The sequence below is a fragment of the Streptomyces sp. NPDC101178 genome, assembly GCF_044767965.1.
Classification (GTDB): Bacteria; Actinomycetota; Actinomycetes; order Streptomycetales; family Streptomycetaceae; genus Streptomyces.
Genome location: NZ_JBIWOZ010000005.1, coordinates 507,815 through 551,095 on the forward strand (window position 1 = coordinate 507,815; position 43,281 = coordinate 551,095).

Genomic DNA, 43,281 nt, shown 5'->3' on the forward strand with positions numbered 1-43,281 from the left:
GATGACCGAGGACGGCTCGTCGTACTTGCCGTACACGTACCGGGTCTTCTCCGACGTGGTGCGTGCGGCGTCCGTGTACTGCAGGAGCTCGGTCGTGCGTCCGCGTGCGTCCGTCACCGTCGTGGTGGCCGTGCCGCCCTTGGGCGGGATGACCGTGGTGCGGTCACCCTCGTAGACCGTGTTCGTCCGCCACTGTTCGTCACCGAACTTCACGGACAGGGCGTCCGTGACGCGTCCCATTCCGTCGAAGAGGCTCTGTGCCGCGGTCGGGACCGTGTTCACCGCGGCCGAATTCAACGTTGCCGACGGCGCGTCCGTCGCGTAGTACGGCGCATACGTCTGCCACGGCCGGCCATGGGTGTCGTAGTGGGTCTCCGTCATGATCCGGTGCTGCGTGCCAATGGCCGGGGCCTGTGTCTGGCGCTCGCGCAGCAGTCCGTCGTAGAGCGTGTAGGTGGTGCGGTACTCGCCGTTCTGCTTGAGGGTCTTGGTGGTGACGGCGTTCGTCTCGGTCCGGGAGATCCGGTAGCTGTATTCGGCGGAGGGCTTGGCCGGGTTGGCAGCCTTGGTCCAGCCCGGCTCCCATACCTTCAGTACCCGGCCCAGGCCGTCATGGACGGCATCGGTGCGCTTGCCGTTGGCGTCGACCGCGGCGGTGACCACACCCCGGACCGGGTCGTGCGTGGTGGTGGCCACGTGGTCCTTGGCGTTGGTCACGGTGACCGTGGTCGGTGCCTGGAGGGTTGCGGGGGTGTAGCCGGTCCGCGTGGTGGTGACCTTCAGCGCGTCGGTGGAGGTCTTCTCCCGGCCGTGCTGGTCATAGGTGTGGGTCGCGGTGGTGAGGTACCCGGTGCCCTTGGCGTCCTGCTCGTCCAGGCGCGTCACATCGCCCCGGATCGGCGGGGTGGTCAGGGCGGTCGCGCCGTCGTAGTAGTAGCGCTCGGCCGAGACGAGGTCGGCCGGCAGGGCCGGGGTGGTGCCGCAGGGCTTGGCCACGGTCCGGGACTCGGAGATCGTGGTGAGGATGTTGAGCGTGGTGTTGCGGACGTAGGTGTTGGTGGTGCATTCCTCGTCACCGGACTTGGCCGTGTCGCCGAGCGAGGACTCCGTCAGCACCTGGCCGACCGGGTCGAAGGTCCGCTCCAGGCGGGTGGTGCGCCAGCCCGCTCCGACGGCGGTGCGGGTCTGCTCGATCTTCCCGCCCGTGGCGTACGCGTGGAGCGGGGGCAGCCCTTCGGCCCGGGCCTCGCTGGCGGTCGCGGCCGAGCGCCACGGCTCGTAGCTGGTGGTGGATTCCAGCTTGCCGCCGTCGCCGTTGTAGGTGGCCTCCTCACGGGTCATGCCGGCGAAGGCCTCCCGGTCGGTGACGGCGATCCCTTCGGTGTCCTTGACCGAGGCCCCGTCGATACCGCGGAAGTAGCGGTACTCCTTCAGAGTCCGCTTGTCGGGTGCCGCACCGGTGCGGACCTGGACGCGGCCGTACCCCTTGCGGTCGCCGTACGTCAGGTGCTCGGCCACGGTGAACTCGTCGTCCTTCGACTTGGTCCAGGCCATGCCGTCGAGGTACGCGTAGTCGGTCCGCTTGGCGGGAGCGCCGCCGGTGACGTCGGTCTCCAGGACCTGGGTGACGACATAGGAGTGGAACCAGTCGAGATACGGCTCGTAGTTCGCCCCGGGGGCTTCGGGCGGGGACCACTTCACCGGATAGCAGCGCCGGTTGTTGGACGTGGGTGTGGGGATGCTGCCCGCTGCGCAGTCGGTCGGCGAGTAGGTGACGCCGATCCGTCCGCCGGTCTCGGTGTTGATCCCGTAGACGCGGTAGCGCCAGAACGGCGGCACCGGGTCCGGCTTGCCGCCGGTGGTGGCGCCTTCCACACGGTTGGGCCGTGTCTGCCCCAGGAAGGTCACCGCGGGGAGGGTGACGGAGCCGGTGCCGCCGTGACCGGTGCGCGTGATCGACGCCAGCCACAGGGCCGGGTCACTGCCGTCACCCGGCGAGGGGAACTGGTGGGTGAAGGCCCAGGAGTCGACCGGCTTGAAGGCCGTGCCGACGAGGACCGACGTGTCGATCTTCGTCAGGCGCTTGCGGCTCCAGAAGGACGGCGAGTAGCGGTCCTTGCACTCCGTGCCCGAGGCGCAGTAGCGGTCGAAGGGAACGTCGGGCCAGTTCTTGGCCTTGGCCTTGTCGAACGTTGCGCAGTCGCTCAGGCAGCGCTCGCTGCTGGTGAACTCCACCTTGGCAGCCGGCTGGGCGTAGAAGTTGCCGTCACGCAGGCCGTACTCGATCCGCTTGAGGTAGCCGCCTCGGGTGTAGGGGGTCGCGGTGGAGGCGCCGGTGCTGGGGTTGACGTTGCGACCGTAGTAGTTGGTCTCCTTCTCCCAGTAGTACGACATGGCATCGCCGTGCGGGTCGATGACCGCGTCGAGGTTCCACCGCCAGGCCTGCTGGCACCAGGCATCCTTGAACGCCGCCGCGTAGCACGGCTCGCCGGTCTGGTTGCCGAAGACCGGAACCGTCCACGCGGAGTTCGTCTCCTCCTTACCTGCGGCCCAGCCGGATGGGCGGTTGTAGCCGAAGTAGTAGCGCGTGCCGTCCGGGGTCGTGATCCGCCAGTACTCGCCGTCGTTGTCGCCATTGGGTCGCGCGGTGCTGGCGAGCTTGGCGACCTTGGTGCCGTCGTCACCTTCCAGCCGCCACTGGCCGGTGGTGTCGTCCTTGATGAGGGTGTTGGAGCGACCGCCGAGGTTGATGACGGCGTTGTCCTTCTTCCAGCACAGATCCCCGACCTTGGCTGTGGTCGTGCTGTTCTTCGTGTCGTCGGTGCAGGCGATGTACTGGCGCTCGATGTAGCCCGGCTCCATCGACCAGCCGTCGCCGACGCTGTTCGCCTGGTTGTTCGTCGAGGCGGTACGCCCGTCGACCGCCTGGGAGGAGTAGCCGAGCTTCAGCTCCGGGACGGCGGAACCGGCGACGGCCGGAACGTCTATCGGGTAGGTCCAGGAGAACCCGCCGTTCGAACCACCGGCGGACCAGGAGGAGGACGGGGAGAGCGAAGTGGCCACGAAGTTGCCCGACGGGCCTGCCACCGCGGCGGTCGCGGCCAGCAGCACGGTGCCGCCGGAGACCGACTGCGTGCCCGCCGACCGCGCCACCGGAGCGGTACCCGCGGCCTGCGAGCCGGAGGCGGGGGCAGCAGCCGCGGGCAGGGGAACCGAGGCCTTCAGCGTGCCCTCGCCGGCATCGTTGCTCGTGGTGAGGGACTGGCCCGTGGCGCAGCCCTTCTCGCCCGGTGTGGTCAGCGCACAGGCAGGAAGCGTCTTCAAGGCGAGGCGGGACGCCCAGCCTCCGCCGTAGGCGTCTCGGAAACCGGAGTAGTCGACCTCGACGTCCACGCTCCCTTCGGCCCCGGCGGTGGGACGCAGGGCGAGCACGACACCCTCGACACCCAGCGACTCGGTGGTGGCCCGGTCCAGGACCTGGACCTGGACCTGCTGGGGACCCGCGGCCTGGGGCCTGCCTGAGACGGAGGACAGGGCCGACGCCTTGGCCGGGGCCGCCGTCCCCGGTGTGGTGCGGCCCACGCTGACAGGCAGCGAACCGGCCTTCACCGGAGCCCCGTTCTCCCGGAGTGCGGGAGTCGCGGTACCGGGCTCAGGCCAGGTGACCTTGGGCGACTTCCACGGGTGCTGGGCCGCCTGGTCGGGCTTCGGCGACAGCTGCTTCGTCACCTCCCGGGTCGGCACCGGGTCCGGCCTCTCCAGCTTCAGCAGATCCAGGTCGGCGGCGGCCGCAATCGGCCCACCGAGCAGTCCCAACAATAGGAACGCGGCCAGACCGGCGGCTATGAGCCGCGCCCGTCTCCTCATACGTCCGGTACTGACGCCCCCACCCGAGAACATGCGCAGAACTCCCCACCCGTTGGCAAAAATTGGCAGACGAGCACGGAAGTTAGCAGGACTTTCACATTGTCAGCACACAGATTCCATAACGATTCGAAGCCTTTCAGCCACCAATCAAAGGGAGAGGATGCTCAATTCATTGGCATATTCACCTAAATGAGAAGAATGAGCGGCATCAAATGGGCAACCTGACACCTCGTCAATGGTGAAAGCTTTCGTCACACTTCCCTCACGTTCTAGGGTGCGAGTCGAACAGACCTGGGAGGGGACTTTTTGATGGAACTTTTGCGAAGCAAAACCAGATGGAGAACAAGGGGCGGCGTCACGGGAGCGGCGGCCCTCGCCGCCGTCCTGACACTCGGGGTGCCTCAGCACCTGCCGGAAGCCGCTGCCTTGGAATCCACCACCTCTCCGCAGCCCACGGCGCCCAAGGCTGACGCAGAGGCCTTGGCGCAGACCGAGGCGGCGGAGAGCGGCCGGCCTGTGGAGGTGCTCGCCCAGCGCACCGAGGTGTCGCAGGTGTTCGCCAACCCCGACGGAACCTTCACCCAGGACACTTACGCGCTGCCCCAGTTCGTGCGCCAGGACAGTCGACTCGTACGGATCGACACCACCCTCAAGGCGAACGCCGACGGCTCGCTGTCACCGAGGGCCACAGAGGTGGACGTGCGGCTCTCCGGCGGTGGCGAGGGACCGCTGGCGACCGTCGTACGCGACGGGCGCAGCATGTCCTGGACCTGGCCGCAGCCGCTGCCCGCGCCCGCTGTCGACGGCGACACCCTGACGTTCGGGGATGTCCTGACGGATGTCGACCTGAAGATCAAGGCGGGCCCGGCCGGCTTCTCCAGCCTCCTGGTCGTCAAGACCGCCGAGGCGGCGGCCGATCCGGCGCTGAAGCAGGTCCACTTCGGCCTGGACACCAGCGGCCTGGCAGTGAGCACCGACGCCCACGGCAACCTCACGGCGGTCAACCCGGCCGGCCAAGAGGTCTTCACCGCACCGACCCCGCTGATGTGGGACAGCACCACTGCCGCCGCGCCTGCCGCACCCGCGGCCCGCTCGGCCGGCAGCGCCCCCACCGGCCCGCCGCCGCCCTCCGACGAGTTCGAACCCGGCTACGGTGCACAGCAGGCGGTCATGGGATTGGCGGTCGAGGACGGGAAGCTGAGCCTCACGCCGGATCGGGAACTCCTGACGGGTCGGGACACCCAGTACCCGGTGCTGCTGGACCCGGCGGTGTCCGGCTCCCGCCACTCTTGGACCATCGCCTACAAGAAGCACCCGAAGACCTCGTTCTTCAACGGCGCCAACTGGGACAAGGGCACGACAACCGCCCGTGTGGGGTACGAGAACGAGACCGACGGGCTGGCCAGGTCTTTCTTCCGTATGAACACCGCCAACCTGTGGTCCACCAAGAAGGTGGTCTCCTCCTCGACGTTCCGGATCAAGAACACCTGGTCCTGGTCGTGCACGAACCGGACGGTCGAGATGTGGGAGACCGGGGCGATCACCGCGTCCACCACGTGGGCCGAGCAGCCCGACTGGCGCAAGAAGCTGGACTCGGTCAACGAGTCCCTGGGCTGGGGGCCGAACTGTCCCGGAGGCAATCTCGCCTTCGACGTGACCGCCGGCGCGAAGGACGTCATCGCCAACAAGTGGCACACGCTCACCTTGGGCATGCGGGCGAGCAGTGAGAGCGACGTCTTCGCGTGGAAGAAGTTCGACGCCAATTCGGCCGTGCTGTCGACGACGTACAACACCGTGCCCAACGTGCCGAACACCCTGGACACGATTCCCAGCTCCGGCGGGTGCGACACGGTCGCTCCGTACACCACGATCGGCAACACCGACGTCACGCTCACCGCGAAGGTCTCCGACCCTGACGGCGGTACCGTCCGTGCCCAGTTCCGGCTGTGGGGCAGCAACAACCTCTCCGGCGGAGCCGAGATCTTCAACCAGATCGTGTCCGCCACCTCAGGGACCGTAGCCAAGGTCAAGATCCCCAAAGCCACCTTGCAGAAGTACCTGACTGCGGCCAAGGGCAACTTCGGCTGGAGGGTGCAGGCTCTCGACACGAGCGCCGGTTCCGCCTGGGCCCCCGATGCGGCCACGTGCCGGTTCAACTTCGATCCCACCCGGCCCAGCACACCGCCCACCATCAGCTCACAGCAGTTCCCCGACGGATCCGACGGCTGGCCCGCCGTCACCGGACAAGCCCGAACCGCAGGAACGTTCATCCTCGGCAACGGGGGCGTCAATGATGTGAAGTCGTACGAGTACTGGACCGACTGGGACCACACCGTCCGCACCGTCACGCCCAGCACCGACCTCGACGGGGACGGCAGGATCGACGCGAAGCTCGTCCTGACCCCGACCTCGGCCGGATCACAACGGCTCCACGTCCGCAGCCTCGACGCCGCACAGAACCGCTCCGACCGAGCCGCCTACCTCTTCTACGCCAACGGACTCTCCATCCCCGACAAGGCCGGCGACCTCAACGGGGACAACAACGCCGACCTCTACGGCGTACGCAGCAACGGCGAACTGTGGCTGTACCCCGGCCAGGGCAACGGATACGTCGGAACCGGCACCACCGCGAGCAACAGCGACTTCACCGGAGCCAGCATCACCCGTCGTGGCGACTGGACCGGCGACGGTTTCGAGGACCTCATCGCGGCCATCCCGGGAGAAGACGGCAAGGCCCTCCAGCTCTACCCGAACAACGGCGTCGGCTGGGCCTGCACCGCGCAGGACGAACAGGCCGACGGGCACTCTCGTGCCTGCTTGTACGAGCGTCAGGAACTCGACGTCTACGACCGGGCCAACAACCACTGGAAGAACGCCGACCAGATCCTCGCCATCGGCGACGTCGACGGCCCCTTGGACACCGACAACGACGGCATCATCGATGTCGCCGGCTACCCCGACCTCCTCGTCAAGGAGGGCAACTTCCTCTGGCTCTACTTCGGCTCCAAGTCGCTCTACCTGGACGCGACCCGCGCCCCCGTCCTCATCGGCAACGGGTCATGGTCGAACTACGACCTGGCAGCACCGGGCGACCACACCGGCAACGATCGCGTCGACCTCACCGCACGCCACAAGACCAACGGCGAACTCCGCCTCTATGAAGGCCGCGGACCTCTAGGTGAAGGACTCGGCAATTCCCACACCGTGATCGGAAGCGGATGGACCAGCGCCCACCGGCCGCTGCTCACCGCTTTCCCCGATGCCGGCTCGGACAAGAAGGCCGACATCTTCGCCACCGGAAGTGACGGAAAGCTCTACTTCCACTCCAACCTCACCGGCAGCGGCGTAGCCGTCGGAAGCAGCGGATGGCTCGGATTCCAGTCCCTCGGTTGACGGACGCCAGCGCAGTGCCCGGGGGCGCCCCCGTCACCCCGACGGCGGGCGCCCCCGCTCCCGTAAGGTGGCCCGTTCACGAATGCACGCAAGGGAGGCACCCGGTGGACCGCGTAGCGCCGCCCGATGACCTGTACCCGCCGATCGACCCGTACGACAGCGGCCTGCTGGACGTCGGGGACGGCAACCTCGTGTACTGGGAGGTGTGCGGGAATCCGGACGGCAAGCCGGCGCTCGTGGTGCACGGTGGCCCCGGGTCCGGGTGTACGCCGCGCGCCCGCCGGTCTTTCGACCCGGAGCGCTACCGCGTCGTCCTCTTCGACCAGCGCGGGTGCGGTCGCTCGACACCGCACGCGAGCGACCCCGCGACGGAGCTGCGGCACAACACCACCCACCACCTCATCGCCGACATGGAACGCCTGCGGGAGCACCTCTCCATCGACAACTGGCTGTTGTACGGGGGTTCCTGGGGCTCCACGCTGCTTCTGGCGTACGCGCAGGCGCATCCGGAGCGGGTGACCGAGGCCGTCATCGCCTCGGTCACCACGACCCGGCGCAGCGAGATCGACTGGCTCTACCGGGGCGCGGGCCACCTCTTCCCCGAGGCCTGGCACGCCTTCCGTGCGGCCGTTCCCGAAGCCGCCGGGCCGGACGAGGTGGTCGCCGCCTACGCCCGTCGTACGGAGAGCCCCGACCCGGAGGTGCGGGAGCGGGCCACCGCCGCCTGGTGCGCCTGGGAGGACGCGGTCCTCTCGCTGGAGGCGAACCCGGGCCCGGCCCCGTACAGCGGCCGACCGGACCGCGCTCAGCAGGCCCTCGTCCGGATCTGCGCCCACTACTTCTCCCACGGCGCCTGGCTGCGGGAGAACCAGCTCATCGACGAGGCCCACCGCCTGGCCGGCATCCCCGCCGCCCTCATCCACGGCCGCTTCGACCTCGGCAGCCCCCTGATCACCGCCTGGGAGCTCGACCGGGCCTGGCCGGAGGCCGAGTTGACCGTCATCGAGGGCGCGGGACACCTCGGCGGGCCCGCGACCCGACGGGCGGTGCTGGCGGCGCTGGACCGGTTCGCGCAGTAGCCGCCCCCAGCCTGTGGACAGCGCGATCGGCCGCCGCCCCGTCCGGGACGGCGGCCGATCCGCTCACCTCATCAGGCGACTCACCCGGCACATCACCAGGCGAAGGCCTCCGGCGACGGGCCCGGGCCCGGGAAGATCTCGTCCAGGCCGGTCAGGACCGCCTCCGGGAGTTCCAGCTCCAGCGCGCGCAGGGCGCTCTCCAGCTGCTCCGCGGTGCGCGGGCCGACGATCGGGCCCGTGACGCCGGGGCGGGTCAGCAGCCAGGCCAGGGCCGCCTCACCGGGCTCCAGGCCGTGCTTCTCCAGCAGGTCCTCGTACGCCTGGACCTGCGCGCGGACCGTGCTGTTGGCCAGCGCGTCGGCCGAGCGCCCCGAGGCGCGGCGGCCGTCCTTGGCCTCCTTCTTGATGACGCCGCCCAGCAGGCCGCCGTGGAGCGGCGACCACGGGATGACCCCGAGGCCGTACTCCTGCGCGGCCGGGATGACCTCCATCTCGGCGCGGCGCTCGGCGAGGTTGTAGATGCACTGCTCGCTGACCAGGCCGAGCGAACCGCGCCTGGCCGCCTGCTCGTTGGCCTGGGCGATCTTGTAGCCGGGGAAGTTGGAGGAACCCGCGTACAGGATCTTGCCCTGCTGGACCAGGACGTCGATCGCCTGCCAGATCTCCTCGAACGGGGTGTCCCGGTCGACGTGGTGGAACTGGTAGACGTCGATGTGGTCCGTCTGGAGCCGCTTGAGCGAGGCGTCGACCGCGCGCCGGATGTTCACGGCGGAGAGCTTGTCGTGGTTGGGCCAGGCGTCGCCGTCGGGCGCCATGTTCCCGTACATCTTGGTGGCCAGGACCACCTTGTCGCGCCGGCCGCCGCCCTGCGCGAACCAGGTGCCGAGGATCTCCTCGGTGCGCCCCTTGTTCTCGCCCCAGCCGTAGACGTTGGCGGTGTCGAAGAAGTTCAGACCCGCGCCGATGGCGGAGTCCATGATCGCGTGACTGTCCGACTCATTGGTCTGCGGGCCGAAGTTCATCGTCCCGAGCACGAGTCGGCTGACCTTGAGTCCGGTGCGTCCGAGCTGTGTGTACTTCATGACGCCCCAGCCAACTCCTTCGAGTCCACTCCAGGCAAGCAACCTTCCGGACGACACGTCGGCCGGGGCGCCAGGATCCCTCCTCAGCGGCCGCCCTCCAGTCCGCCCGGCCTCGGTGAGCGTGGCATGCAGGCTGCGGCGGAGCGCTGACCACGACGTTGGCGGCGAGCTCCTCGGGCGTGAGCGGGCGGCCGCTGCGGCGCAGCGCGGCGAGGGGTCGACACCGCGCACACCGCCGCGCGCCGCACCGCCCGCCTCAGGCGCCGAAGGCGGCCGCCACGGCGACGACGAGGAACATGAGCACGAGCACGGCCGCCATGATGCGGTTTCTGGTCTTCGGGTCCACCCTTCGAGCGTAACCGCACCACCGGCCGGTCCCGAGCCCGGGCCCGTACCACCTCCCGGTCCTCGGCAGGCGCAGGCGGAGTCCGGGCGTGTCCCGGAGGCCAGGCCTATCGTTGTGCTACGCGGCTGCCCGCACGCCCGTGCGGCAGCGGGGAGGAGCGGCACGATGACCGTCGTAGACACCGACAGGATCGACATGGCCGACATCAGCGACGAGCTGACTCTGGACGAGATGTTCGAGTGGCTTGAGCCCACCCCCGAGGGATTCAAGGTCGAGATCGTCGAGGGGACCGTCCACATGTCGCCGCAGCGGGACACGCACTGGGAGATCATCCGTCGGATCGTGCGTGCTCTGGAGGACCGGTTCGGGATGGACGTGAGGGCCCTCTCGGACGTACGCATCGACTTCGGCGAAGGCAACGGCTTCGCCCCCGACATTGTGAAGCTCTTCGACAAGGCGGCCAAGGACAGCCGTGGCCGCTGGCTCCCCGAGCACGTCGAGTTCGTCGGCGAGGTCATCTCCAAGGGCACGGCCGCGGCCGACTACGGGCCCAAGAAGGACGCCTACGCGGCAGCCGGGGTCCCTCTCCTCCTCATCGTCGATCCGTACGTGGGCCGCTGCCTCCTCCACTCGGAGCCGAAGGACGGCGGCTACCACAAGAAGCTCGTCGTCGACTTCGGCCTCGACGTCGATCTCACCGACACCTCCATGGACCTGGTCCTGAAGACCGACGCCTTCCCGCGCGACTGACCCGGACACGCGAGAGGCGCCCTCCCCCGACCGCTCCGAGGGGAAGGCGCCTTTCGTTTGCCCCTACGCAGCCGTCGCCAGCTGCTCGCGCGGTACGAAGCGCACGTGCGGCCGTCCCGGGCGGAGGTCGACCTTCAGCCGGAGGCCGCCCACGCGGGCCAGCGCGAAGCCGACGGCCAGCGCGGCGATCACCGAGATCGCGCCGCCGGTCGCGAAGCCGACGCGGGCGCCGTACGTGTCGCTGATCCAGCCGACGATCGGCGCGCCCACCGGCGTACCACCGGCGAAGACCATCATGTAGAGGCTCATCACCCGGCCCCGCATCTCCGGGTCGGCGGCCATCTGCACGCTCGTGTTCGCGGTGATGTTCGTCGTCAGGCCCAGCATGCCGATCGGGACCAGGAGCAGGGAGAACAGCCAGACCGACGGGGACAGGGAAGCGGCGATCTCCAGCAGGCCGAACGCCGTGCCCGCCGCCACCAGCATCCGCAGCCGCGTGGAGCGGCGGCGGGCCGAGAGCAGCGCGCCGGCCAGCGAACCGGCGGCCATCAGGATGTTGAAGAACGAGTACATGCCCGCGCCGCCGTCGAAGATCTCATCGGCGTAGGCGGTGAGCCAGATCGGGAAGTTGAAGCCGAACGTGCCGACGAAGCCGACCAGGACGATCGGCCAGATCAGCTCGGGGCGGCCACGGACGTACCGCAGGCCCTCGCGCAGCTGGCCCTTGGCGCGCGGCACGCGTACCGAGGCGTGGAGTTCGCTCGTCCGCATCATCAGCAGGCCGATGAGCGGTGCCAGGAAGGAGAGGCCGTTGAGCAGGAACGCCCAGCCGCTGCCGACCGTGGTGATCAGGACACCCGCGACGGCGGGGCCGATGAGGCGGGCGGACTGGAAGTTCGCCGAGTTCAGGCTGACCGCGTTGCGCAGCTGCGCGGGGCCGACCATCTCGGAGACGAACGACTGGCGGGCCGGGTTGTCGACGACGGTCACCATGCCGAGGAGGAAGGCGACCAGATAGACGTGCCAGACCTCGACGACGCCGGAGAGGGTCAGGACGGCCAGCGCGATACCGCACAGGCCGAGCATGGCCTGGCTGACGAGCAGGATCTGCCGCTTCGGGAGACGGTCGGCGATGACACCGCCGTACAGGCCGAAGAGCAGCATCGGAAGGAACTGGAGGGCCGTGGTGACACCCACGGCGGTCGCGGAACCCGTCAGGCTCAGGACGAGCCAGTCCTGGGTGATGCGGGACATCCAGGTACCGGTGTTGGAGATCACGGCGCCCGTGGCGAACAGGCGGTAGTTACGGATCTTCAGCGACGAGAAGGTCCCGCCGGTCGTGCTCTCGTAGGTGGAAGTCGGTGCGGGGGCGGAGTCTGCTCCGGGTCCCGTACTCAAAAGGGTTCATCTCCTCAGGCGTCTGCGGCGTGCGGTCCGACGAGGACGTGACGACGGGCGCTCCGGCGGTGATCGTCCGGGGCCGGCGGGGTGCCGGTCCCGGCTGCGCTCGCCTTCCCCGGACCGGCTGTCTCATCCGGTACGGGGACGGCGTCACCGCCGTCGCGCCCGCGGGGTCACAGGTGGGCGAGCTTCTCCAGCACGGGCGCGGCGGCCCGCAGCGTCTCCCACTCGTCCTCGTCCAGGCCCTCGGCGAGGTGGGCCAGCCAGGCGTTCCGCTTGGTGCGGCTCTCCGCGAGCATGGCCTCTGCCTGCTCGGTCTGGCTGACCATCTTCTGCCGACGGTCATCGGGGTGCGGTTCCAGCCTGACGAGCCCCTTCGCTTCCAGCAGCGCGACGATGCGGGTCATCGACGGAGGCTGCACGTGCTCCTTGCGGGCCAGCTCACCGGGGGTGGCCGAGCCGCAGCGGGCCAGGGTGCCGAGCACCGACATCTCGGTCGGGCTCAGCGATTCGTCGACGCGCTGGTGCTTCAGGCGCCGGCCCAGCAGCATCACGGCTGAGCGGAGGGAGCTCACGGCGGCGGCACTCTCGCCGTCGTGGATCAGGTCAGGCATGTTCGTTAGCGTAACTCATTACCCAAACTAAATACCACCCGAGGGTACACCCGCGAGAAACAACTCACCCGAACGAGTGAGACGGAAGCGGAAAGTGACGCGAAAAGCGCCCCCGGGCGGCGACCCTGCTCGGTATGGGATCGACAGTGCTCAGCCTGCGGATAGACGGTGAGCTGCTCGACCGGCTCCGGCAGCACGCCGCCAAACGCGGAATGAGCGTCCAGGACTATGTGGTCCGGACGCTCATTCGCGACGACTTCGACGAACGCTTCAAGGCGGCCGTCGACGAGACGGAGAAGTTCTACGGGCCGACGGGCCCGACCGTGACCAGAGACCCGATCACGTGAGGCCGAGCGCCGGCATCGCGTAGTAGAAGACGAAGACCGCCGACACCGCGTACATCGCGATCGGGACCTCACGGCCCCGGCCCGCCGCAAGACGCAGCACGGAGAAGGCGACGAAGCCGATGCCGATGCCGTTGGTGATCGAGTACGTGAACGGCATCATCACCATCGCCAGGAACGCCGGGACCGCGAGCGTGTAGTCGCTCCAGTCGATGTCCCGTACGGATCCCGCGATGATCAGGAAGCCGACCGCCAGCAGGGCGGGCGTGGCCGCCTGCGACGGGACCATGGTCGCCAGCGGTGTGAGGAACAGCGCCACCGAGAAGAGCAGACCGGTCACGACGCTCGCCAGTCCGGTGCGGGCGCCCTCTCCGACGCCCGCGGTGGACTCCACGAAGCAGGTGGTGGCGGAGGAGGAGCTCGCGCCGCCGGCCGCGACCGCGATGCCGTCCACGAACAGCACCTTGTTGATGCCGGGGAAGTTGCCGTTCTCGTCCATCAGCTTGGCCTCGTCGCCGACGCCGAGGATGGTGCCCATCGCGTCGAAGAAGCAGGACAGCAGCACGGTGAAGACGAAGAGGATGCCGGTCAGCAGACCGACCTTCCCGAAGCCGCCGAAGAGGCTGACCTCACCCAGCAGACCGAAGTCCGGCGCGGAGACCGGGTTGCCCGGCCACGACGGCGTCGTCAGGCCCCAGGCGCCCTCCGGCAGGCCCGCCACCGCGTCGATGACCAGGGCGACCACCGTCATGGCGATGATCGAGATCAGGATCGCGCCGGGCACCTTGCGCACGATCAGCGCCAGCGTGAGCAGCGCGCCGAGCACGAAGACCAGGACCGGCCAGCCGGTGAGGTGGCCGTCGCCGCCGAGCTGGAGCGGCACGGTGGTCATGGCGGCGTCCGGGATGCGCGAGACGAAGCCGGAGTCGACCAGGCCGATCAGCAGGATGAAGAGGCCGATGCCGATCGCGATGCCCTTGCGGAGTGAGCGCGGTACGGCGTTCATCACGCGCTCCCGCAGCCCGGTCGCGACCAGCAGCATGACCACGATGCCCGCGAGAACGACCATGCCCATCGCGTCCGGCCAGCTCATCCGGGGTGCGAGCTGGAGCGCGACGACGGTGTTGACGCCGAGCCCGGCGGCGAGCGCGATCGGCACATTGCCGATGACGCCCATCAGGAGCGTGGAGAAGGCCGCCGAGAGCACGGTGGCGGTGACCAGCTGGCCGTTGTCGAGCTGGTTGCCGTACATGTCCTTCGCGCTGCCCAGAATGATCGGGTTGAGCACGATGATGTACGCCATCGCGAAGAACGTGGCGAACCCGCCGCGCAGTTCGCGCCCGACGGTCGACCCCCGCTCGGAGATCTTGAAGAACCGGTCCACGCCGCCGGTGGGCTGCGGAGCCGAGGGCTGCGGGGAGTCGACCGGAGCGGTGGCCGAGGGGGGCATGGGTGACCTCAGTCGTACGTAGGGAGGTGGAGGAAAAGGGCGAAAGGTGATCGAAATTGGATGTTCAGACGAACAAATCGAGCCAGCCCAAAGCAGATTCAGTATGAATACATAAGGCGAAGATCGCTATCTCCGCGCGTAGACCCGCGTGGCGCCTTGGGTCCACCGGCCCGCGCACCCCCGATCGGGTGGGCCCATACACTGAACTCATGGAGAAGTGGACACCGAAGCACGAGGCGCCCGAGCCCCTGGAGGGCCCCGTCGTCTCCACCGTCGTCGGCGGCACGATCCTCTGGTTCGTCCTCTTCCTCGCCCAGCTCCCCTTCTACGGCTGGTTCGCCGACCGGGGCCACACCTGGTGGGTCTGGACACCGCTGGCCGGAGCCGGTCTCGGGCTGATCGGCATCTGGTACGTCCGGGGCCGCGAGGCCGCCCTCAAGCGCCACGCGGCCCGGGCCGAGGCCAAGGACGCCGCCGGCGCCGAGGCGGCGTCCAGCACCCTCGGCACCGACCACCACCGAGCCTGACCGGAGCGCCGTCTCGCCTGTCCCCGGGGAGCCGTCTCGCCTGTGGGGAGCCGTCTCGCCCGTACAGGGATCTCGGAGCTACCTCCTCCGTACGGGACAGGGGATCTCGGAGCTACCTCCTCCGTACGGGACAGGGGATCTCGGAGCTACCTCCTCCGTACGGGAACCTCGCCGCCCCGTACGACCACGGGACCGACTTGCTCCTCCCCTGGTCGGATCTTCCACCCCCCCGGCGGGTGATTCGCACCGCACGCCCGTACCGTCTAATCCATGACGCAGCGGGCACTCGATTCCTCCGGGGAGCAGACCCCCGGATCCTCCCGGCCGGCCATGATCGACGCGGGGGCGGAACTCGACCCCGTGCATCCGGTCGGGCTACCGCCATCCGGCCATCGCGCCACCGGTCTCACCACCGCCGAGGTCGCCGAACGGGTGGCCCGGGGCGAGGTCAACGACGTACCCGTACGCTCCTCGCGTTCGCTCACCGAGATCGTCCGCGCCAACGTCTTCACCCGGTTCAACCTGATCATCGGCGTGCTCTGGGTGATCATGCTGTTCGTGGCGCCGATCCAGGACAGCCTCTTCGGCTTCGTGATCGTCGCCAACACCGGTATCGGCATCATCCAGGAGTGGCGGGCCAAGAAGACCCTGGACAGCCTCGCGGTGATCGGCGAGGCGAAGCCGACCGTGCGGCGCGACGGGACCGCCGCCGAGGTCTCCACCCACGAGATCGTCCTCGGGGACGTGATCGAGCTGGGGCCGGGCGACAAGGTGGTCGTGGACGGCACGGTCGCCGAGGCCGACAGCCTGGAGGTCGACGAGTCGCTGCTGACCGGTGAGGCCGACCCGGTGCTCAAGCGGCCCGGCGACCCGGTGATGTCCGGCAGCTTCGTCGTCGCGGGCGGCGGCGCGTTCACCGCGACCAAGGTGGGACGCGAGGCGTACGCGGCGCAGCTCGCCGAGGAGGCGTCGCGCTTCACGCTCGTCCACTCGGAGCTGCGCAGCGGCATCAGCACGATCCTGAAGTACGTCACCTGGATGATGGTGCCGACGGCGATCGGGCTGATCATCAGCCAGCTCGTCGTGAAGGACAACAACTTCAAGGACTCCGTCGCCCGGACCGTCGGCGGGATCGTCCCGATGATCCCCGAGGGCCTGGTGCTCCTCACCTCGGTCGCCTTCGCCATCGGCGTCGTACGCCTGGGCCGCAAGCAGTGCCTGGTCCAGGAGCTGCCCGCCATCGAGGGCCTCGCCCGGGTCGACGTGGTCTGCCTGGACAAGACCGGCACCCTCACCGAGGGCGGCATGGACATCACGGAGGTCCGGCCGCTGAACGGGAGCGACGAGGCGTACGTCCACCAGGTGCTGCGCTCCCTCGGCTCCTCCGACCCCCGGCCCAACGCCAGCCTCCAGGCCATCATCGACGCGTACCCGGCAAGCCAGGAAGCCGCCTGGACCGTCACCGACGCGATGCCGTTCTCCTCCGCACGCAAGTACAGCGGCGCCGCGTTCACCGAGACCGACGGCACCGCCTCCGCCTGGCTCCTCGGCGCCCCTGACGTCCTCCTCCCCGACGGCGACGCGACCCTCACCGAGATCGAGCACCTCAACGAGCAGGGCCTGCGCGTGCTGCTCCTGGCCCGGGTGCCGGGCGGCGAGCTGGACGCCCCGGACGCGGCCGACGGTGCCGTGCCCACCGCTCTCGTCGTCCTGGAGCAGCGGCTGCGGCCGGACGCGGCGGAGACCCTCAGGTACTTCGCCCAGCAGAACGTGGCCACCAAGGTCATCTCCGGCGACAACGCGGTCTCGGTCGGCGCGGTCGCCGGAAAGCTGGGCCTGGCGGGTGCCGAGAACACCCTCGACGCCCGCAAGATGCCCACCGACCCGGACGACATGGCCACGGCCATGGAGCAGAACGCGGTCTTCGGCCGGGTCACCCCGCAGCAGAAGCGGGACATGGTCGCCGCCCTCCAGTCGCGCGGCCACACGGTCGCGATGACCGGCGACGGCGTCAACGACGTGCTGGCCCTCAAGGACGCCGACATCGGCGTCTCGATGGGCTCCGGCTCCGAGGCGACGCGCGCGGTGGCGCAGATCGTGCTGCTGAACAACAGCTTCGCGACGCTGCCGTCGGTCGTCGCCGAGGGCCGCCGGGTGATCGGGAACATCACCCGTGTCGCGACCCTCTTCCTCACCAAGACGGTCTACTCGGTGCTGCTGGCGATCCTGGTGGTCTGCACCCAGGTGGAGTACCCGTTCCTGCCGCGGCACCTGACGCTGCTGTCCACGCTGACCATCGGCGTCCCCGCGTTCTTCCTGGCCCTCGCGCCGAACAAGGAGCGCGCCCAGCCCCACTTCGTACGCCGCGTCATGCGGTACGCGATCCCCTCGGGCGTCATCGCGGCGACGGCCACCTTCACCACCTACCTGCTGGCCCGCCACCACTACTCCGGCGCCGGCGCGCTGGAGGCCGAGACCAGCGCGGCGACGCTGACGCTGTTCCTGACCTCGATGTGGGTCCTGGCGATCATCGCCCGCCCCTACACCTGGTGGCGGATCGCCCTGGTGGCGACGATGGGGCTCGGCTTCCTGATCGTGCTCGTGGTGCCGTGGCTCCAGGACTTCTTCGCCCTGAAGCTGGTCGGCACGACCATGCCGTGGGCGGCGGTCGGCATCGCGGTGGCGGCGGCCGCGCTGCTGGAGCTGAGCTGGCGGCTGGTGGGCCGGCGGTTCGGGGCCTGAGGACAGCACGGAGAAGCCCCCGGGAGGTCATCGACCTCCCGGGGGCTTCCGCATGGGCCCACGGTCTTCCGTATGCGCCTGCCGCCCTCAGTCGAACCAGCGGTCCCGCGCCAGTTCCTCCGTACGCGAGGGGTCCTCCAGCAGCGCCGCGACCTCGAAGCGCCTCGGCCACTGGCCCGCCGCCCAGGCCAGGCCCGCCGCGACGCCTTCCAGAGTCGCGGCGTGGACCACACCGTCCGGGGTGCGGCGCCAGTCCAGTTCGACGCCGCCCGCGTGGAGTTCGGTGTGCTCGATGTAGGTGCCCGGGGTGGCGGGGCCGAGCAGGACGCGGACGGAGTCCGGTACGCGGTGCTCCTCCCCCTCGCTGGTGACGCCCGCCTCGATCGTCTCGCCGAGCCGCCGAACCTGGAGCAGGTCCGCCAACTCGGAAGCCCGGGAAGGGGATACGGGGAGCAGAGGCAGGCCCTCGGTCAGCGGCAGCACGTCCGGCGCGTCCGCGATCACGGCGTCCGCCGCGTCGACCACGGCCACCTCACCGTCCACCACCGCCCGCAGCTCGTCCGGCAACGTGACCTGGTCCGGGTCGAGTTCGGCGAGAGCCGTATAGAGCGCGTGCAGCTGTACGGGGGTGACGGGCCGCTCCTCGTCGGCCAGCCGGCCCAACAGCTCGGCCGCACCGCCCGGTTCGTCCAGCAGCGCGGCGACCGAGGTGCGCACGCCGAGAGCCCGCAGCACCTGCGCGTCGTCGAAGCCGGTGGCGTCCACCGCGTCGTACAGCCCGGCCAGCAGCGGATCACCGCCGGCCGCGCGCAGCCCGGCGGGGCGGCGGCCGTCCAGTACGGGATGGTCGCGCAGCCACCACGCGGTGTACGGGCGCACGGACTGCGTCGTACCGTCCGGCAGCAGCACCCGCACCGGCTGCGTCAGTGCGTCCCGCAACGGCGGCTGCGCCAGCAGGGCCAGCGCCTGCGGCCAGGCGTCGTGGTCCACCAGATCCAGATCCCGTACGGCGACGATCTCGGTCGCGACCGGCGGCACCGGGGTCTCGGCCAGCTGGTCGAGGAGGTCCTCGCACCACACGTCGACGGCGTCCAGCAGCCCGGCGTCGTCGGGTTCGGCGAAGTCGCTGTCGCGGGGCTCCAGTTCGTCCGGGTCGAGGACGACGTCGGTGGCGCGGACGAGAGCGAAGGTGGCGAGCACTCCGCAGGCGGTGAGCGGCGCCTCGCCCCAGCGGTCGGCCAGCTCCTGGTCGACGAAACCGAGTTCGCCTTCCCGCATGATCTGCGCGAACGGGGATCCGGGGAGGACGAGTTCACCGGCGGGGGCGGGCTCACCCTCCTCGTCGGGCAGGGCCAGCGCGCCGAGCCAGGGTTCGTCTCCGGGGGCCAGCTCGGCGTCGCGCACGAGGGTGAGGACGGTCTCGGCCAGCTCGTCGCCGTCGAGCGCGTCCTCGTCCCAGATCTCCCCCGCGTCCAGCGATCCGGCGACCGCCGCCCGCACTTGGGGGGTCGTCAGGACGGCCCGCGGCGTGGCGGGGAGGGCGCCGAGCTTCTCCAGGAGCGGGTGGGCGGCGTCCGGGTGGGCGACCTTGAGGCCGAGGCGGGAGAGGCGGGCGAGGACGGGGCCGGTGAGGGCGTCCGGGAGCGGCAGCAGGACCTGGCGGGGGCCGATGGTGGTGCGCGGCGGGCGGCCCGCCTGCTCGGCCTCCGGGTCGCCGGCGAGCGGGACCGGGAGGCCGGTGAGGCGGTCGGGGTCGATGCCGGCGAGGCTGTCGTAGAGGCGGTGCCACCAGGCGGGGTCGCGTTCCAGACCGGCGAGGCGGTCGATGGCCTCGGTGAGCGGGACGCGGGCGACGCCGAGCGTACGGAGTTCGGGGCGGCGCTCCAGGCCTGCGGGGAGCAGCGAGGGCAGCACCTCGGCGAGGACCCGTACGGTCCCGGCTCCGACGCCTTCGACGACCTCGGCCTCGACCGGGCGCAGGGCGGTGGTCGCGGGGGCGCTCTCCGTACCGTCCCGGTCCCAGTCGTCCGCCCAGCTCCGATCGGCCTCGGCGTCCCTGGGTACGGCGGGCTCCAGGAACGCGACCCTCGGCAGCCGGGTCAGGATCGCGCCGCGCAGGGCCCCGTCCAGGCCGCCCTTGCCGAGCGGCCCCGGCACGAGGTCGATGGTCCCGGTCGACACGGGCCGCCAGGCGCCGAGCAGCTCCGCGTACGCGTCGGCCGCCCGCTCCACCAGGAAGTCCGTGAGCGGCCCGGGCGCCGGGTGGCGGCGGGCGGTGTCCAGCGGGAGGGAGGCGATGAGGAGGGCGGGGATGCCGAGGGGCTCGTCGGTGGGGGTCGGGGCGTGGACGACCGGGGACGTACGGGGCGGGAGCGGGGCGCCGGACTCGTCGATTGGGACCGCCCAGGTGACCGACCAGTGCGGGCGCAGGCGCTCCTCGACCGGGCGGTCGGCGAGGAGGGCCGGTTCGACCGGGCCGTGGTGGAAGACGGTGCGCCAGCGGTTCAGGCCGTGCGCGGAGTCGTCGATGTGCGTGTACGGGCCGTGGGCCGAGCGGCTCAGGGTCCGTACGCCCTGCGGGGTCTCGATGACGACCTCGGCCAGGCCGGGCAGGGTCAGCAGCAGCGCGTCGTCCACGGCGGCCAGCAGGCGGGCGGCCAGATCCTCGGCGGTGCCGTCGCGCAGCGGCAGCACGACGACGGTGTCGTACCCGTCCGGTGCGGAGCCCTCGGCGGGCAGCGGGAGGCGCAGCAGCGGTACGTGGCCGTCGCGGCGGCGCAGCTCGTCGCCGAGGCCCGGGGAGCCGACGGCCGCGTTCCGGGCCATCTCGCGCGCCTCGGCCAGCGACCAGCGGACGCCTCCGTGGCGGCCGAGCACGGCGGGCTCGTCGCTGACCGCGAGGACGGCGGCGAACCCGACGCCGAACCGGCCCACGGCGGACTCGTGGCCCTCGCGCTTGGCGGAGGCGCGGAGGGTGGAGAGCGACTCCACGCCGGTGGCGTCCAGGGGCGCCCCGGTGTTGGCGGCGGCGAGGACACAGCGGCCGTCGGGATCGCCGGGGGCGGCGGGGTGCAGGGTGAGGCGGAGCATGCCGAGGACGTGCGCGCGGGCGGCGGCGTCGGCGGCGTTCTGGGCCAGCTCGACGACGAGGCGGTCGCGGTAGCCGCCGAGCGCGAGGTCCTCCTCGGCGTTGGCGTCCTCCCGGAAGCGGGCCGGGCCCGCGCCCCAGGCGTCGAGCACGCCGCGCCGCAGCCGTGCCGTCCCGAACGGATCGGCCCCCTCGGTCGCATTCATGCTCACGCTGTCGACTCCGTCCGCCGTGGGTGGTGGCCTGGGCCCTTACCTGCCGCCCAGTGTGCGCCCGAAGGTACCGTGCACCCGAACCGGACCCCCAACCCGTGCGGGGCCCACCCAAGCCCGTCCGGCGCTTGAGGACGGAACCCTCGCCGAGGCGGGCGGCACAAGAACGGGGCCCTGAGCCCCAGCACACCCGCAGAGGCACCCGACACCCGATCGACGGTTCCGTCCTCAAACGCCGGACGGGCTGAAAACGCGGCCCGCTACGAGTGGCCCAGGTCCTCCGACGCACCGTCGGCCTCGGGCGGCACCGAGCCCCCGTCCCGCTCAGGACGCAACGCGTACGCGTCCACCCGCATCGTGTCCAGCGCATGATCCGCCGGCCGCACCGGCTTCGGCATCACCGCCGCCTCCGAGTGCCCCCCACACCCGTACGCCAGCGACACCACGTGCCCGTCCGCCGGACCGAACTCGTTCGCGCACACCCCGAAGGCCTGCTTCAGCGAGCCCGCCATCGGGATCAGGAACGCGCAGCTCACACACGTCGCCGGCGCCGCCTGCGCCATCGGCGTCTTCGGGCCGAACGCCTCGTCCCAGCGGTCCGCCGCCTCGTACAGCCCGTACCGCGACAGCACCCGCGCCCGCCGCGTACCCAGCTCCTCGGCCACCGACGCGATGGAGCCCCGGCTGGTGGCGGCCACCGGCCGGTCCGTCAGCTCCGCGTCCTCCGCGTCGACGAGCTCCGCCAGCTCCTCGGAGACGATCGAGTTCGGCGGCGGCTCGTCCTCGCCGCTCCAGCCCGGCTCCAGGCGCAGGTCCTCCGCCTCGGTCGGCAGCAGGTCGCCCGGGCCCATGTCGCCGGGGCGCAGCCGCTCGCTCCACGGCACCCACTCCGGCGCCAGGAGCGCGTCGGCCCCCGGCAGCAGCACCGTTTCGTCCAGGGTGACGTTCTTCGCGCGGGAGGCCCGCGCGACGGTCACCGCCCAGCGCCAGCCCCGGTAGCCGGGCTCCTTGGACTCGAAGTAGTGCGTGACGACGCGGTCCCCTTCGGAGACCACACCGACATGCTCACCGACCACACCGGGCGCGGCGGCTTCCTCCGCCGCCGCGCGGGCGAGGTCTACCGCCTCGGCGCACAGGCGGTCGGGAACGGGGGTACGGGCGGTACGGGCCGTACGGCTTCGCGTCGTCGCAGCACTCACAGGTCTTCGCTTCTCTCCATACGCCAGTCTCACGAGCGCGCCAGCTGCTGCACGATTGCCGTTTTCGGCCAGACAGTTGCGGGCGGAGCGGACCTGGGGGCCGCGTCGACGTCCACACCCGTTGTGCCTGCCTCGGGCGCGCCTTCTGCCACCCATTCTGCGGGATCGCGGAGAGGCGCGCGGCCAAGAACAACCGCCGGTGGCGCGTTACGCACGCTACCCTCTCCGCCGCTCCGCGCCCACCTGCCCGTCCCAAACGTGCCGTATCCGTCTCTCCGATATCCGGCCACCGACACTCCGGAGGGCTTGCGCGCCGCCGTCCGGGAGTGCTGACGCCCACTGGTCCGAGAGAGCGTCACGCGCGCGTCCGCAACCGATCACCGTTCATACCGGCCGGGGTTGGGGCACTATGACGGGGTGACTGGCGCCAGGTCGCACGACGTTCCCGGCCCGCTCCGCAGGGCGGGGCGGGCGACGGGGCGTGCCCTGCGCACCCCGTTCACCGGCACGGCACGCGGGATCCGCAAGGCGACGCACGCCCATGGAGCCGGCGAATCCGGCCTCGGAAAACTCATCGAGCTGCACGCGGTGAACGGCGCCGGTGACGTCATGATCACCGTCGCCCTGGCCTCCACCGTCTTCTTCTCCGTACCGACCGACGAGGCGCGCGGGCGCGTCGCGCTCTACCTCGCCATCACCATGGCCCCCTTCACCCTGCTCGCCCCGGTGATCGGCCCGCTGCTGGACCGGCTGCCGCACGGCCGCCGGGCGGCGATGGCGGGCGCGATGCTGGCCCGCGCGCTGCTGGCCATCACCATGTCGGGCGCGGTCGCCACCGGCGGCCTGGAGCTGTACCCGGCGGCGCTGGGGGTGCTGGTCTCCTCGAAGGCGTACGGGGTGGTGCGCAGCGCGGTCGTGCCACGGCTGCTGCCACCGAAGTTCTCCCTGGTCAAAGCCAACTCCCGGGTCACTCTGGCAGGGCTCCTCGCCACGGGGGTGGCGGCCCCGATCGGGGCCGGCCTCCAGACCATCGGCTCCGCCTGGCCGCTCTACGGCGCCTGCGCGATCTTCATCGTGGGCACCTTCCTCGCCTTCACGATGCCGCCGAAGGTCGACTCCGCCAAGGGCGAGCGCCGGGCCCGCCTGATCGACCCGCAGGACCACCCGCACCTCCCGCACCTCCCGGAGCCCGTACGCCGGCCCGCCCCGAAGCCGAAGCGCAACGGGGAGAAGCCGCCCAGGGAGCGGCCGCCCGGCCTGCGGTCCGTCGGCGGGTCGGTGCTCCACGGCCTCCAGGCCAACGCCGCCCACCGGGCCCTCTCCGGCTTCCTGATCTTCTTCCTGGCGTTCCTGCTGCGCGAGCACCCGATGGCCGGCCAGAGCGCGGCGGTCTCGCTCGCCATCGTCGGCGTGTCGGCGGGGGTCGGCAACGCCTGCGGTACGGCGGTGGGCGCGTGGCTCCGGGCGCGCGGGCCCGAGGTGATCGTCGCGACGGTGCTGACGCTCGCGCTCGGCACGGCGGTCCTGGCGGCGGTCTTCTTCTCCACCGCCGCGGTCGCCGTGCTCGGTGCGGTCGCCGGGTTCACCCAGGCCCTCTCGAAGCTGTCGCTGGACGCGATGATCCAGCGGGACGTCCCCGAGGAGGTCCGGACCTCCGCCTTCGCCCGGTCCGAGACGTTGCTCCAGATGGCGTGGGTGGTCGGCGGCGGGATCGGGATCGCGCTGCCGCTCAACGCGGTGCTCGGCATGTCGGTCGCCGCGGGCATCCTCGCCCTCGGCGCGGCCGCGTCCGTACGGGGTCTCCTCGGTGCCGCGCGGCGCGGCTCGCCGCACCCCCGCGTGGCGTGAGCGGAGGCGACCGATAGCCTTCGGCCCATGACCGTTGCGTTCTTCTCCGGTAAGGGCCGCCGAATCGGCGTCGCTCTTGGTGCCGTGTCCGCGGGACTCCTTGTCCTGTCCGCCTGCGACAAGCCGACGCCGCTCGCCACCGTGACGGTCGGCACGACCTCGGTGAACTCCGAGGCGGCCTGCTACAACGACGGTGAGGCGATCAAGGAATCGCTGATCCAGGGCTGCCTCAACAAGAAGGCCGAGAAGACCATCGAGGTCGCGATGGACGACAAGGTCCGCTTCGGCGTCGACCCCGAGATCGCCGAGAAGGGGTGGACGCTCTTCATCAACGGCCAGCAGGCCGAGCAGGAGCCGTTCACGAAGACCTACCGGACGATCCCCGGTTCCGCGTTCTTCGCCAGCCAGACCGGCGAGCCCGCCAGCAAGACGAACGTCTCCATCGTCGAGACGAGCGGCAAGAAGCTCACCGGCATCTGGCAGTTCGAGCTCAAGAAGACGTCCTGACCGCCGTCGTCCTGTCCCTCCCGAGGCCCTGAGGCTCTCCTGTGCGTGTGCTCGTCGTGACCGCTGTCCCGGTGGAACGGGACGCGGTCACGCGTGCGTTCGGGGGTACGCCGGAGTCGGTCGCCCTGCCGGGCGCCGAGCTGCACCGCAGCGGTGCGTTCGACGTCCTGGCGGGCGGTGCGGGCCCGGCGGCGGCAGCCGCGGCCGCCGCCTTCGCCCTGGCGTCCACGCGGCTCCCCTACGGACTCGTCGTCTCGGCCGGCATCGGCGGCGGGTTCGCCCCCGCCGCCCCGCTCGGCTCCCTGGTCGTGGCGAGCGACATCGTCGCGGCCGACCTCGGCGCCGAGACCCCGGACGGCTTCGCGCCCGTCACCGCGCTCGGCTTCGGCCGTGACCGTCTCACGCCGCCGCCCGCGCTCGTACGGGAGGTGGCGTCGGCCATCGGCGCCGCGCCCGGCCCGGTCCTCACCGTCTCCACCGTGACCGGCACCGCCGACCGCACCGCCGCCCTGCTCGCAGCGCACCCGGACGCGCTGGCCGAGGCGATGGAGGGGTTCGGGGTCGCGGAGGCTGCCGAGCGGGCCGGAGTGCCCGTACTGGAGCTGCGGGCGATCTCGAACACCGTCGGCCCGCGCGACCGGGCCGCCTGGCGCATCGGCGACGCGCTGGCCGCGCTCACGGAGGCGTTCGGGAAGAGCGCACCCGTACTGGAAGGTTGGAACCGGCATGACCACTGAAGCGCACCCGGACCCGATCGAGATCGCCTTCTCGCCCTGCCCCAACGACACGTTCGTCTTCGACGCCTGGGCCCACGGCCGCGTCCCCGGCGCGCCCGCGCCGGAGGTTACCTTCGCGGACATCGACCTCACCAACGGCATGGCCGAGCGCGGCGAGCTGGACGTCCTGAAGGTGTCGTACGCGGTCCTGCCCTGGGTTCTGGAGGAGTACGCGCTCCTGCCGTGCGGTGGGGCGCTGGGCCGGGGCTGCGGGCCGCTGGTCCTCAGCAAGGAGCTGGGCCTGGACCTGACGGGCCGGACGGTCGCGGTGCCGAGCGAGCGGTCGACGGCGTACCTGCTGTTCCGGCTCTGGGCGGCGGAGATGGTCCCGGACGGGGTCGGCGAGGTCGTCGTCATGCCGTTCGACGAGATCATGCCGGCGGTGCGGGACGGCAAGGTGGACGCCGGTCTCGTCATCCACGAGGCCCGTTTCACGTACCGGAACTTCGGGCTCCACAACCTGGCCGACATGGGACGCCACTGGGAGGACACCACCGGCCTCCCGATCCCGCTCGGCGCGATCATCGCCAAGCGCTCCCTCGGCGCCGAGACCCTGCGCCGCCTGGCCGACACCATCCGCACTTCGGTCCGGCTGGCGTGGGACCACCCGGAGGTCTCGCGGCCGTACGTCCAGGAGCACGCCCAGGAGATGGACCCGGCCGTAGCCGACCAGCACATCGGCCTGTACGTGAACGAGTTCACCGCCGACCTCGGTGAGGACGGCTACGCGGCGGTCCGCGCCCTGCTCACCCGCGCCGCGGCCGAGGGACTCGTACCGCCCCTCGGCCCGGACGCGCTGGTGTTCCCGGGCGCGCGCTGAAGAAGCGCGCCGGCTACACGTCCAGCTGGTCCGCGACCGCGCGCAGCAGGCCCGCGATCTTGGCGCCCGCGGCCTTGTCCGGGTAGCGGCCGCGCTCCAGTTGGGGCGTGATGTTCTCCAGGACCGTCGTCAGGTCCTGGACGATCGACGCCAGCTCGTCCGGCTTGCGGCGCTGGGCGGCCGCGACGGACGGGGTGGGGTCGAGGACCACCACGGACAGGGCCTGGTCACCGCGCTGACCCGCGACCACGCCGAATTCCACACGCTGGCCGGGCTTGAGTGCGTCGACCCCGGCAGGGAGTACCGACGAGTGCACGAAGACGTCGCCGCCGTCGTCGCGGGAGAGGAAGCCGAAGCCCTTCTCGCTGTTGAACCACTTCACCTTGCCGGTGGGCACGTCTGTCCCCGTCCTCGTACTCGTCACTGTGCGGAAAGAGCCGTGCTCGCCTGTGGGCACGGCTCCGGATAGCAGTACAGCGGGTCACCGTGACCCGCCTGGTCCCAGGCTAATGGCCCTGCGTCCGGTGACAAGACGTCGCCGGAGTGTTCCTCCGGGCAGGGAACTACCCTGGTGGCGTGACCACTACTCCTTCAGGCGCCGGCGACCGGCTCGTATCGATCGGCGCGATCGTCTTCTTCGTCGGCGCGCTGGCCACTCTGGTGACGGTCGCCCCGCTCTTCCTCGGCACGGAGCCGTTCCCTCCGATCGCGTACGGGGTCTGCATGTTCATGGGCGTCGGCTTCCTGATCGCCGGTGCGGGCGTCGTCCGCTCGGTCTGGCTCTCCTCGCCCAGGCGGGCCGCGAGCCGCGCCCAGGACGTGGCCTGAGGCGTATCCGGCGGGTCTGGACACACCCTGATGCCTGTCGGATCTTTCGTCCGGATCACGCCGGTCGCCCGGGATGGTTAGGCTCGGTCGCGTGAAGCACGCAGTGCACGCCCTTCCGATCCATCCCGCAGCCTGTGACGTCCCGGGCCGGGCCACCTCCCACGTCGACGACCTCCTCGTCCAGATCGCGCACGGCAGCCGGGACGCACTCGGTGAGCTGTACGACCTGCTCGCACCGCTCCTGCTGGAGTTGCTGCGGTCCCGGCTGCCGGACGGAGCGGACGCACGGTCCGCGCTCGTCGACGGCTTCAGCCAGGTCTGGCGGCAGGCACCGTCGTACGCACCGGGACCGCACGGCATCGACTGGGTGATCGACCGGGTGACCGGCCGGGTGGCCGTCGCGCGGTAGGCGCCGGGGCTCTCAGGCCGCCGTGCGGTTCGCCTCGTACGCGCGCAGCCAGGCCGGGAACTCCGTCAGGTCCGCCAGCACCACGTCCGCGCCCGCCGCCCGCAGCTCCTGCTCGTCGCACGGGCCCGTCGTCACGGCGACCGACAGCGCCCCGGCCGCGCGCGCCCCGCGTACGTCTCCGACATGGTCGCCCACGTACACCTGCGCCCCGTGCTCCTTGAGCGCCTCGCCCTTGGCCTCCGCCCAGAGCCAGCCGATCACCGAGTCCGGCTCGATACCGAGGTGCGCCAGGTGCAGCTTGGCGTTCGGCTCGTACTTCGCCGTCACGACGATCGCCCGGCCGCCGAGCGCCCGCACCGCCGCCACGGACTCCCGCGCTCCGGGCAGGGCCGTGCTCGGCGCTATCGCGTGGTCCGGGTAGAGCTCCCGGTAGCGGTCACCGGCGGCGGCCACCCGGTCGGCCGGGAACCAGTGCGCCAGCTCCTGCTCGAGCGGCGGACCGATCCGGCTCACCACCAGAGCGTCGTCGATGGGGACTCCCGTCTCCGCGGAGAGGGCCCGGTAGGTGGCGGCGATACCGGCCCGGGAGTCGATGAGCGTCATGTCGAGGTCGAAGCCGACCGTGAGGGGGGCAGCCGTGTGCGGGACGGAGGAGGGGGCCGGGTGGGGGCGCGAAGCCGTGGAAGCCATGCGGACCATTGTGCCGACCCGTCCGTCGGGCCCGGTGGGTCCGTCGGGTCCGGTGGGTCCGTCGGGCCCGGTGGGTCCGTCGGGTCCGGTGGGTCCGTCGGGCCTGGTGGGTCCGTCGGGTCCGGTGGGTCCATCGGGCCTGGTGAGCCCGTCGGGCCCGGTGGGTTCGTCCACCGCCGTCCCCGGTGAACTCCCCGCCGCCTAGACTGAGCCCGCACTTAGCCAAGCCTCAGTAAACCTGGGTAGCCCTGGTAACCCTGCCGATTGGTTCAGATGTCAGCGCCAGCACCGGCACCGGCCGTCGCGCCCCCGATGCCCGGCGCGCCCCGCCTCTCCCGGCGCGCGGCCGCCACGGCCGCCGCCGTCCTCGCGCTGCTGCTGGCCGTCCTGTTGAGCCTCGCGGTCGGCGCGCGCTCCATCCCGCCGGGCGAGGTGTTCGACGCGCTGCTGCACGGCGGCACCTCCGACGCCGCCGAGGTGATCCGGACCATGCGGGTGCCGCGGACGCTGATCGGGCTCATGGTCGGCGCGGCGCTGGCCCTCGCGGGCACGGTGCTCCAGGGCATCACCCGTAACCCCATCGCCGATCCCGGCATCCTCGGCATCAGCCAGGGCGCTTCGGTGGCAGTGGTGCTGGCGATCGCGTTCGCCGGGGTGCACACGCTGAGCGGGTACGTGTGGTTCGCCTTCGCGGGGGCCGCCGTCGCCTCGGTCGCGGTGTACGCCATCGCCTCCAGCGGTCGCGGCGGCGCGACCCCGGTGAAGCTCGCGCTCGGCGGTGCGGCGATCAACGCGCTGCTGGTCTCGGTGACGATGGGGGTCCTCACGACGAAGGCGTCCGCGCTGGACGAGTTCCGCTTCTGGCAGGTCGGGTCGGTCGCCGGGCGGGAGGCGGACGTGGTCCAGCAGGTGTGGCCGTTCCTGCTGCTGGGCGCGGCGCTCGTGCTCTCGGTGGCCCGTGGACTGGACGCGCTCGCGCTCGGCGAGGACATGGCGAAGGGGCTCGGGCAGAACGTCGCGGCGGTCCGGATCGTGGGTGGGATCGGGGCGACCGTGCTGACCGGGGTCGGGGTGGCCGCCGCCGGGCCGATCGCGTTCATCGGGCTCGCGGTCCCGCACATCGCCCGCGCGGTCGTCGGCGACGACCACCGCTGGGTGCTCCCGATGGCCGCGCTGCTGGGGCCGGTGATGCTGCTCGTCTCCGACGTCGCCGGCCGGATCGTGTTCCCGCCGAGCGAGGTCCCGGCGGGGGTGATGACGGCGCTGATCGGAGTGCCGTTCCTGGTCGCCCTCGTACGGAGGAAGGCGGTACCGGCATGAGCAACACCCTCGTACGGGTCCGGCCCTCCGGGTACGCCGTCGTGAGGGCCGGGCCGCGCGGCCGGTTCCTGCTGCACCGGCGGGCGTCCGTCGTCGCGGCGGGCCTCGTCGTGCTGCTGGCCGCCGTCTGCGTCGCGTACCTCTGTGCCGGTGAGAGCTTCGTCGCGCCCGGCGAGGTCGTGAAGGTGCTCCTCGGGCAGCCGTCCTCCGCCGAGCTGGTCGTCGGCACGCTCCGGCTGCCGCGCATGGTCGTCGGGCTGCTGGTGGGCGCGGCCTTCGGGATCGCGGGCGCGCTGATCCAGACGGTGGCCCGCAACCCGCTCGCCAGCCCCGACATCATCGGCGTCAGCCAGGGCGCGAGCGCGCTCACCGTCGGTGCGATGACCTTCGGCATCACCTCGTACGCCGTCCTGCCCCACCTCTCCGTCGTCGGCGGCATCGCGGCCGCCGCCCTCGTCTACGTCTTCGCCTGGCGCGGCGGCCTGCACGCCACGCGCTTCGTCCTCATCGGCATCGGCTTCGCCATCGCGCTGCGGTCGGTGACCACGCTCTTCCTGACCAAGGGCGACTACCTGGTCGCGCAGCAGGCGCAGATCTGGATGACCGGTTCGCTGAACGGACGCGGCTGGCCGGAGGCCGCCCCGCTCGCCTGGACCCTCGTCCTCCTGCTGCCCGCCATCGCGTGGGCGGCCCGCGCGCAGCGGACCGTGACGATGGACGACGACACCGCGACCGCGCTGGGCGTGCGCCTGGGGCGCGTACGGCTCGGGCTCGTCGCGCTCGGTGTGGTCCTGGCCTCCGTGGCGACGGGCACGGCGGGCCCGGTGGACTTCGTGGCGCTGCTCGCGCCGCAGATCGCGCGCCGGATGACCCGTACGGCACAGGTCCCGCTGGTCTCCTCGGCGCTGCTGGGCGCGGTGATCGTCGTCCTCGGCGATCTGCTCGCCCGCAGGCTGTTCGCGCCCACCGAACTGCCGGTGGGCGTCCTCACGGCGGCGGTCGGCGCCCCGTACCTGATCTGGCTGATCATCCGCGGTCACCGTAGCCGCAGTGGAGGGACCGCATGAGCCCGACGACCGACGCGGCGCGGACGGGCTCCCGCCTCGCCGCCCGCGCCCTGACCCTCGCGTACGAGGACCGCACCGTCGTCCACGAGCTGGACCTCGCCGTGCCCGACGGGCAGGTCACCGTCATCGTCGGCCCGAACGCCTGCGGCAAGTCCACCACCCTGCGCGCGCTCGGCCGGCTGCTGAAGCCGCGCGGCGGCGCGGTCCTGCTGGACGGTACGGAGCTGGCGCGGATACCGACCCGGCGCATCGCGCAGTCGATCGGGCTGCTTCCGCAGACGCCGGTGGCCCCGGAGGCGATCACCGTTTCCGACCTCGTCGCCCGGGGCCGCCAGCCGCACCAGAGCTGGTGGCAGCAGTGGTCGGACGCGGACGAGCGGGCGGTGACCGACGCCATGGCCCGTACGGATGTGACGGCGCTGGCCGACCGGCCGGTGGACGAGCTGTCGGGCGGGCAGCGGCAGCGGGTGTGGATCGCGATGGCGCTCGCGCAGGAGACGGACCTGCTGCTGCTGGACGAGCCGACGACCTATCTGGACATCGCGCACCAGGTGGAAGTCCTGGACCTGGTACGCCAGTTGGCAGCGTCTGCCGCCGACGGCACCCGGGGCCGTACCGTCGTCACCGTGCTGCACGACCTGAACCAGGCGGCCCGGTACGCGGATCACCTGGTCGCCATGAAGGAGGGCCGGATCGTCGCCGAGGGCCGGCCCGGGGACGTCGTCACCGCCGAGCTCGTCCGCGAGGTCTTCCGCCTGGAGGCGGTGATCGTCCCGGATCCGGTGACGGGTTCGCCACTCGTCGTCCCGGGCGCCCCCTGGACCCCGGCCACCGCTGCTCCTCCCTCCGTCCCGACTCCCGGAAAGGCCCTCTGAGAACCATGCCCCTCCTCCAGCACCGCTCCCGTACGCTCGCCGCCGCGTCCCTGACCGTGGCCGCCGCGCTGGCCCTCTCCGCGTGCGGCTTCTCGTCCGATTCCGGCTCCGCTTCCGGCTCCTCCGGCTCCGAGGACGCCTCCGCCGGATCTCCTCGTACGGTGAAGACGGCGATGGGCGACGTGAAGGTGCCGGCCGCGCCGCAGCGGGTCGTCGTCCTGGACACCGCCGAACTCGACTCGGTCCTCACCCTCGGTGTGAAGCCGGTCGGCGCGACCCACGCGGACGTGGACTCCGGCTTCCTGAACTACCTGCCGAAGGACCAGGTCACCGGCATCACGGACGTGGGCCAGATGATGACCCCGAACCTGGAGGCCATCGCCGGCCTCAAGCCCGACCTCATCCTCACGAGCAAGATCCGGCACGGCGACAAGTACGCCGAGCTGTCGAAGATCGCGCCGACCGTGATGACGGAGAACACCGGCTACCCCTGGAAGGAGAACTTCCAGGTCCACGCGGAGGCCCTGGGCAAGAAGGCCGAGGCGAAGATGGTCACCGACGACTACGCGCGGCACGTGGCCGATGTGACGGAGGCGCTCGGCGGCAAGGAGAAGGCCCAAGCGACCGAGGTCAACATGGTCCGGTTCGTCGAGGGCGCGGACATCCGCATCTACGGCAAGAAGAACTACATCGCCACGATCCTCGCCGACGTCGGCCTCGGCCGTCCGGCCGTCACGGACCAGGCGAAGGACGGCTTCAGTTACGACGTCAGCCCCGAGAAGATCGACCTCGCGGACGCGGACGCGGTCTTCCACTCGACGTACGGCGACCCGAAGAAGGCCAAGGAGACGCAGACCACCGGCGGCGGCCTGTGGAAGAACATGGACGCGGTGAAGAACGGCAAGGTCTTCGCGGTCGACGACCAGCTGTGGATCCAGGGCATCGGTTACACGGCGGCCGACAAGATCCTGCACGAGCTCCGGACGAACCTGAAGAAGTAGCCCCTGCCGCTACCCGCGCCTCCGCGCCCGCCACACCAGGTAGAGCGCGGAGGCGACGGCGGCGATGCGGACGACCACCGGCCAGGCACCGGTCAGCACCTCGCGCAGGCCCCCGTCCGCGATGGGCTCGCCCCACCGCCCGTCCAGCCGCCCCCACACCCAGACGAGCGCCCCGGCCACGACCACGCCCGGCAGCCCCAGAGCCGCCCACTTCGCCTCCCTACGGGAGAGGGCCCGCGAGCCGTACGCGATGAGCCAGCCGCCCGCGAGCGGGATCCAGGACCCGGTGACGACCCCGGCGACGAGCAGCACGGCGGCCAGGAGCAGCAGCGGGTGCGCGAAGCCGCCGCGGGCGGCTGGTGCGGCGACTGCGGGTTCGGCGACGGCGACGACCGGCTTGCGGCGGCGGGGCCTGGGGATGCGGAGGGTGCGGCGGCGGGGGGCCTCGGCGGTGGCGGGTCCGTCGTCGGCCTCCTCCGCCTCCTTCGCCTCCTGGTCGGCGGGTTCGGGCTTCGTCGGCCGCCTGCCGAGGAGTTCGGGGGCCTCGATGCCGCCGAAGAACCCGGGGATGGCGGTCCCGGCGTCGAAGGGTCCGGGCTCCAGCCGCCACCATTCGTCCTCGCCGCCGCTCTGCTGGTCGGGTCCGAGGACGTGCGGGGCGGAGGGGTGGGGCCAGGGGGTGGTGTCGGCGGGGGCGGGGGTGTCGTCGGGGCCGGGGGTCTTCGTGAGGTCCGTACGGGAGTCGGGTGCGTAGCCGGTCTCCGCGCGGAACCGGGCTTCGGAACTTCCGGTGTCCGCGTCGCCGCCCCTGCCCCGCCGCGCAGCACCCCCGGCGCCCCACCGCGACGCGCCCCGCCGGGAACCGGCTTTCGGGGCCGAAGCGGGGGCGGATGCGGAGCCGGGACCGGAGGCCGCTCCCGGCTCGTCCGGCTCGTTGGGCCCCTCCGACGCCTTCGGGCCCTTGCGGAGGAACCCGGTCCGGGGCCGGGGAACGGTGGCGTCCCCACCCGCCCCCGCCGAGGGCAACGGCACCGACCCGTCCCCCGACTCCGCCGCAGCGCTGACCAGTTCGTCCGGGCTGCCGAGGCGGCCGATGATCCGCCGCACGGCCGCCGGGGAGTCCGCGCCCTCGCTCGCGCGGCGGCGGTCGATCTCGCCGCGCAGGGTGGAGACCAGCCGCATCCGGGCGCCCGGGGACAGCTGTTGCTGCTGCGCCAGGTCACCGACCCGGCTCAGGTAGTCGTAGACGAGCTGGTCGCTCTCGATCCCCACGCGGTTGCATCCCCTCTTGCGGCCCTGCCCCGACGGTAGCGTTTCAGCGGCTAACGTGGGACGGATGGGGACGACCACACCACCGCGCACGCTCGCCGAAGCCCTGCGCGCCCGGGGCGACGAATCGCTGGCCGGGCTGCTGCGTGCCCGCCCCGACCTCCTCAACCCGGTGCCGAACGACATCACCCAGCTCGCCACCAGGGCCGGCACCCGGGCCTCGGTGGTCCGCGCGCTGGAGCACCTGGACCGGTTCGCGCTGCAGACCGCCGAGGCGCTGGCGGTGGCCCCGGACCCGGCCCCGTACGACACGCTCCTCTCCCTGCTCACCGGCGACGGGCTGGACGACGGCGAGCAGCGCGACGACGCGGGTGCGGCGGTCACGGCCGCGTTGCCGGGCGCGCTGGCGACGCTGCGCGAACAGGCCCTGGTCTGGGGCGAGGACGAGCGGCTGCGGCTGGTGCGTACGGCCCGCGAGCTGCTCGCCCCGTCCCCGCAGCACCCGTCCCCCACGGGCCTCGGGCCGACGGTCGCGGAGGCGACGGCCGGGATGTCGCCGGGCCGGCTCCAGGAGATCCTGGCGGCGGCCGGACTGCCCGCCACGCACGACCCGGTGTCGGCGGTGGCGGCGCTGGCGGCCCTCTTCACGGACCGGACGCGGATGGCGGAGCTGCTGGACACGGCCCCGGTGGAGGCGCTGTCGGTGCTGGACCGGCTGGTGTGGGGCCCGCCGTACGGAGAGGTCACGCCGAACCCGACCCCGCCGGTGAAGTGGCTACGGGACCGGGGCCTGCTGCTGCCGGTCTCGACGCGCACGGTGGTGCTGCCGCGCGAGGCGGCCCTGCACCTGCGGGCCGGCCGCGCGCACCGCGTACCGGAGCCGGTTCCTCCGGTCGTCGCGGCGGTGGCCGAACGTGATCCACAGGCTGTGGACAGAGCGGCGGCCGGACAGGCGTTCACGGCGCTGTCGACGGTCGAGGAGCTGCTGAAGCTCTGGAACGGCGGCGGCCCGGCGATCCTGCGCGCGGGCGGCCTGAGCGTACGGGAGCTGAAACGCACGGCGACCGCGCTGGAGGTGTCGGAGCCGATCGCCGCGTTCTGGGTCGAACTCGCCTACGCAGCCGGGCTGTTGGCGTCGGACGGTGAGAGCGACGAGCGGTACGCGCCGACGCCCGCGTACGACGAGTGGCTCGACCTCTCCGCCCCGGACCGCTGGACGCACCTGGCCACCGCCTGGCTCCCGGCCACCCGGGTCCCGGGCCTGGTCGGCGGCCAGGACGCGAAGGGCCGGGCGCTCTCCGCACTCGGCCCGGAGCTGGACCGCTCGGCCGCGCCGGAGGTACGCCGCCGGGCGCTGGCCCTCTTCGCCGAGCTGGCGCCGGGCACCGCGCCGGACCCGGAGACCCTGCTGCAACGGCTGCGCTGGGAGCGTCCGTTGCGGGGCTCCTCGCCGACCGGAGAGGGCACGGACCTGCGCTCGCGCCTCGCTCTGTGGACCCTGAACGAGGCGGAGCTGCTGGGCATCACGGGCCGGGGCGCGCTGTCCTCGCAGGCCCGCGCGCTGCTGGAGGAGGGTGAGGAGACGGCGGCGGCCCGGTTGGCGCCCCTGCTGCCCGAACCCCTGGACCACGTCCTGCTCCAAGCGGACCTGACGGCGGTGGCACCGGGCCCGCTGGAACGCCCGCTGGCGGAAACCCTCTCGGTCCTGGCGGACGTCGAGTCGAAGGGCGGCGCGACGGTCTACCGCTTCACCCCCGGCTCCGTCCGCCGCGCGCTGGACGCCGGACAGGCGGCGGCCGACCTGCACGCGTTCCTGGCCGCGCACAGCCGTACGCCGGTGCCGCAGCCGCTGAGTTACCTGATCGACGACGTGGCCCGGCGCCACGGCCACCTGCGGATCGGCGCGGCCTCCGCGTACGTACGCTGCGACGACGAGGCGGTCCTCAACGAGATCCTGGCCGACCGCCGCTCGACGGGCCTGCGCCTGCGCCGCCTCGCCCCCACGGTCCTGGCCTCCCAGGCCGACCCCGGCTCCCTCCTCGAAGCCCTCCGCGAGATGGGCTACGCGCCCGCCGCCGAATCCGCCGAGGGCGACGTCCTGATCACCCGGGCCGGCGCCCGCCGCACCCCGCCCCGGACCCCGCCGACCCCGGTCCCGGAAGGCCCGCCGACCCCCGACGCCACCCTGCTGGGCGCAGCGGTCCGGGCCATCCGCGCCGGCGACACGGCCGCCACGGTGGTCCGCAAGGAGCCGGCCGAGGGCGCTTCGGCCCCGCGCACCTCCTCCGGCTCCCTGCCCCGCACGACCTCGGCGGAGACCCTGGCCACGGTCCAGGCGGCCGCGATGACGGGCTCGGCGGTCTGGATCGGCTACGTCAACGCGGAGGGCGCGGCCAGCCAACGCGTGATCGCCCCGGTCCGCGTGGAGGGCGGCTTCGTCACGGCGTACGACCACACGGCCGACGAGGTCCGCACGTTCGCCCTGCACCGGATCACGGGGGTGGCGGAGCTGGCGGAGGACGAGACGTAGACGTAGAGGTAGGCGGTGGCCAGGACCGAGCACTACGGGACGCTCCCGGGTCCGGCGACCGTCTGCGATGCTGCGAACATGTCCGCAGCCCGCCCCGCCCGCGCCGCCCACCTCGCCCACCTCGCCCCCGAGCCCGTGACGCCCGACCCGCCCGCCGCTCCGATGCCGCCTCTGCTCACGCAGTCCTGGCTGGATCTGGCGTTCCTGCACTGGGCGGTCGATCCGGCGGACGTGGCGCCGCTCCTGCCGGCGGGAACGGTGCCGGACACGTTCGACGGGACGACGACGTACGTGGGGCTCGTGGCGTTCCGGATGTACCGGGTCGGGGTGCTCGGGCTGCCGGGGATTCCGTACCTCGGGACGTTTCCGGAGACCAATGTGCGGCTGTACTCCGTGGACGAGCGCGGGCGGCGCGGTGTGGTCTTCCGGTCGCTCGACGCCTCGCGGCTGATCCCCGTCCTCGTGGCGCGGGCCGGCTTCCGGTTGCCTTACGTGTGGTCCCGGATGGACATCGCGCGGTCCGGTGACACCCTCACGTACACGAGCACCCGGCGGTGGCCCGGGCCGCGTGGTGCGCGGAGCCGGATCGTGCTGCGGGCAGGGGAGGCGATCGGCGACCCCACGCCCCTGGAGCACTTCCTGACCGCCCGTTGGGCCCTGCACAGTTCGTCCTTCGGGCGGACCGCCTACCTGCCCAACGCCCATCCCCGCTGGCCCCTGCACCGGGCGGAGCTGCTGGAGTGCGGCGAGGACCTGGTGACGGCCGCCGGGCTGCCCGCGCCGGTCGGGGAGCCGGTGAGCGTGCTGTACTCCCCCGGTGTCCCCGTCCGCTTCGGGCCGCAGCGGCGCGGGCACTGAGGGCCGAGGGCGACGCGTCCTCACCGACAGCGTGCTCGGAAGGCGCACGGTGTCATCGCCTCAGGAATCCGCGCGGCTCGTGGGCAGGTGCCGGCGGGAGACCGCGTGGGTCTTGCGCATGATGCGGTACACGTGCTGCTCGACCGTGCGCGGCGACAGGTGCAGCGCACCGGCGATCTCACGGTTGGTCAGCCCTCCCGCGGCGAGGACCGCCACCTCCTGCTCACGCGGTGAGAGCGCGTCCCCGTACGCCGGCCGCCCGCGCCCCCGGACATCCGCCGCGTCACCCGCGAGCGCCCGGGAGTGGCCGGCAGGCGCCAGTTCGCGCAGAGTGCCGCGGGCCCGCAGCGCGTCCCACGAGGCCCCGAGGGACTCGAAGACGCCGAGCGCCTCCTCCAGGTCCCGCAGCGGCCCCTCGGCCGGTTCTCCGACTCCGGCTTCGGGAGGCCGAGCCATCAGGCCGCACCGGCCGGCCGCCTCCAGGTCGAGCGCCCGGCGGTACGGGGCGCCCGTCCGCTCGTGCACGAGGGCGGCCCGCCCGAACAGCCCGCGGGCCTCCGGATGCTCCCCCTCGTGCTCCGCCAGCAGGGCCCGGCAGCGCAGCAGGGCCGCCCCCGCCGTGCGGCTGTGGTGGGCGCGCAGCCCTGAGGCGAACTCGGCGACCGCCGCCCGCGCCGTGTCCTCCCCGCCCGCGAGCAGCCAGGCCTCCACCGCCCACGGCGCGGCGTGCCCCGCCCACACCCACACGCCCTTCGCGCGCAGCCGGCCCCAGATCCGGTCGGCCGTGGCAACCGCCTCTGCGGTGTTCTGCCGCGCCACGGCCATACGGATACGGAGGCCGGCCGCCGACACCTCGTAGGGGAACTGGGAGAACACCCGGGGCATGTCCTCAAGGCCGGGCTGGAGAGTGACGCAGTCCTCCCACGCCCCCCGGGCGAGGCCGAGGTGCAGCAGGACGAGCCGGGCGTCCACCCGGGTGCCCACCCCCGACAGCAGCCCCCGGCTCTCCCGGCCGAGCCCGGACCACTCACCCCGCTCCAGCCGGAGCAGCAGCTCCGTCCCCCGGTCGCACTGGGTGATGAAGGGGGCCGAGGCGGCGGCCCAGGGTGTCGCGCTGCGGCGGAGCAGCACCGCCGCCTGCCGCAGGTCGCCGTTGAAGACGGCACAGCAGGCCGCGTTGCTCAGTGCGCGCGTGAGGTACTCGTTGCGCCGGGAGTCCGGCCCGCCGTCCGGATCGGGCAGCCTGCCGGGCCGTCCCGGAACGCGCCGGCGCTCGCCGCACGCCACCGCGATGGTCCCGCGTACGGCGCGGGCCGCGAGCAGGTCCGTGGGATCCCCGGAGGCCTCTGCCGTGGCACGGGCGCGCTCCCACCAGTGCAGGTTGGCGTCCAGTCCGTAGACGGCGGACAACGGGTTCGCCAGCGCGGCCAGGGCCCGTACGCGCAGGTCGGGACGGGAGCGCAGCTCGGACACGGCTCGCTCGGTCTCGGCCTTTCCCTCGCTCCGGCAGAGCTGGCTGTTGAGGACGAGCCCGCGCTCCAGCCGGATCTCCCCGCGCACTTCGTCGGCGAGCTGGGAGAGGACCAGGATCTGCCCCAGAACGTCGACGGTGCCGGCCGAGGGGAGGGTGAGCAGGGCGTTGCGGGTCAGGCCGAGGGCGAGCCGCCCGGCCGCACGGGCGGGCAGGTCGGGGCGGCCGAGCAGGGATCTGAGCAGGCTCACCGCCGCGCCGGGGTCGGCCAGGGCGTTCGGATCGTCGGCCGCCCGCTCGGCGGCCCTGAGCCATGCGCCCTCCCGGCCCCCGAGGCGCTCGTGGTGCGCGACGGCCACCCAGGACACCTCGCCGCCCCGGGTCAGGACGTCGGCGGCCCGCCGGTGCAGGGAGCACCGGATCGGACCGGGGAGAGGGACGAGGACGGCGGAGGCGGCGAGCGGGATCGTGAAGCCGTAGCGGTCGGGCGCCCGCTCCTCCAGGAGTCCGGAGCGCAGCGCCTGGACCAGTCCCGCTCCTCCCGCCGACCGCCCGAGCCCGGCCACCCGTCGCAGGTCCCGTTCGCGGGAGCCGCCGCCGAGCACGGCGGCGGCCCGCACCAGGGCGGTGGCATCCTCCCCCAGGCAGGCCATCCGTGCGGTGATGTGCTGGGTGAGCCGGACCGGTGGCTCCACCTCCTCGTCCTGGAGGGCCGCTGCCGGGTCCGTGGTCTCCGCCAGGACGTCCAGCAGGTCCCGTACGGTCTGCGGGTTCCCCCCGGCCAGCAGATGGAGCCGGTCCGCGAGCCGCTCGGAGCTGCGTTCTGGGCCGAGGACCTCCAGCGCCAGTGCCCTCGTCCGGTCCCGCTCCCACGGCCCGAGGCGCTCGCGCCGGATGCGCAGAGCGGGCGGGAGCTCCGGATCCAGCCCCAACGGACATGCGGGGTCCGGGAGTTCGGCGGGCCGATAGCTGACCACCGTCACGAACCCCGGCCGGGCCTCCCGCAGCCAGGCGCGCAGCCACGGAACCGTCCCGTCCGGTGCGCGATGGACGTCCTCGACGACGAGGAGAGCGGGGGCCTCGACGGCCGTGAGGTCCGGTGGGGCGGTGCCGGCGGCGGCCGGTGCGTGGCGAAGGGTGCGGGCGCCCCACTCGGCGGCCGCCCGGGCCCACCGGGCCGCCAAGGCGGTCTTGCCGGTCCCGGCCCCGCCCTCCAGCAGCACCAGTGCGGGGCGGCACTCGGCGCCCGCCAGGCTCGCCCGTAGGAACGCCGCGCCCGGGAGTGGCTGGAAGAGGCCGCTTCTGTCGTCGCCCGCCACAGCGCCTCCCGGAGGAAGGGCCGGCACCATGGCCGACCGGAAATTCGTGCTCATACCGTACGTTTCGTCTGCTGTGCTGTACACCCGCGCGCACCAGGCGTCCCAGAGAGGTGCGGGTGTGCGGGCCGGGGTCACATACGGCTCAGCCGCCACAGGCGCCAGACGCCGGTGCCGTCCGAGAGGTGCTCGGAACCGGCCACGTCGGGCGCGGCCAGGACGTAGTCCTTCCGCTGCCAGAGCGGAAGGACGGGCACGTCCACGGCGATCTCGTCCTGGATCTCCCGGAACACCCCGGACGCCTTGCGGCGGTCGGAGGCCCGCACAGCCTCCGGCCGCCGCTCGGTCAGTAGACGATCGTGTTGCGGTTGATGATCGTCTTGGCGGCCCCCGTGGTGGAGAGCCCGGCCAGCGGGCGGTGCTGGGTGAAGTACTGCTTGAAGTCGCCGCTGACGTAGGTGTTCATGAGCTTGAGCGTGCGGTTCCAGTTGCCGCCGTCGGGTCCGTTCGGGCCCCACAGTTCGAGCAGTGCGGCGGCCACCCGGCCCTCGACCCAGTCGCCCTTGCCCCAGCCGCCCACGACCCGCTGGTCGAGCAGGTCGTAGGAGTCGCCGGTGCTGAACGTGTAGCGGGAGTCGCCGAGGGCGTACGCCGCGACGGCGTTGGCGAAGCCCTCCGTCCAGCCGCAGGCGGCCGAGGCGCCTTTGTCCAGGCTGTGGCCGTTGCAGTCGCGGACGGGGGGCCACTGCTTGTTGTGGAGCTGCCACTGGAACCAGTGGCCGGCCTCGTGGAGGATCAGGTGCTTCGAGTCCGGGTCGTCGGCCTTGAGCACGACCCAGTCGGTGCCGTCGCTGGTGTCGCCCGGGAAGGAGGGGTGGTCCCAGTAGCCGCCGCTGGAGCCGTCCTGCCGCCAGGCGACCGTCAGTTGATCGCAGGCGGAGGTCTGGTGGGCGGTCCAGCAGAGGGAGCCGGTGCCGCGCTTGCCGTACAGCTGGTTCAGGGTGTCGGTGATCTTCCACGCCTGCTGCATCGCCTTCGGAACCTTGACCGTGCCGAGGTCGGTGGTGGCCGCCGGCGTGTTCCGCGTGGCAGTGGTGAAGGTGTACTGCGTGGTGTTCTTCCAGTTCGGGTCGCCCTGCTTCGCCGTGCCCGCCCCGACCACCCGCCACAGGCTGCCGGCGCTGGAGAAGAACCGGACGTGGACGTCGCGCGGTGCGGCCGTGCCGGTGTGACAGGCGGAGAAGCGGCCGTCGGCGGCCCCGGTGAGTCCGCTGCTCAGCCGTTCCACCTGGCCCGAAGCGGTCCGGCGGCCCCACAGCTCCCAGTTGGAGTTCCGCGCCCGCTGGGTGGCCAGGGGCTTGTGCGTACCCGCCTCCGCGTCGTTGTGGTCGAAGGCGAGGGTGCCGTTGAGACAGGTGGTGGACGCGGCGGCGGCCGTCCCGGCCGTGAGTGGCGTGGCGAGGGCTATTCCGGCGCCTACGGCCAGAGCGGCCGCCAGGACGCGGCGTCTGGTGGCCGGGGCGGCGGTGGGTCCGGCGGCCGGGGCGGACGGAGCATGCGATCGGATGGGCATGACGCTCCTGGAATCGAGGGGGGTGTGGCTCCTCGGGGCCGACGGGCCCGGGGAGAGGTGTGCGGGTGAGGGGAGTTCAGCGGTGCCGGTCGGCGCGGCTGCCCCGGTGGCGCAGGGCCGCGAAGCCTCCCGCCGCCACGACGGCGGCGACGCCGACGAGGAACCACGGCCGGTCGCCGGACCGGTGGGGCCGATCGGCCGCCGCGGGAGGAACCGCTGGTCCGGCCGAGGCGGCGCGTTCGCGCAGTGCCTCGGTGTAGCTCGCGATCGTCACGGTCTTCGGGGGTCCGGACCGACCGGGGCTCTCAGCCAGGGGGCGCAGGCCCCGGTCGTCGAGTGCGTACCACTCACGTCCGCGCGGCCCCTGGTCCTCGAAGAGGACCTCGTTCCCCTCCAGCCTCCGGGCCAGGCCGGCCTCGGTGGCGTCCTGCGCCGCCGCCACCGCGGCCCACCGCGGTGCTCCTGTGCCGTCCGGGGCCACCCGGGCGACCTGGAGGGTGACCGCCCGGCCGTCGCCCGCGTGTGCGGTGACGGCCACATAGCCGGGCACCGCGAGCGGGAGACGTCCGCCGCGTTCGGCGAAGGCGGGGTCGAGGTGGTGGACCACGGTGCCCCGGTCCTCGACGCGCAGCGCGGCGGACTGCCCGGCGGGGATGCCGAGGTTGCTGCGGGCCAGGTTGACCGCGCCGGGTGTACGAGCCGCGGCGACCGCCACCCGTACCTCCTGCTCCGGCAGTCTCTCGACCACCGGCCCCGGGGAATCGGCCACCGCGGCGGCCTGCGCGGTCGGGGACCACAGGGCCGCGGCGGACAGGACGGTGACGGCCACCCGTCGGCCGGTGCGCCCGGACACGGCCTGCCTCAGCCGCTCTTGCGGATGTTGTAGATGGTGTCGGTCCACCTGAACTGCGAGGTGGGCGTCCGTACACCCAGGTCGTTCCAGGCCACGGTGGTCCGGCGCTGGGAGTTGGGCCCGGGGTCGGCGTAGCTGACCGTGGGGTTGGCGGTGCTGTAGGAGTCGTCGTAGCCGTAGACGACCACCGTGTGCTGGCTGTTCACGCTGGGGCCGTTGGTCCAGGTGACCCCCATGACGAAGGGGCTGTCGGCGTCGATCTCCCGCTTCACGGTGGGGAACGGCAGGTGGGACTGGGTCCACTTGGCCGAGTAGCCGGTCGCGTTGTAGCCCTTGACGATGTTCGGCCAGGCCAGGCCCTCGTCGGGGCAGGGGCGGTTCGCCGGGATGTTCCGGGCCACATGGCAGAACCGGTCCTGGTCGATCTGCGAACCGTGGTACTTCTGGATGCTGACGGCGGTGGCGGCCCAGCACCAGTAACCGCCCTGCTGCACCTCCTGGGTGTACGGGAGGACGGCGGCCACCGAGCTCTGTGCTCCGGCCAGGGTGCCCGCTACGGCGAGTGCCGCAGCGGCGGCGGTGCGGGCGATACGTGGGGACAACATGGGGGGTCGGCCTTTCTTCGTGCCGTCTCCGGGCAGCCGCGACCCGCGGAGGGCGGGCGGGGGGCGCCGGAGAGCGGCGGGGGACGTGCGGGGCGGGCGTCGCGGAGGGGCGGATCGGAGAGGTCCGTCGAGTTGCGCGCGGGTCCACGGGACCACGCGCCGCGGCCGCGGCGAAGAGGCGTTGCACCGGTCGTGCCGGGGTCTCCGTCGATCGGTGGGGTCTTTATACATGGACGTTGGGTAAACACGGCGACATCGAGTTGCCACCGGCACTTTTACGCCTGCCAGGCGCTCGGGCCGGAATCCCTCCGCCCGCCGGGCGGTCACCGGAAGACGCGCGGACGCGCGGGCGCGATAAGGCGACCGGCACACCGGTGCCGCCGGGCAGGGCCGACGGCCGCTAAGAGGGGAACACCGGGTACGGGACCGGGCCGCGGCGGGCGAAGTCCTTCCGGGCAGCACGTCGTGGGGCCCCGGCCGGCCGCGGCCCCCGGCCGCCCCCCCCCGCGGCCCGGGGCCCCCCCGCCCCCCCGGGGGGCCGGGCCCCGCGGGCCCGGGAACCCCCCCAGCC

Annotated in this window: 32 protein-coding genes and 1 pseudogene (1 of these 33 running past the window's edge); 18 read left to right on the top strand and 15 right to left on the bottom strand. The window is 72.3% G+C overall.

Going from position 1 to position 43,281, the window contains the following annotated elements; all coding sequences use genetic code 11:
* Positions 1-3,867, bottom strand: partial view of an RHS repeat domain-containing protein gene (locus ACIRR8_RS18205; RefSeq protein WP_404065390.1) — the 5' portion only. 2,475 nt of this gene lie to the left of the window's left edge; only the first 3,867 of its 6,342 coding nucleotides appear in the window; it begins with the start codon at positions 3,865-3,867; its stop codon lies beyond the left edge, outside the window.
* 480 nt (positions 3,868-4,347) lie between these two features.
* Here ACIRR8_RS18205 and ACIRR8_RS18210 point away from each other — a divergent pair, with 480 nt between their 5' ends.
* Together ACIRR8_RS18210 and pip are read left to right on the top strand one after the other, a co-directional pair.
* A complete protein-coding gene (locus tag ACIRR8_RS18210) occupies positions 4,348-7,260 on the top strand; it encodes a VCBS repeat-containing protein (RefSeq protein WP_404065393.1) in 2,913 nt (970 codons plus the stop codon).
* Between the two features lie 104 nt (positions 7,261-7,364).
* Positions 7,365-8,339, top strand: coding sequence for a prolyl aminopeptidase (gene pip, locus ACIRR8_RS18215; protein ID WP_404065395.1), 975 nt, complete (start codon positions 7,365-7,367; stop codon positions 8,337-8,339).
* Positions 8,340-8,431: 92 nt separating this feature from the next.
* Here the strand turns inward: pip and ACIRR8_RS18220 are convergent, their stop codons facing one another.
* Positions 8,432-9,421 (bottom strand): aldo/keto reductase, encoded by a 990-nt coding sequence (locus ACIRR8_RS18220; RefSeq protein WP_404065398.1) that lies wholly within the window; start codon positions 9,419-9,421, stop codon positions 8,432-8,434.
* A 511-nt stretch (positions 9,422-9,932) separates the two neighbouring features.
* Between ACIRR8_RS18220 and ACIRR8_RS18225 the strand changes: the two genes are divergently transcribed.
* Positions 9,933-10,517 (top strand): Uma2 family endonuclease, encoded by a 585-nt coding sequence (locus tag ACIRR8_RS18225; RefSeq protein ID WP_404065401.1) that lies wholly within the window; start codon positions 9,933-9,935, stop codon positions 10,515-10,517.
* Positions 10,518-10,580: 63 nt separating this feature from the next.
* On the opposite strand, the gene ACIRR8_RS18230 is transcribed toward ACIRR8_RS18225, so the two are convergent.
* The gene (locus ACIRR8_RS18230) at positions 10,581-11,915 is read right to left on the bottom strand and encodes an MFS transporter (protein WP_404065403.1); all 1,335 of its coding nucleotides are present in this window, start codon (positions 11,913-11,915) and stop codon (positions 10,581-10,583) included.
* Between the two features lie 176 nt (positions 11,916-12,091).
* Complete coding sequence (locus ACIRR8_RS18235; RefSeq protein WP_404065405.1) at positions 12,092-12,532, bottom strand: MarR family winged helix-turn-helix transcriptional regulator; 441 nt, start codon at positions 12,530-12,532, stop codon at positions 12,092-12,094.
* A 134-nt stretch (positions 12,533-12,666) separates the two neighbouring features.
* Between ACIRR8_RS18235 and ACIRR8_RS18240 the strand changes: the two genes are divergently transcribed.
* Positions 12,667-12,879, top strand: a complete 213-nt coding sequence (locus ACIRR8_RS18240) for a ribbon-helix-helix protein, CopG family (protein WP_404065407.1) — start codon at positions 12,667-12,669, stop codon at positions 12,877-12,879.
* Here ACIRR8_RS18240 and ACIRR8_RS18245 read toward each other — a convergent pair.
* Positions 12,872-14,326 (bottom strand): NCS2 family permease, encoded by a 1,455-nt coding sequence (locus ACIRR8_RS18245; RefSeq protein ID WP_404065410.1) that lies wholly within the window; start codon positions 14,324-14,326, stop codon positions 12,872-12,874. The genes ACIRR8_RS18240 and ACIRR8_RS18245 overlap by 8 nt on opposite strands.
* A 209-nt stretch (positions 14,327-14,535) precedes the next feature.
* Here ACIRR8_RS18245 and ACIRR8_RS18250 point away from each other — a divergent pair, with 209 nt between their 5' ends.
* Both ACIRR8_RS18250 and ACIRR8_RS18255 read left to right on the top strand, forming a co-directional pair.
* Complete coding sequence (locus ACIRR8_RS18250; RefSeq protein ID WP_404065412.1) at positions 14,536-14,853, top strand: DUF2530 domain-containing protein; 318 nt, start codon at positions 14,536-14,538, stop codon at positions 14,851-14,853.
* Between the two features lie 270 nt (positions 14,854-15,123).
* Positions 15,124-17,595 carry an HAD-IC family P-type ATPase gene (locus ACIRR8_RS18255; RefSeq protein WP_404065415.1) on the top strand — a complete coding sequence of 824 codons (2,472 nt, stop codon included), beginning with the start codon at positions 15,124-15,126 and terminating at the stop codon, positions 17,593-17,595.
* 87 nt (positions 17,596-17,682) lie between these two features.
* On the opposite strand, the gene ACIRR8_RS18260 is transcribed toward ACIRR8_RS18255, so the two are convergent.
* Together ACIRR8_RS18260 and ACIRR8_RS18265 are read right to left on the bottom strand one after the other, a co-directional pair.
* Positions 17,683-20,889 carry a sacsin N-terminal ATP-binding-like domain-containing protein gene (locus ACIRR8_RS18260; protein ID WP_404065542.1) on the bottom strand — a complete coding sequence of 1,069 codons (3,207 nt, stop codon included), beginning with the start codon at positions 20,887-20,889 and terminating at the stop codon, positions 17,683-17,685.
* Positions 20,890-21,155: 266 nt separating this feature from the next.
* Positions 21,156-22,094, bottom strand: coding sequence for a DUF3027 domain-containing protein (locus tag ACIRR8_RS18265; RefSeq protein ID WP_404065417.1), 939 nt, complete (start codon positions 22,092-22,094; stop codon positions 21,156-21,158).
* Between the two features lie 417 nt (positions 22,095-22,511).
* Between ACIRR8_RS18265 and ACIRR8_RS18270 the strand changes: the two genes are divergently transcribed.
* From ACIRR8_RS18270 to ACIRR8_RS18285, 4 genes are read left to right on the top strand one after another with little or no spacing between them, the layout of a single operon-like run.
* On the top strand, positions 22,512-23,942 hold the full coding sequence (locus ACIRR8_RS18270) for an MFS transporter (RefSeq protein WP_404065420.1): 1,431 nt from the start codon (positions 22,512-22,514) through the stop codon (positions 23,940-23,942).
* Between the two features lie 27 nt (positions 23,943-23,969).
* A complete protein-coding gene (locus ACIRR8_RS18275; RefSeq protein ID WP_404065423.1) occupies positions 23,970-24,449 on the top strand; it encodes a DUF2771 domain-containing protein in 480 nt (159 codons plus the stop codon).
* A gap of 41 nt (positions 24,450-24,490) precedes the next feature.
* Positions 24,491-25,186: a futalosine hydrolase gene (locus tag ACIRR8_RS18280; RefSeq protein ID WP_404065426.1), complete on the top strand. Its 696-nt coding sequence runs from the start codon at positions 24,491-24,493 to the stop codon at positions 25,184-25,186.
* Positions 25,176-26,045, top strand: coding sequence for a 1,4-dihydroxy-6-naphthoate synthase (locus ACIRR8_RS18285; protein WP_404065429.1), 870 nt, complete (start codon positions 25,176-25,178; stop codon positions 26,043-26,045). Before ACIRR8_RS18280 ends, ACIRR8_RS18285 begins: the two co-directional genes overlap by 11 nt.
* A 13-nt stretch (positions 26,046-26,058) precedes the next feature.
* Here ACIRR8_RS18285 and ACIRR8_RS18290 read toward each other — a convergent pair whose 3' ends face one another.
* Positions 26,059-26,442, bottom strand: a complete 384-nt coding sequence (locus ACIRR8_RS18290; RefSeq protein WP_006126557.1) for a cold-shock protein — start codon at positions 26,440-26,442, stop codon at positions 26,059-26,061.
* 179 nt (positions 26,443-26,621) lie between these two features.
* Between ACIRR8_RS18290 and ACIRR8_RS18295 the strand changes: the two genes are divergently transcribed.
* Entirely contained in the window at positions 26,622-26,873 is a 252-nt protein-coding gene (locus ACIRR8_RS18295) for a hypothetical protein (RefSeq protein ID WP_404065432.1), read from the top strand.
* A 91-nt stretch (positions 26,874-26,964) separates the two neighbouring features.
* Positions 26,965-27,282, top strand: coding sequence for a hypothetical protein (locus ACIRR8_RS18300; RefSeq protein ID WP_404065435.1), 318 nt, complete (start codon positions 26,965-26,967; stop codon positions 27,280-27,282).
* 12 nt (positions 27,283-27,294) lie between these two features.
* Here the strand turns inward: ACIRR8_RS18300 and ACIRR8_RS18305 are convergent, their stop codons facing one another.
* The gene (locus tag ACIRR8_RS18305) at positions 27,295-27,972 is read right to left on the bottom strand and encodes an HAD family hydrolase (protein ID WP_404065438.1); all 678 of its coding nucleotides are present in this window, start codon (positions 27,970-27,972) and stop codon (positions 27,295-27,297) included.
* A gap of 273 nt (positions 27,973-28,245) precedes the next feature.
* Between ACIRR8_RS18305 and ACIRR8_RS18310 the strand changes: the two genes are divergently transcribed.
* From ACIRR8_RS18310 to ACIRR8_RS18325, 4 genes are read left to right on the top strand one after another with little or no spacing between them, the layout of a single operon-like run.
* A complete protein-coding gene (locus ACIRR8_RS18310) occupies positions 28,246-29,292 on the top strand; it encodes a FecCD family ABC transporter permease (protein WP_404065440.1) in 1,047 nt (348 codons plus the stop codon).
* Complete coding sequence (locus tag ACIRR8_RS18315) at positions 29,289-30,359, top strand: FecCD family ABC transporter permease (protein ID WP_404065443.1); 1,071 nt, start codon at positions 29,289-29,291, stop codon at positions 30,357-30,359. Before ACIRR8_RS18310 ends, ACIRR8_RS18315 begins: the two co-directional genes overlap by 4 nt.
* On the top strand, positions 30,356-31,234 hold the full coding sequence (locus ACIRR8_RS18320; protein WP_404065446.1) for an ABC transporter ATP-binding protein: 879 nt from the start codon (positions 30,356-30,358) through the stop codon (positions 31,232-31,234). Before ACIRR8_RS18315 ends, ACIRR8_RS18320 begins: the two co-directional genes overlap by 4 nt.
* Positions 31,235-31,239: 5 nt before the next feature.
* Positions 31,240-32,235: an ABC transporter substrate-binding protein gene (locus ACIRR8_RS18325; protein WP_404065449.1), complete on the top strand. Its 996-nt coding sequence runs from the start codon at positions 31,240-31,242 to the stop codon at positions 32,233-32,235.
* A gap of 9 nt (positions 32,236-32,244) precedes the next feature.
* On the opposite strand, the gene ACIRR8_RS18330 is transcribed toward ACIRR8_RS18325, so the two are convergent.
* Positions 32,245-33,507 carry a hypothetical protein gene (locus tag ACIRR8_RS18330; protein WP_404065452.1) on the bottom strand — a complete coding sequence of 421 codons (1,263 nt, stop codon included), beginning with the start codon at positions 33,505-33,507 and terminating at the stop codon, positions 32,245-32,247.
* Positions 33,508-33,571: 64 nt separating this feature from the next.
* Here ACIRR8_RS18330 and ACIRR8_RS18335 point away from each other — a divergent pair, with 64 nt between their 5' ends.
* Together ACIRR8_RS18335 and ACIRR8_RS18340 are read left to right on the top strand one after the other, a co-directional pair.
* A complete protein-coding gene (locus tag ACIRR8_RS18335) occupies positions 33,572-36,034 on the top strand; it encodes a helicase C-terminal domain-containing protein (protein ID WP_404065454.1) in 2,463 nt (820 codons plus the stop codon).
* Positions 36,035-36,112: 78 nt separating this feature from the next.
* Entirely contained in the window at positions 36,113-36,892 is a 780-nt protein-coding gene (locus ACIRR8_RS18340; RefSeq protein WP_404065456.1) for a YqjF family protein, read from the top strand.
* Between the two features lie 60 nt (positions 36,893-36,952).
* Here ACIRR8_RS18340 and ACIRR8_RS18345 read toward each other — a convergent pair whose 3' ends face one another.
* The 5 genes and pseudogenes from ACIRR8_RS18345 to ACIRR8_RS18365 all read right to left on the bottom strand — a co-directional run bounded on the left by ACIRR8_RS18345 (position 36,953) and on the right by ACIRR8_RS18365 (position 42,710).
* Positions 36,953-39,736 (bottom strand): LuxR C-terminal-related transcriptional regulator, encoded by a 2,784-nt coding sequence (locus tag ACIRR8_RS18345; protein ID WP_404065459.1) that lies wholly within the window; start codon positions 39,734-39,736, stop codon positions 36,953-36,955.
* Between the two features lie 77 nt (positions 39,737-39,813).
* Positions 39,814-39,996, bottom strand: a pseudogene (locus ACIRR8_RS18350) (peptide-binding protein); the annotation flags it as partial.
* Positions 39,997-40,025: 29 nt separating this feature from the next.
* Positions 40,026-41,252, bottom strand: coding sequence for a metalloprotease (locus ACIRR8_RS18355; RefSeq protein ID WP_404065462.1), 1,227 nt, complete (start codon positions 41,250-41,252; stop codon positions 40,026-40,028).
* A gap of 76 nt (positions 41,253-41,328) precedes the next feature.
* Entirely contained in the window at positions 41,329-42,105 is a 777-nt protein-coding gene (locus tag ACIRR8_RS18360; protein ID WP_404065465.1) for a hypothetical protein, read from the bottom strand.
* A gap of 8 nt (positions 42,106-42,113) precedes the next feature.
* Positions 42,114-42,710 carry a papain-like cysteine protease family protein gene (locus tag ACIRR8_RS18365; RefSeq protein WP_404065468.1) on the bottom strand — a complete coding sequence of 199 codons (597 nt, stop codon included), beginning with the start codon at positions 42,708-42,710 and terminating at the stop codon, positions 42,114-42,116.
* Positions 42,711-43,281 lie beyond the last annotated feature (571 nt).

Coding starts and splice junctions, on each gene's coding strand:
- ACIRR8_RS18250 (WP_404065412.1), top strand. CDS start 14,536: ATGGAGAAGTGGACACCGAAGCACGAGGCGCCCGAGCCCCTGGAGGGC.
- ACIRR8_RS18320 (WP_404065446.1), top strand. CDS start 30,356: ATGAGCCCGACGACCGACGCGGCGCGGACGGGCTCCCGCCTCGCCGCC.
- ACIRR8_RS18325 (WP_404065449.1), top strand. CDS start 31,240: ATGCCCCTCCTCCAGCACCGCTCCCGTACGCTCGCCGCCGCGTCCCTG.
- ACIRR8_RS18285 (WP_404065429.1), top strand. CDS start 25,176: ATGACCACTGAAGCGCACCCGGACCCGATCGAGATCGCCTTCTCGCCC.
- ACIRR8_RS18240 (WP_404065407.1), top strand. CDS start 12,667: ATGGGATCGACAGTGCTCAGCCTGCGGATAGACGGTGAGCTGCTCGAC.
- ACIRR8_RS18255 (WP_404065415.1), top strand. CDS start 15,124: ATGACGCAGCGGGCACTCGATTCCTCCGGGGAGCAGACCCCCGGATCC.
- ACIRR8_RS18260 (WP_404065542.1), bottom strand. CDS start 20,889: ATGAATGCGACCGAGGGGGCCGATCCGTTCGGGACGGCACGGCTGCGG.
- ACIRR8_RS18220 (WP_404065398.1), bottom strand. CDS start 9,421: ATGAAGTACACACAGCTCGGACGCACCGGACTCAAGGTCAGCCGACTC.
- ACIRR8_RS18365 (WP_404065468.1), bottom strand. CDS start 42,710: ATGTTGTCCCCACGTATCGCCCGCACCGCCGCCGCTGCGGCACTCGCC.
- ACIRR8_RS18335 (WP_404065454.1), top strand. CDS start 33,572: ATGGGGACGACCACACCACCGCGCACGCTCGCCGAAGCCCTGCGCGCC.
- ACIRR8_RS18245 (WP_404065410.1), bottom strand. CDS start 14,326: ATGCCCCCCTCGGCCACCGCTCCGGTCGACTCCCCGCAGCCCTCGGCT.
- ACIRR8_RS18235 (WP_404065405.1), bottom strand. CDS start 12,532: ATGCCTGACCTGATCCACGACGGCGAGAGTGCCGCCGCCGTGAGCTCC.
- ACIRR8_RS18310 (WP_404065440.1), top strand. CDS start 28,246: ATGTCAGCGCCAGCACCGGCACCGGCCGTCGCGCCCCCGATGCCCGGC.
- ACIRR8_RS18225 (WP_404065401.1), top strand. CDS start 9,933: ATGACCGTCGTAGACACCGACAGGATCGACATGGCCGACATCAGCGAC.
- ACIRR8_RS18340 (WP_404065456.1), top strand. CDS start 36,113: ATGTCCGCAGCCCGCCCCGCCCGCGCCGCCCACCTCGCCCACCTCGCC.
- ACIRR8_RS18275 (WP_404065423.1), top strand. CDS start 23,970: ATGACCGTTGCGTTCTTCTCCGGTAAGGGCCGCCGAATCGGCGTCGCT.
- ACIRR8_RS18305 (WP_404065438.1), bottom strand. CDS start 27,972: ATGGCTTCCACGGCTTCGCGCCCCCACCCGGCCCCCTCCTCCGTCCCG.
- ACIRR8_RS18345 (WP_404065459.1), bottom strand. CDS start 39,736: ATGAGCACGAATTTCCGGTCGGCCATGGTGCCGGCCCTTCCTCCGGGA.
- ACIRR8_RS18315 (WP_404065443.1), top strand. CDS start 29,289: ATGAGCAACACCCTCGTACGGGTCCGGCCCTCCGGGTACGCCGTCGTG.
- ACIRR8_RS18355 (WP_404065462.1), bottom strand. CDS start 41,252: ATGCCCATCCGATCGCATGCTCCGTCCGCCCCGGCCGCCGGACCCACC.